Annotated in this window: 38 protein-coding genes and 2 pseudogenes; 34 read left to right on the top strand and 6 right to left on the bottom strand. The window is 39.6% G+C overall.

Features of this window, described 5'->3' with window-relative positions; all coding sequences use genetic code 11:
* Positions 1–388 precede the first annotated feature (388 nt).
* The 23 genes and pseudogenes from KK060_RS17715 (at position 389) to KK060_RS17610 (ending at position 24,743) form a co-directional block, all read left to right on the top strand.
* A complete protein-coding gene (locus KK060_RS17715) occupies positions 389–2,293 on the top strand; it encodes a phospholipase D-like domain-containing protein (protein ID WP_254155111.1) in 1,905 nt (634 codons plus the stop codon).
* Positions 2,294–2,303: 10 nt separating this feature from the next.
* A complete protein-coding gene (locus KK060_RS17710) occupies positions 2,304–3,173 on the top strand; it encodes a hypothetical protein (RefSeq protein ID WP_254155110.1) in 870 nt (289 codons plus the stop codon).
* Positions 3,174–4,009: 836 nt separating this feature from the next.
* Entirely contained in the window at positions 4,010–4,816 is an 807-nt protein-coding gene (locus tag KK060_RS17705) for a type I restriction enzyme HsdR N-terminal domain-containing protein (RefSeq protein WP_254155109.1), read from the top strand.
* Positions 4,817–4,820: 4 nt separating this feature from the next.
* A complete protein-coding gene (locus tag KK060_RS17700; RefSeq protein ID WP_254155108.1) occupies positions 4,821–6,059 on the top strand; it encodes a hypothetical protein in 1,239 nt (412 codons plus the stop codon).
* Positions 6,060–6,406: 347 nt separating this feature from the next.
* Positions 6,407–6,973, top strand: a complete 567-nt coding sequence (locus tag KK060_RS17695) for a hypothetical protein (protein WP_254155107.1) — start codon at positions 6,407–6,409, stop codon at positions 6,971–6,973.
* Between the two features lie 149 nt (positions 6,974–7,122).
* On the top strand, positions 7,123–7,623 hold the full coding sequence (locus KK060_RS17690) for a hypothetical protein (RefSeq protein ID WP_254155106.1): 501 nt from the start codon (positions 7,123–7,125) through the stop codon (positions 7,621–7,623).
* Positions 7,624–7,730: 107 nt separating this feature from the next.
* Positions 7,731–8,294: a Crp/Fnr family transcriptional regulator gene (locus KK060_RS17685; RefSeq protein WP_254155105.1), complete on the top strand. Its 564-nt coding sequence runs from the start codon at positions 7,731–7,733 to the stop codon at positions 8,292–8,294.
* A 65-nt stretch (positions 8,295–8,359) separates the two neighbouring features.
* Positions 8,360–9,118 carry a hypothetical protein gene (locus KK060_RS17680; protein WP_254155104.1) on the top strand — a complete coding sequence of 253 codons (759 nt, stop codon included), beginning with the start codon at positions 8,360–8,362 and terminating at the stop codon, positions 9,116–9,118.
* Positions 9,119–9,561: 443 nt separating this feature from the next.
* Positions 9,562–10,608: a ligand-binding sensor domain-containing protein gene (locus KK060_RS17675; protein WP_254155103.1), complete on the top strand. Its 1,047-nt coding sequence runs from the start codon at positions 9,562–9,564 to the stop codon at positions 10,606–10,608.
* Positions 10,609–10,820: 212 nt separating this feature from the next.
* Positions 10,821–11,306 (top strand): hypothetical protein, encoded by a 486-nt coding sequence (locus KK060_RS17670; protein WP_254155102.1) that lies wholly within the window; start codon positions 10,821–10,823, stop codon positions 11,304–11,306.
* A gap of 873 nt (positions 11,307–12,179) precedes the next feature.
* Positions 12,180–12,596, top strand: a complete 417-nt coding sequence (locus tag KK060_RS17665) for a hypothetical protein (RefSeq protein ID WP_254155101.1) — start codon at positions 12,180–12,182, stop codon at positions 12,594–12,596.
* A 52-nt stretch (positions 12,597–12,648) separates the two neighbouring features.
* Positions 12,649–13,043 (top strand): annotated as a pseudogene (locus KK060_RS25240) (DUF2199 domain-containing protein).
* A 1,187-nt stretch (positions 13,044–14,230) separates the two neighbouring features.
* Positions 14,231–14,815, top strand: coding sequence for a Crp/Fnr family transcriptional regulator (locus tag KK060_RS17660; protein WP_254155100.1), 585 nt, complete (start codon positions 14,231–14,233; stop codon positions 14,813–14,815).
* A 58-nt stretch (positions 14,816–14,873) separates the two neighbouring features.
* The gene (locus tag KK060_RS17655; protein ID WP_254155099.1) at positions 14,874–15,677 is read left to right on the top strand and encodes a DUF2306 domain-containing protein; all 804 of its coding nucleotides are present in this window, start codon (positions 14,874–14,876) and stop codon (positions 15,675–15,677) included.
* 888 nt (positions 15,678–16,565) lie between these two features.
* Positions 16,566–16,898: a PadR family transcriptional regulator gene (locus KK060_RS17650; RefSeq protein ID WP_254155098.1), complete on the top strand. Its 333-nt coding sequence runs from the start codon at positions 16,566–16,568 to the stop codon at positions 16,896–16,898.
* 5 nt (positions 16,899–16,903) lie between these two features.
* Positions 16,904–19,600 (top strand): ABC transporter permease, encoded by a 2,697-nt coding sequence (locus KK060_RS17645; protein ID WP_254155097.1) that lies wholly within the window; start codon positions 16,904–16,906, stop codon positions 19,598–19,600.
* Between the two features lie 1,166 nt (positions 19,601–20,766).
* Entirely contained in the window at positions 20,767–21,600 is an 834-nt protein-coding gene (locus KK060_RS17640; RefSeq protein ID WP_254155096.1) for an AraC family transcriptional regulator, read from the top strand.
* A gap of 65 nt (positions 21,601–21,665) precedes the next feature.
* A complete protein-coding gene (locus KK060_RS17635; RefSeq protein WP_254155095.1) occupies positions 21,666–22,160 on the top strand; it encodes a VOC family protein in 495 nt (164 codons plus the stop codon).
* A gap of 187 nt (positions 22,161–22,347) precedes the next feature.
* Complete coding sequence (locus tag KK060_RS17630; protein ID WP_254155094.1) at positions 22,348–22,800, top strand: hypothetical protein; 453 nt, start codon at positions 22,348–22,350, stop codon at positions 22,798–22,800.
* 80 nt (positions 22,801–22,880) lie between these two features.
* Positions 22,881–23,336: a GNAT family N-acetyltransferase gene (locus tag KK060_RS17625; protein ID WP_254155093.1), complete on the top strand. Its 456-nt coding sequence runs from the start codon at positions 22,881–22,883 to the stop codon at positions 23,334–23,336.
* A gap of 323 nt (positions 23,337–23,659) precedes the next feature.
* Positions 23,660–23,986: an ArsR/SmtB family transcription factor gene (locus tag KK060_RS17620; RefSeq protein ID WP_254155092.1), complete on the top strand. Its 327-nt coding sequence runs from the start codon at positions 23,660–23,662 to the stop codon at positions 23,984–23,986.
* Complete coding sequence (locus tag KK060_RS17615) at positions 23,983–24,486, top strand: SRPBCC family protein (RefSeq protein ID WP_254155091.1); 504 nt, start codon at positions 23,983–23,985, stop codon at positions 24,484–24,486. Before KK060_RS17620 ends, KK060_RS17615 begins: the two co-directional genes overlap by 4 nt.
* Positions 24,487–24,494: 8 nt before the next feature.
* Positions 24,495–24,743, top strand: coding sequence for a hypothetical protein (locus KK060_RS17610; RefSeq protein WP_254155090.1), 249 nt, complete (start codon positions 24,495–24,497; stop codon positions 24,741–24,743).
* A gap of 808 nt (positions 24,744–25,551) precedes the next feature.
* Here the strand turns inward: KK060_RS17610 and KK060_RS17605 are convergent.
* Positions 25,552–28,200 carry an ABC transporter permease gene (locus tag KK060_RS17605; RefSeq protein WP_254155089.1) on the bottom strand — a complete coding sequence of 883 codons (2,649 nt, stop codon included), beginning with the start codon at positions 28,198–28,200 and terminating at the stop codon, positions 25,552–25,554.
* On the bottom strand, positions 28,197–28,535 hold the full coding sequence (locus KK060_RS17600) for a PadR family transcriptional regulator (RefSeq protein WP_254155088.1): 339 nt from the start codon (positions 28,533–28,535) through the stop codon (positions 28,197–28,199). Before KK060_RS17600 ends, KK060_RS17605 begins: the two co-directional genes overlap by 4 nt.
* Positions 28,536–29,604: 1,069 nt before the next feature.
* Here KK060_RS17600 and KK060_RS17595 point away from each other — a divergent pair.
* From KK060_RS17595 to KK060_RS17575, 5 genes are all read left to right on the top strand, one after another.
* Positions 29,605–29,916 (top strand): hypothetical protein, encoded by a 312-nt coding sequence (locus tag KK060_RS17595; protein WP_254155087.1) that lies wholly within the window; start codon positions 29,605–29,607, stop codon positions 29,914–29,916.
* 187 nt (positions 29,917–30,103) lie between these two features.
* Positions 30,104–30,529, top strand: a complete 426-nt coding sequence (locus tag KK060_RS17590; RefSeq protein ID WP_254155086.1) for a hypothetical protein — start codon at positions 30,104–30,106, stop codon at positions 30,527–30,529.
* Positions 30,530–30,953: 424 nt separating this feature from the next.
* Positions 30,954–31,595, top strand: a complete 642-nt coding sequence (locus KK060_RS17585; protein ID WP_254155085.1) for a hypothetical protein — start codon at positions 30,954–30,956, stop codon at positions 31,593–31,595.
* 284 nt (positions 31,596–31,879) lie between these two features.
* Complete coding sequence (locus tag KK060_RS17580) at positions 31,880–32,704, top strand: helix-turn-helix domain-containing protein (RefSeq protein ID WP_254155084.1); 825 nt, start codon at positions 31,880–31,882, stop codon at positions 32,702–32,704.
* A gap of 47 nt (positions 32,705–32,751) precedes the next feature.
* Entirely contained in the window at positions 32,752–33,903 is a 1,152-nt protein-coding gene (locus KK060_RS17575; RefSeq protein ID WP_254155083.1) for an FAD-dependent oxidoreductase, read from the top strand.
* A gap of 130 nt (positions 33,904–34,033) precedes the next feature.
* Here the strand turns inward: KK060_RS17575 and KK060_RS17570 are convergent, their stop codons facing one another.
* Entirely contained in the window at positions 34,034–34,399 is a 366-nt protein-coding gene (locus KK060_RS17570; RefSeq protein ID WP_254155082.1) for a hypothetical protein, read from the bottom strand.
* Between the two features lie 288 nt (positions 34,400–34,687).
* Between KK060_RS17570 and KK060_RS17565 the strand changes: the two genes are divergently transcribed.
* A complete protein-coding gene (locus KK060_RS17565) occupies positions 34,688–35,239 on the top strand; it encodes an alpha/beta hydrolase (RefSeq protein WP_254155081.1) in 552 nt (183 codons plus the stop codon).
* A 46-nt stretch (positions 35,240–35,285) separates the two neighbouring features.
* Here KK060_RS17565 and KK060_RS17560 read toward each other — a convergent pair whose 3' ends face one another.
* Complete coding sequence (locus KK060_RS17560; protein ID WP_254155080.1) at positions 35,286–35,912, bottom strand: hypothetical protein; 627 nt, start codon at positions 35,910–35,912, stop codon at positions 35,286–35,288.
* Positions 35,913–36,081: 169 nt separating this feature from the next.
* Here KK060_RS17560 and KK060_RS17555 point away from each other — a divergent pair.
* Positions 36,082–36,446 (top strand): annotated as a pseudogene (locus tag KK060_RS17555) (DUF2200 domain-containing protein).
* Between the two features lie 206 nt (positions 36,447–36,652).
* On the top strand, positions 36,653–37,810 hold the full coding sequence (locus tag KK060_RS17550) for a serine hydrolase domain-containing protein (protein ID WP_254155079.1): 1,158 nt from the start codon (positions 36,653–36,655) through the stop codon (positions 37,808–37,810).
* A 75-nt stretch (positions 37,811–37,885) separates the two neighbouring features.
* On the opposite strand, the gene KK060_RS17545 is transcribed toward KK060_RS17550, so the two are convergent.
* Together KK060_RS17545 and KK060_RS17540 are read right to left on the bottom strand one after the other, a co-directional pair.
* A complete protein-coding gene (locus tag KK060_RS17545) occupies positions 37,886–39,025 on the bottom strand; it encodes a chromate transporter (protein WP_254155078.1) in 1,140 nt (379 codons plus the stop codon).
* A gap of 236 nt (positions 39,026–39,261) precedes the next feature.
* Positions 39,262–40,104 (bottom strand): chromate resistance protein ChrB domain-containing protein, encoded by an 843-nt coding sequence (locus tag KK060_RS17540; RefSeq protein ID WP_254155077.1) that lies wholly within the window; start codon positions 40,102–40,104, stop codon positions 39,262–39,264.
* A gap of 789 nt (positions 40,105–40,893) precedes the next feature.
* Between KK060_RS17540 and KK060_RS17535 the strand changes: the two genes are divergently transcribed.
* The 3 genes from KK060_RS17535 to KK060_RS17525 form a co-directional block, all read left to right on the top strand.
* Complete coding sequence (locus KK060_RS17535; protein WP_254155076.1) at positions 40,894–45,465, top strand: hypothetical protein; 4,572 nt, start codon at positions 40,894–40,896, stop codon at positions 45,463–45,465.
* Positions 45,466–45,467: 2 nt separating this feature from the next.
* Positions 45,468–47,549: a fibronectin type III domain-containing protein gene (locus tag KK060_RS17530; RefSeq protein WP_254155075.1), complete on the top strand. Its 2,082-nt coding sequence runs from the start codon at positions 45,468–45,470 to the stop codon at positions 47,547–47,549.
* Between the two features lie 4 nt (positions 47,550–47,553).
* The coding region (locus tag KK060_RS17525; RefSeq protein WP_254155074.1) for a hypothetical protein at positions 47,554–48,393 on the top strand (840 nt) is incomplete at its 3' end.

Below are 48,393 nucleotides of genomic sequence, written 5' to 3'. Positions count from 1 at the left end.
ACACAGCTTACCCTCCTTTCCTTAGGCAGATAAGTTTCACAAGCCCACGGGAGTCTTAGAGTAATATATTTTATAATAAGGAAATCTAAGCCATATGACTTATATCGAATTGTTGGGCCAATAGAGCCGGACAAATTTGTGGTTCAAAAAAAGACCAATTTTTCAATAAGTTTTCATATTGGTACAAATAAACGGCATGGAGACAACGCTTGATTTTAAAAAAATTAAAACGAGGGATAGGCTAAAAATTGACACAGCCAACCCTTCGCTTTTTAAAGAGATGGTGCTTCGAATAGTCCTGCGCATTTGGCACATACCACAGCCACGCAAACTCACTGCGACACCAAAGCTACTTGTGTATTTGACCTACTAAAATTTGTAAGAGAGTATGACTGACATTCTCACAAACGGAACCGAAATTAAACAGAGAATTATATCTGAAATTGATAATGCAAGACAAGGCATTTATCTCGCTATGGCTTGGTTTACTGACAGAGATATTGCTAACGCATTCATTAAGGCAAAAAGAAGAAATGTAATAGTTGATGTTGTTCTTTCCTCAAATGCTCAAAACGAAATTGTTAAGCAGATGCTAATAGCAGCAAATATCAATGTCCATGCTTTCCAGACAGGCGATGAAAGAGGAACGATGCACCATAAATTTTGTCTTATCGATAATAAAATTTCGATTAATGGTTCATTCAATTATTCTTACAATGCATCCAACAATAATGTTGAAAACATCCATGTTTCAGATGATTACGACATTTACCGACAACTATTTTCTGAATTTGAACGGATAAGATATAATATCGACAATAACATAGCTGTAAATACGATAGTAAAAGACACAAATCCAGAACAAACAAATCCAATGCAATCAATACAGCCTACAAACCCTGATACTTTTTATCAGCAACTATATAACCTTGTTTATTCATCAGCACAAATTAATACAGAAGACTTCAAGCGAAAAGGATTTCAAAAATCAAAAGAAAGCGTTGGCAACATTGACATTTTTGAATCTGAATACTTAAGCATTAAGGAAGAAATTAAAGTTTTTGCTACTGATGACAGTTTGGTGAGCAAAAAAAACATATTATTAGCAAATATTACTAATGCTTTTGAAACCAAAAAAGCGGAGTTGGAAATTGATAAGGAAAAGGAGATAAATGCAGTTGCAAAAAGTAATGATTTAGAGAAACGGCAACTCACTGATAAAACATCAAGCCTACAACAAGAGAAGACCATACTAGAGTCAGGCAATCAAAACACTGGTGAAAAAGGCTTATTACAACTCAATAAAGAAATTGAAAGAATTAAACTTGATAAAAAGTCGTTAGAACAATCTTTTGTTATTAAAGAGTTTTGGTCTACCGGTACTATTCTCGTAACGCTCTTATTAGCAGTACTTGCTTTTTATTTATCATTATTTTTTGCTTCCGCAATGTATAAAGTGTTTTTTGAGGGTAATGTGATTCGTAAAGCATTAGAGGCAGGTGGAACACCTGGATTACCACAGCTTGTTGATGCTAATGCTATCCTTAAGATTTTCAGGCAACAGGGAGCATTGTTTGGATTTATTGCTGCAATTTTCTTTCTCTTTCCTGTCCTAATATCAAATATAAAATTATTTGGTAGTGAGAAAAAGTGGGTAAGTAACGTTTTGTTTTGGGTTGGCCTACTGATATTTGACATCGTGGTTGCAGCAATGGTTGCATTTAATACTGACGAAATAAAATCGCTACTAAAAGGCGAAGAATCTCATCTTAAAATTTGGCAAGTTGTGGAGCATGGTGAGTTTTGGCTGATGTTTGTTTTCGGGATGATGCCATTGATTGTTACACATTATGCCATTGATAACATATACAATGCTTACAGAAATTCCCAAAGGCATCTTGTTGATGCAGAAAAAGAAAAAAAGATTAAAATTCTAGATGAAGAAATGCTGGACCTTGATGCTAATAGAGAAGCTATTATCAACAGAATTAAACAAAAAGAAGATGCTCTAAAAGAAAGCAATGATAAAATCTTGAAATTGGAAGTAGAATTGGACGCTCTTCAAAATCATATTCATAACAGATATATCCAATTGCTAAGGCCTATTAAAACTATTTTTGATGATTTTAATGCAAAAGTAATAAGTGGTAAAATATTTACCGATGAAATTTTGCTTAGTGTTGTGTCAGCATATAAATCGGGTTTTATTGAATATTTACCAACTTATTTTTCCGAAGATGAAGTAGCTAATAGAGTTGTAAGAATTGAACAAGTCATTGCACCAATTAAATAAGTTATTTTAAATGAAAAATATATTTACCGTTTGTTCGATAGTAATACTTGTTACTTGTGGTCCGGCACCAGAGAACAAGAACTTATCATATAAAAATATTGTCATTCTTTCCGATATGTCGAGCCGTATTAACAATACGCCGCCGAAAGATATTGATGAAATTCATAAAATACTGGAGTATTTTAAAAACGAGTGTGTCAAACCAGGTGAAAAAATAGGAGATAAATCATCGATTTCCTTTTCAGCATTCTCTGAAAAAAATTCTACGTCTATAGACATCAATCAAATTAAAAATTTAGGTGAAAAGCAACGCTTCATAAACTCAACCGGTGAATATAAAAATAGTGGACTAATTCAGAGAATTGAAGATTTTGAAAAATCTGTAAGGAAGGTTTACGCTACTACAAAAAATCCAGGATTGGATTTAATAAGTGTTTTAATTGAGAAAATCGAAAATGAACCAACTATTAAGCAAAATACATTTGTAACGGACGGTGTAGATACAACTTTTATCAACTACGAGAATGATATTTATATTTTTACAGACGGTTATTTGGAATACCTTAATAAAAGCGGGAATAATCAATTTTATTTTGGCATCCCTGAAATTGAGAAGATTAGACAGTTTTGTAAGATTAATAGTGTAGATATATCAACAGCACTTGACATGAACAGTTCATTGAGTTTACAAACTATCAAAAGCAAGAAAAATAAACACATTAACCTTCATATATTAGAAACACATGAGAGAGATTTTGATACGAAAAACCAAACCTATAAATACCCAAAAGGTTTAAGAGATAATGAAATTCTAGAAGCAGTATGGCGAAAGTGGGCGAAAGAAAGTGGGTTTAATAATTTTGAATGGAAGAAATACTAACTACTTAAATCAGACACATTGCCCGGTCTCACATCGAACCCATTCAATAAGTGTGCTGAGTTCGGTGGTAAGCTGACAGGTAGAGTTGAAATATTTTCATCGCAAGACTGACTTGATTAAGAAACGTAACATTAATGAGTGACGAAAGACAAGGCTACGAATGAAGCAAGAACAACTGCCCTACTGCCGCCAATAAAAATTTTTATACAATATTGAGTCAAAATTAGTTAGGGAGTCATACTGAAGGGCATTTTAATAGGTTCTAGGACTCTGATGCTCACACAAACTAAAGATACCGTCATTCCGAAACTACAACCTTTTGTGCAGTGCGATGAGATATATTTGAGGAATCCCGTGTCCTTCAACCGTTAATAGAAGGACGCACAGCAACGCACGGATGAAGTAAGCTATCCAAGGGATACCTCGCAGTAAGTTCAGCGCGATGATTTACGTGAGCAGGCTCGGTATGACGTGCTCGATGTGAGTTCATCTGCTCGGGTCATTTACTCACGCATTTTAATACGGCTTGTCATTCGCCTCCAACACTCAAGCAAACCCTTCACTGTGGGCTTTTCATTTCATCCCTCACGCGAGAAAGACATACCCTTAGGAAAGAGAATTGTGTGTTTGGGAAAATTTCGGGCGAGAAGAGATTGGTAGTTTACTTGCAATTTTTTATCTTAGTTGATAACTGATTCCTAGACCCACCTGATCCACTCGATCGCAAGCCCACTTGGAGTCAATAAAAACAATAAATAGTAGAGTTCATCCTTTGGATGAGTGTGCTATTGCTTTCGTGCGAGTTCAATCTAGAAACTTAAATAAAAACCCGAATTATGATCTCCTCTTCCAAATCAGAAAAGATGCTTCTTGCGTTAAAGGATTACAAGAAGCGTTATTTAACAAAGAACTTATCAGACCTTGACGAGTCAGGCACACGCATCATGATAAACACTTTTTTAACTTCTATTCTTGGTTATCAGGAGTTGGAAGAGATTAAAACAGAGTTCATGATTAAAGGAACTTATGCCGATTACATCGTGCAAACAGGAGGCAAAAGACATTTCTTGGTAGAAGTAAAAGCTTTTTCCATTGATCTTTCTGATAAGCATTTAAGGCAAGCCATTAATTACGGAGCTAACGAAGGTATTGAATGGGCGGTACTCACAAATGGCAGGCAGTTCCAGTTCTATAGAATTCTATTTGAAAAACCAATAAGTGAGAAGCTCGTCTTCGAAATAGATTTCCATGCTGAGGACTATGATGTAAAAGAAGCTCTTGAGCTATTAACATACTTCCATAAAGATGCGATTGTAAAGAAAAGCCTCGACAATGTTTGGGCTCGGTATACTGCCTTAGAGCCAATAGGCCTTGCCGGGTTGCTATTCTCACCTCATGTAGTAAGCTTTTTAAAGAAAGAGCTAAGAGCGAAGTACGACACCAAGTTTGAGGACGAAGATATCCTTGAAGCCTTAACGGAAATTGTATGCTTAGAAATTCCGCTTGAAAAATTGAAGATACCCAAGTTCAAAGCAAAGAAAAAGAAGACTAGGATAAAGCCAACAGCACCAACTGAAAACCCGATTCAAGTACTTGAAGAGCGGTTTGAGGAGGAGGCAAAGGAAATAAACCCTCAAGCTTAACCATATGAAGAAGTTTTTTATTCTATTGCTGCTATCTGTTGGTTTTCAAGTTTATGCGCAAGACGATGCAGTCGTGCTGGTGATACCGAATGCGGATAGTAAAATTTTGCTGGATGGACTTGAAAAAGGCGTTTCAAAATCAGGTTCATCAGTGCGATTGGAAACATCGGCAGGTGAACATTATATTGAAGCTCAGCCGATCAACCCAGCTTTACAAACGAAGGGAGAAGTTGTTCTACTTGAATCTAACAAGCAAAAGATTTTAAAAATTCAATTTGAGGAGCGGTTAGGTAGTAGTGTTGAGTTAATAAAAGTAGCAGACTTAAATATCTCCCTACCAGGAGTTGTTACAGTTAGCGCCTGGAACTCCGACCATCCAAATCAAAACTACCCATATCCAACCCAATGGTTTGCCTTTGAGAAAGGTGATGAGATTGTTCTTGACGCAACAATGTCAAATAGGAACGGGACGAATATTATTAATGTGTTAACCTATCCAGATAAAGTTGTCAGATACTCAAACAATGGTTTTACAGAACTTAAAGATGTTCGAATTAAAGTTGAGCAGCGTGGCATCTTTGCTTTTGTCTTAGCAACAAACCATGCTTTTGATAGAAATTGCTTTCTTAAAATTCATAGGAAGCCCGCGACCGCTGAAACTACAACTTTTAATTCAACCGTTTCGCTTAAAAAGATATACACACCTATTTCAATTCATGAAGTACAGGATTTCTTTATTAACGGTGGCTTAAATGCAACATTTGCTAATGGAAAATCTCGAATTACAATTCCCATATCATTGCCCGAAAATACAGTAGAATGGTATTATCGGTTTTCAGCTTCCAGAAATAAGGAAGATATTGAGAATGTAAAAACAAACTTTAAGCTTCTTTCAGAAGTTGCTACTGCAACTTTTGGATTGACAGGAGTAAGTGGTATGGTAACCGAAAGTATTTTTAATAACCTTGCTCAACCCCCTGGCTCTGATTTTTGTGATATCTATTTGTTGCCCTCCGAGTACCGCTCAACATTTGAAGCAAAGCAAGATGATCAATTGAGACATTACCCTGATGGAGGAAGACAAAATTTCAAGTCGGGAAATGTGAGGGTTACATGTTGCAATACAGGTCAATTTTATTTAGGAATAAAGAATCCTGCAGCCACTATGGGAATTAATGTGTCAATTGAAGTTGTAGCAATTACTGTTAAGGAAGATTATGTGATGGAGTATGTTCAGAATTAATCCAGATGTCCATGCTTCTAATCGAAGATGTATGCAAACTTTCCGTTGCAAGTCCTCGGTGAGAGAACCATACTCTTCGGAAAAAGAATGTGGTGGTTGGGAAAGTTTCAGGGTAGAGAGGATTGATGATTAACAAAGAATCTTTAGCTTTAGTAAAAATACAATTCCTCAGCACTCCACCTGAGCCACACAGCTTACCATCCTTTTCTCAGATGGATAAGTTTCACAAGGCCCATGGGAGTCGTTAGAATTTTATATTTTAATAATAAGGAGTTGGCGGCAATGGCTCTTATGACATGACAGGTTTCAAATCAATAATTCTTCTGACGCTTATATCAATTCAGACAATGGGACAAGATTCAACCCCATTGACAGAGGACAATTGGCTTGAAAAACAATTAGGACTTGCCACCCTGACTAAGTCAAGTGACGAAATTGATCTAAGGATCTTCCTCGATCGCGGAATCACAAACGGTGGACATGTTGTGCATTTGGTTAAAAACAACGGAGGGTGGACTGGTGTGAAATATGATTACCTCCTTAAAATGAAGAAAGGGACAGTCATTAATAAAATAATAAAGACCACCAAGACGGAATTGAAATCGAAAGACTGGGACTCTTTGTGGACTAAATTGGAGAACCTTGACATTCTAATCCTGCCTACCCAGGACAGCATAAAAGATAAACTGAGAAAAGAGGTGACCACAAAAAGAGGCAAAGGTTATGAAGTGATGGTCGTGACGGATGGTTCGAACTATAACCTAAACCTAAAGAAGGACGATAAGTTTATCAGGTACTCGTTCCATGAACCTTGGACGTATTCTCAAAAATATTCAGACGTTGACGAAGTAAGAAAATACAGCGAGATAATAGGGACGCTGGAAAAGGAGTTTCAAATTAAATTTAGACAATGAGCCACTGCCGCCAACAATGCATATAAATCATGCCGGCAGAGTTTGATGATTTATTATTAATTGGTCTGCCGGCACGCTTTATATGCGAACGATATCAGCCATATGGCTTATATCGAATTGTTTGGGAGCAAGCTTTTTAAGACAGACAAGTGATAGGATTTAAAAGAGAAAAATTTAGTGACTGGGAAAGAAAAAGCCTAAAGGAAAAGTACTCCTTAAAAGGAATATGGACGGCTCTTGGGCTTTTGCTGATCATTGGACTAATCGGTTCTTTTATTTTTCCATTTCTTCCACCTAGATATGGTGGGAGTTGGAATCCACCTACAACGGGACAGGAATATAATGAACGACTGATAACAAATCTCATCATGTTTCCTATTCTCATAATTTTCACCCTTCTTGCTGTTATACTACGTTCCACCATTGACCTCAAGCTTGGATACAAAAAATTAACTGACTTCGAAGTAACGAAAATCCTAGAACTAGGAAATGTAAAAATTTTAATACTAGATAACTGGAGACTGTTTAGTGTCAGAAAACACGAGGACTACTTTGACAACGTGAAAGAAGGTCAAAGAATTCAAATTAAAAGAACTGGGACACACAGACTGATTAATTATTATGTGTATGACAAAAAAGCCAGCGCCTAACAATGGCGTATAAATCATGTCGGCAGAATTTGTTGATAATATTAATTTGGTCTGCCGGCACGCTTTATATGCGAACGTTGGCAGCAACTTTAGTAAAGTTCCGATAGATGGGAAATTTGACTACTTTTCTAAACAACTTTTCAGAATTTACTCCCGATGCGGTTAATGACCTTAACTGCTGCATAGTTGAAGAAAGCTTTTTGAAGGGAGATGTACTTGTTCAGAAAGGTAGGGTGTGCGGAAAACTCATTTATATAAAAAAAGGATTGGTAAAGCTATCCTTCGAGGGAGACTACAAAGAGTTTATCATGCGATTCTTCAGTGAAAACGCTTTGTCAACCGTCCTCGACAGCTTTCTCAATCAAACACCTTCTTCATATCGCATCGTTGCTATAGAACCTACAGAAATTAGCTATATCACATTTTATAAGATTGAGGAATTGTGTAGAAAACATCATTGCGTTGAAGCGGCTTTCAGAAAATTTATTGCTCACGCTTCCACCAATATGATGGCCAGGATAAGTGAGATGCTGGAAGAAGACGGAACACAACGGTACCATAACTTTTTGAAACAAAATCCATCGCTGATGCAGCGCATTAGTTTGGGCGACCTGGCAAGTTACCTGGGCATTACACAAGTATCCCTGAGCAGGATAAGGTCTAAGCAATAATTTTTTATCATTTGTAAAAAACGATTCTGAGTGCTTAAGGTAGTTTTGTTTTGAAATAATCAGGCATGAAAAACGATCTTAAAATCATCAACGAACATCAAAAATTTCAGAAGGTATCACTCAAAGAAACTACTAACTCCTTTTACCTTCTTCTGGCCGCGGAAATCGATCATTCATTGTTTCCCTTTTTTATAACCACGAGCAAAAAAAAGAAATACATAATCCGTGAGGCAAAAGAATGGTCTGGTGAGTTATTAAAACAAGGGATAGCTATAGATGCAACTACATTTTATGCATGTCTGATTCCACCCGGCATAGGAAAATATTTGAAAGAAAGACAGGGAGAAGTTCAAGTGGCAAAATATGACTTTGTCATCCTTATCGAAACAAGTTCCCGGCAAAAAATGGAAGAAATACAGAATAGCGATGAGTATAAGCAAATGGTTCAAAAAATTACTTCTATCGCTACTGCGACTCATTTCATAACTGCTGTTAATGTCAAGCGGATTGATTCAGTGGACCACAAAAGCCCGGGCGTATTTTTGTTCAATTACTTCTTTGCGGATGACCTTCAGCAAAACATCGGAATTTGGGAGTATACAGCAGGATGGTTTCAACAAGAGACGGGACTTGACAATTCAACCGTTTTACTACCGCAGGGGAACAGTAACACCAAATATACCATTATCAATCATTGTCGGTGGGACAATATGAGTGACATATTGCCCTCGCTTTTATTTAAAAGAACCTTTCAAACATACGTGCTTGACAATTTCTATGCTAACAAGGTTGCAGCTATGCCAATACTTTATAAAAAAGCCTGATTAAGACAAAGACGCCGCCAACATTGTATTTCTTAACCTCCCGCTCAGCGTCACTCGTTAGAGGACGCTGAGCTTCCTGAAACTTTATCGTAAATCTCACCTGATTCTTTGTACGTTTTATGATAGCCTTCAACGCGTACGTTTTATCGAATACAGTTACAAGGGCGGTCGCGATAAACCTGATTTGTTCAGGTAATCAATCAATAAGTCGCTCAACCAGGTTGGTAAAGAAGAGAACCTTAAATACGAAATCTCGAGTGCTGCAAAAGTCAGTCTAGGTGAGGAATGAGAAATCAATTGTCAACCCTTAACAAAATCAGTATCTGACAAATCAATCCATCCAAGCAACTTTTACATTTCGTTTACATTTTTTTTACATACCCTTTACCAATGCGGGCCACTAAGACCTGTAGTTTTGGTGGAATTGATATTAAAATGACACAATGATGAAATGCATACCTGGCTTGCTCTTTATATTTATCTTCTGCACTTCCTGCGGGCAAAATCAAACAAGCGTACCCAAACAAAATATCAGGAACCATAGAACAGGATTATCCGAGTCTCAACTGAAGGAGGCCGCGGGTTCCAAGGTGCCCGTGAGTATGGTTCGGAATGTAAGGCAAGCAAAAAATGGGGATATTTTAATTGCTTCTTATATAGGTGTTTATCGATACGATGGAACGTCTTTTACCAATATAACAAGCACAATAGAGTGGCCGACCTTCTGGGATGTGCTGGAAGATAGAAAGGGAAATCTTTGGTTGGCTTCCCAAGATTCGGGCGTTTACCGTATGCCTGCCGGGCAGACAGGCTTTAAGCATTTCACAGCAAAGGATGGATCTGGCATTAATTCAGCGCTTCATATTTATGAAGACAGATCAGGTAATATCTGGTTCGGATCAAGCCGTTACGATGGGAAATCTTTTCGAAGCTTTACCACAAAAGATGGATTTCCCAGTAACAGTATTCGTTTACTTCTTGAAGACAAAACCGGCAAGCTTTGGTTTGGTGCACAAGGAGAAAATATGTTCGTTTATGATGCCCGCCTGAATGGCGAAATCGGGCAGGGAAAAACATTTACGGTTTTAAAGAACAAAGAAGGCAAAGCGTTTAACAACGTGTGGTCAATAATCGAAGATAGAAAGGGAAATATTTGGTTCGGTGACAATAATGGACTTTGGCGCTATGACGGCAGAACCTTTACTAATGTATCGCGCAGGGGAGCTTATGCAATAATCGAAGATAAAAAAGGGAATATCTGGACTACGGGTATTGTAAATGCAGGGGGCTGGGCACTTTCACGTTATGATCAAAAATCTTTGTACGATAAAAATCCTACTGTAACCGAAATAATGTCAATAAAAGAAGGGGCGCTTTTGAGAATTCTGGAAGCTAACGATGGAAGTATTTGGTTTGGAGCTATGAACGGAGTGTATCGCTATGATGGAAACACCATCACGGACTTTAAAAGTAAAGAGGTTCAGAAATGAAGTGTAGACTGCTTAGTGAAGAATTTTTTAGCTTTAGTAAAATACAATTCCTCAGCACTCCATCTGAGCCACACAGCTTACCATCCTTTCCTTAGGCGATAAGTTTCACAAAGCCATGGGAGTATTAGAGTGATTAAATTTTATAATAAAGGATATAAGCTGTATGCTTATATCGAAATGTTGGAAGCAATGCACCCTGGAAAAATACTCCCATGATAGAATCGAAATTGAATAGGTCAGACGAGAAAAGAATTTTCGATGGAATAAAATTGACTCTCTTTTTCGGATTTGTTGTAATTATTGTTTCCGTCCTTTTAATTGGTCTCATTCCTCTCCTTGCACATATTTTTGGACGTGAACCATCTGATGGTTTCTTGAAAAGAGGGTTGTTTATCCTTTCGCTTGTTTTGCTGTTTTACTTAGTAGTTACCTGGAGAAATCTAATCAAGTTTATTGATCTTAACTTTGGAAGGAAATTGACTTTCACGACAAGCGATTATAAAATAGAAAAGGGTAAGGCTGGGGTCATTTTGATAACAATAAGTCCATTAAAACTAAAACTAGATTTGTATGACGATTTGCAAACTCTAATTAAGCAGAACGAACCGATAACAATTGAAGTGTCGAAATTCAGTAAGGCTTTATTATTCATTTCGCATGGTACTGAGAATTTGCTTCAAAATGGAAAAAGAAAATGACTAAGAAACCTAAATGCGACTTAAATAAAAAATTAAAACTTTCCTGAGGGATTTGGTAAAATAGATATTATAATGCAAAAATGACAAGGAGTAACAATGTGCTAACTTCGATCGCGTGTATGATTTCAGGATGGTTCCTAAATGCATGCGCGTGGACGACAAAATTGGGACCTTCAGTAAGCACGCTGTCATTGCTTTGCGGAGTTGGGCTATTTATTGGTGGAGTAATTTTTCTTGTTGTTACCCTATCAAGCAAACGTCGATAAGAGGCACAGACGGACAACAAAGTATATTGTAACCTCCCCCGAAAATTGGGCCACTCAAAAGTTTCCTTTTCAGTCTATAAGCAAAAATAAGTGACTGCTTCATGAATATGAAGACCAAGGCTAGCGGTTGCCTTGGGGCAACCGGTCTTGCATAACGATTTTGCCGCATAGTCCCGAAGGGTATGCTCCAAATTTTAGTCCTACAATGAAGCGTGAACGAAGCCTGAACGAAGCGCCACCGAGGCAACCAAAAATCCAGCCATCAAGTATTAAGCATCGAGCACCAGAACCATGCTAAATCATTAAGAGACCATTGCATTCATACAGTTTCACTCAAAATAATAATACTACGTTTCTCACCGGTAATACATGGGAACAATTGGAAGCCTGGTAAACTTAACGGGAACCAGTTTGTGTTAAGATGAATCTCCGAATGTGTATTAAAACCAGATGAGTAAGTCAGACGTATGTTATCTGTTTTCCTTATGAACACCTCCATAGTAGGCAGGTCTGATAAGGATTGCTTACCTTTGTGATTGAACAGGAATGGCCGTAACGGAAATAAAAATTTGGCAGTTGGAATTTTACTCGAGGAGGCAGATTATCTATGCGATACACGTTTGAAATGACGAATAAGCTTGTCTTTGTTTTCTCAGTTTCTTTACTATTGATTGCATGTGGTTACTTTGAAAATGATGGAGTTAAATCTCAAAAGCATATAGTTGGAAATATCTATTTACTTGAACATAACAACACGGATGAAATAGATTTAGCGCATGATGAGGGCTATGGCATGTACGCGATTGTGGTTTCAGACTGTAATTTGGTATACTATGATCCAATAGAAAATAGAATTTATGCCGAACGTCCACTAACTGAATGGAGCAGTACGTATTATAGCCTCATATTGAAGGACCCATCCAGTCGAAAGGTCTGGGAAGCTATCGAAATGCATGAAATTCTTGAGACTACTTTTAAAAAACGGACCGCAAAGAAAAGTTGTGTTCAAATAAAACTAAGATAAAGCCCCTATCAACGCTTTATATGACGATTTTGGGCGTAATTTTTACAGATCAATGAAATATAAATGTTTAAAGTGCGGACAGCAGCACGAGGGGCGACCATCAATTGCATTTGATAGTCCCTATCACTATGCCAAGTTAAATGAAGTAGACAAAAAGTCGATAGCTAAACTTTCTGAAGATCTTTGTGAGATACGACATCCTGAACAGACGGATAGATTCATTAGGACAGTCTTGCATCAAAGAATAGTTGATGATTGTCGGACATTAGACTACGGAGTGTGGGTATCCTAAGTGAGAAAAGTTACAAGGATTATTTAGATAATTATGACAACGGAGACTATGAAGCTACTTATTTTGGTTTTCTCTGTAATAATTTGACTGGATACGAAGATACACTATCAATCAAATCTAATGTTATTTTGCGAGGTAAGATGCGCCAGAAGTAATTCCACATGATGACCAAATGAGCAATAAATTTGTTCGTGACTATTATGAAGGAATAAATAATGAAGTCGCGGAACAACGAATTAAAAAAGTGATGGGAATATAACAACTGGCGAGGAAGGCTATATAAACACGAGGTACGCTTGAGGAAATTATTCTTTTGTTTGCCGACACCTTTTATATGCGAATTTTGTAATCACTTTATTTAGGATAGATACTCCATGACAGAATTGAAAGAAATACTTGAGAAGAGCTTGATTAATGGCTCTTTCCGGAATATCACCATTCATTGTGACATTCCTAAAATGACCTTGAGAATTACGAATTCCGACACTCTGATGCTCACACAAACTTGTACCTCGTCATTCTAACCATCACAACTTTTATACAGGACAATGCTCTCAGTAGGCCTTTTTTATCTTTACAGTGTTACATAATTAAAATATGAATTTATTTTTGCCGTATTCCTTGGTGTTAATATTGCTTAGCTTTTTGAGTGGGTGATTAAATCTCACCTGATTCTTTGTAATGAACAACTAATCCATTCTTTTCACCCACTCGCATAAGCTAAATATCTCGTCATTCCGAAACTACAACCTTCGTACAGTGCGGTGAGATATAGTTGAGGAATCCCGTTCCTTGCAATCTTTAATAGAAAGACACGCCGCATGCATCAACGAAGTAAGCTATCCAGAGGATACCTCGCAGTAAGTTCAATACAATGATTTACTGGAGCAGGCTCGGTATGACGTGCTTGTGCCTTTCTACGCAGTTTCCCTACTCCAAATAAGCTTATTATTTATAGGGGAACCAACAGCTCTCTTACGTCTCTCTTAAGAGCTTCGCAATTTCGTATAAGCACGGAGAGTTATTATTAAAAGGGGAACCCTGGATTAAGGAATTTGTAAAAGAAGCCAGTAAGGGGTACTCTTTGTCTCCGTAAGGTTGAATACAAACCATCAAAAGTCGTAGCCTTTTTTAAGGTAAACGATGGCCAGTTATCTTAAATGTCTTCCATTTTTTACTGTCAAATGAAGTCAGAAATAAGGTGATATAAAGAAATAAGAATGCATCTCAGCAGCATTTAAGATGAGTACTCTCCCATTTGCTAGGAAGTTATTGTCTTGTTTTTTCTGTATAACAACTAAACACTATTTGTAGTATCAAAGAGAATCACGAACTTAATATAATGGAACACTATTATGATACGCTGTTCGCCTATGTGGCAAAAATAGTTACCCTTCCGGAGCACGATAAGGAACAATGTCGGAGGAATTTCAAGCCATTAAAAGTACCTAAGGATACACTACTTGAAAAGGAGGGGCACATCCCTTTCTATCATAATTTTATTGTCTCGGGTTTCATGCGTAAATTCTATATCAATGATAAAGGCGAAGAAGTAACGGTGGACCTTAACGACGGTCCGCGATTCTTTACATCGTACTTTCATTTTATGAATCAGACGGTTTCGAATGAATACTTGCATTGTATTACTGAATGCGAGCTTCTGCGAATCTCTATACATGATGCCATTAGCTCTGCTCAAACAAGCATAACGCAAAAGGATTATACCATCAAATTATTTGAACAAGTTCAGGAGGAAGACCGCCAACGGATGAACGACTTAGCTAACCTGACGGCAGAGCAGCGGTATCTTAAATTTGTTGGTCAGTATCCCGGGATAATTAAAAATGTTCCTCAGAAATTCATAGCATCCTACCTGGGAATTAAACCTGAAAGTCTTAGCAGAATCAGGAGAGAAATGATTTCTTAACAAATGTTAATTGCATGGGGTAAAAGGTTGATTATTTTCATTAATATTTACCTCACACATGAAGTCAGAGAAATCAAAGGTTGCCACTGTGGCAATGAATCTGGTTGTTAAAAGCTGGTTTGCCGTGGTATTTGTCGGGCAAATCATTTTTGCTTATTACATACTTATGTTGTATTGGAAGTCGGCGGCGCAGGGCGACTTCGAAAAATGGAATACTGCGACGCCTCACTTTTATATTAAGGGCGATTGGATTGGCAATACGGTTTTTGGCTTACATGTAGGCCTTGCCTTTATTGTAACGGTACTCGGACCACTGCAATTAATACCATCCATTCGAAAAAGAGTGCCGCGCGTTCACAGGATAAGTGGCCGTATTTATATTCTAACTGCGTTTATCATTAGTGTTGCAGGTCTGTACCTTTCCTGGGTAAAGGGTTCAGTGGGCGATAGACTTGGTGCTGCAATCATCAGTGTAAACGCGTTGATTATCATCGGTTGTGCTTATTATGCTGTTAAAAGCGCTTTAAAACGAAAGATAGATCTTCATCAACGATGGGCCGTGCATTTGTTTCTTGCAATGAGCGGTGTATGGTATTTTCGCGTATTTTTGATGTTATGGTTAGCTATCTTCAAAGCTCCCGTAGGGTTTGATCCGGAAACATTTACCGGGCCGTTCCTGACTACTCTCGGCATTATGGTATATATCTTTCCGCAGGTAATGGGCTTATATTATTTTCAGGTGAAGCGATCTGACAGTGTAGTACAAAAGGGCGGATTTACAACCATCCTTGCCTGCATCACCATAGGAATGGTGATAGGTATTATGTCTGCCACAATGGGTATGTGGCTACCTAGGTTGTAAACCAAACTTGGTTGTTCATGCAGTATTAAGTAATCTCGTTCGCATCAGAGTCGCGAATTTCCGAGACTCTGATGGTCGCACAACGAAAATACCTCATCATTCCGAAACTACAACCTTCGTACAGTAAGGTAAAATATATTTGAGGAATCCCGTTTCCTGCAATCTTTAATAGAAGTGCTTTTGCAGCACGGATGAAGTAAGCTATTCAAGGGATACCTCGCAGTAAGTTCAATGCAATGATTTATTTTAAGCAGGCTCGTTATGACGTGCTCTATGTACTCTTGCCTGTTCGCCTTGCGCTCATACAGAAACAAGCAAACAATACAAATCCGTCATTCCGAAACTACAGACTTTGTAAGTGTGATGAAATATATTTGAGGAATCCCGTTTCCTGCAATCTTTAATAGAAAGACTTACGAGACGCACGGATGAGTAAGCTATCCACGGGATACCTCGCAGTAAGGTCAATGCAACGATTTATTTAAGCAGGCTCGGTATGACGAGCTCGATGTACGCTTACCTATTCACTTAATGTTTTATATAGAAAACAAACAAATAATACAAATCCGTCATTCCGAAACTACAAGTTATGTACAGTGCGGTAAAATATATTTGAGGAATCCCGTTTCCCGGAATCTTTAATAGAAAGATGCATCGCACGGATGAAGTGCGCTATCCACGGGATACCTCACAGTAAGTTCAGTGCGATGATTTAATTAAGCAGGCTCGGTATGACGTGCTCGATATACGTTTATCTGCTAGCTTCTTTTGTGCTTCATTCCTTACCAGTTCTGGCCCAAAGGCATTAAACCTTTAAAGATTTATTACTACAAACTAGTATTTTAACATAAGTATTTCTATTATTACTACGTAATAGTATTATTAAACATGAAACATCTTCAACTCGGTGAATTTGAAGAGATTGTCCTTCTTACAGTAGGCGTATTGCACGGCAATGCGTATGGAGTAACAATCAAAGATGAAATTGAACAACGGCTTAACAGGGAAGTAACAATAGGTGCACTGCAGATCACGTTGCGTAGACTCGAATCCAAAGGCTTTCTAAAATCAAACCTGGGAGAGTCAACGGAAAGCCGACGGGGAAGGCCAAAGCTTTTCTTTGAGATCACCGCTTACGGCAAGAAAGCGCTGGACTATAGCAAAGAGTCGCGCGACCAACTTTGGAAGGCCCTGCCTAAACTTGTGCTGAAGCTTAAATAAACTGTATGCAAAGAGTTGAGCCGCCACGTTTCATCCTGCGTTTCCTGAAATGGTTTTGTAAGCCAGAATATCATGCGGACATCGAAGGAGACCTTCTTGAATATTATGATAGAAGAGTAGCAGACCTCGGAAGAACACAGGCAAATTTACGCTTGTGCAAAGATGTTCTATTACTGTTCAGACCAGGAATTATTCGTTCGGCTACTATACATCAACCTTTAACACACAATGGTATGATCAAAAGTTATTTCATTATGGGGTGGAGAAACCTCTGGAAAAGTAAACTCTACTCAACACTGAATGTGCTCGGCCTTACATTCGGCATGGTTTGTTTCCTGCTGATTGGTCTTTACGTGTATGACGAACTCAACTTTGACACGCAGCATTCGCAAGGCGAAAGGATTTATCGGGTAATCACGCATGAGAAAAATTCCAGCAATGAAGCTACAACAGTTGCTGCAGCAGGGTACATGCTTGCTGAAGAATCCAAGCATGCAATTCCGGAAGTAGCACAGACAACACGTATGCAGCGCGTTGGGCGTGCTAACCTTGTTGATCCGGAGAATCCTGTCAACGTGCAGGAGACGATCACCGTTGCCAACGAACATTTCTTCCAGGTATTTGATTTTCCGTTTATTGAAGGTGACAGGCGTACCGCTTTGAAGGAACCCTATTCTATTGTTGTCACGGAAGACCTTGCTATGCGGATCTTCGGCACAAAGGATGTAATGAATAGAAACCTGCAGTTTAATCACATGACGAATCCGGTGAAGATCACCGGGATCTTGAAAAGTCACCCTAAGAACTCAAGCTTTACTTTTACCAGCGTATTGTCTGAGTCAACGCGATATGCCAACGAGGGATTTTTGCGGGAGGCTGAGAGTGACTGGGCGTCTACCGACTATACTGTCTACACATTGTTACAGCCGGATGCAAATCCTGATTCTGTTTCCCGTAAAATGACCCAGCTTGTTTACGCCAATGCATCGCTTGAACCGGGTACCAAACTCTCGTACAGCCTTCAACCTTTGAAAGATGTGCATTTAAAATCTGAAGGGATAACGGATGGCGGTCGAAATTCAAATGTGGATAGCATCCCGCAGGGGAATCCCGTCTATATTACCGTGTTCTTTTTTACGGCCATTTTTGTCCTGCTCATCGCAGGCATCAATTACACAAACCTGACCACTGCGAGAGCGTCTAGCCGACTTAAGGAGATCGGTGTTCGAAAAGCGATCGGAGCGGTGCGCGGTAATCTAGTCCGGCAGTTTCTTGTCGAATCCATGATCACAACTGTTATCGCATTCTTAGTTGCAGTCCTCATTGTAAGCTTTTTGCTACCTGCTTTCAATAACTTTGTGAATAAAAACTTTTCAATTTTCACTTCAGTGGGCTTGCGTTTCTGGGCTGCAGCCATAGGATTGATCATTGCTATTGGTTTATTATCGGGAGGCTATGCAGCGATGTTGCTTTCCCGTTTCAATCCTGTTTCTCTATTGAAAGGTTTGAAACTTAAAAGCCGTAATGATTTCTCCATACGCAAAGCATTGGTTGTGGTGCAGTTCACCATTTCCACTGTTATGATCATCGGAACAATAGTGCTGTTTATGCAGGTGCGTTTCCTGAACAACAGCAATCTAGGCTTCGACAAAGATCTGATGGTGGTGATTGACGTGAATGTGGTGAAGGCCCGTTCAAACTTCGAGTGGGTGAAAAATGAAATGTCGAAGGTTGGGACGGTACAACATGTTTCAGTGTCATCACACGTGCCGGGAGAATGGAAAACGTTAGTACGCGCAAAGCTTAAGAAGGAGGGAAGCCCTGGCGATTTCCAGATAGCGTATGCAATTGCTGCCGATAAGGACTTTCTTAACACCTATGATATCCAATTGCTCAGCGGAAGAAACTTCAGGAATGCGAATGATAGCTCAGCCATACTGATCAATGAAGCGGCGGCGAAAATACTAGGGATCACTGACGTTTCAGGAGACATTGTTGAAATTCCGCAGATCGCACGCGGATCATCTTTTGGGCCACTTTATGATGACGTCAACACTTCATTCAAGCCACGCGTTGTCGGCATTGTTAAAGATTTTCACTTTCAATCATTGCGTGCGAAGATAGAACCATTAATCATTGCCTATCACGACAACCCCATTTATCCCATTGATTATTTTTCTGTAAAGATTCAACCACAGAATATTCAGGCTACGCTTGATAAGCTTAAATCAATCATGGTGGCAAATGATGAACGCGAGCCTTTCGAATACCACTTCCTTGACGATCAGCTCGCGCGGTTTTACATCGAAGATCAGCGTAGCCAAACTATTCTCGGTTGGGTAGCCTTGGCCAGCGTGGTCATTGCATGCCTCGGCCTCTTTGGACTCGCCACATATGCCGCAGAACAACGACTAAAAGAAATAGGCATGAGAAAGGTTTTAGGTGCCAATCTCTTCAGCATTATGGCATTGCTGTCAAAAGATTTTGTGAAACTGGTTTTGATCGCTTGCTGTTTTGCGTTTCCCATTGCATGGCTTGGCGCTAACAAATGGCTGCAGGAGTATGCTTATCACATCGACATAGACTGGTGGATCTTTGCATTGGCTGGAGTGATAGCAACTGGTATTGCGCTGCTCACGGTGAGCTACCAGGCTATCAAGGCTGCAATAGTAAATCCTGTGAAGATTTTGAGATCGGAGTGATGGACAGCCTCTATCGATGCATGTGGATTATGCGTTAGTGCCTGATGATTAATTATTGTTTCATATGCTCGCACGCTTTACATGGGAGTGTTAGGCATTATTAGAAAGCTAAATGAGCACACTATTTCGTTTTCTAGTCATCTTTCTTATTGTTTCTGCATGTGGACAGCGTGATGTTCTCATTGAAAACAGTTGGATATTGATTGACGGAACTTTCAAGGATAGGTGAATCAAATTCAAAAGTACTGACAGGATATTCTTCACCGATCAAAATGGACAAATTATTCGACCACTTAACTTTGGAAAGGATCAGACAATTATTTTGCCTGGAACCAACTCGAGTAATATCTACGCGAGATGGACGATGGAACATGATTCAATTCATTTTTCTATTGATTCGATGAGGTATCCTTTAGTACGTTTGATGCTAGAATCTTTTCAAAGATTGATTCAACAGAACGAAATGAAACAGCCAACGAACGAGTTGAATTTGAAGAACCGATGAAAGTTTATGGTCAGGTATTTAGCTACGGCATTTCTCAGGACACGTTAAGGTTATTTTCAAAAGACGTCAAGCTATGGGCAGTAAGAGATCGTAGAATTGCTGACCTTTCCTCTCCATGAAGGTCATCGGTTTCCTGACTCTGGTGCTCGCATAACTAGATAGCTCGTCATTCCGAAACTACAACCTTCGTACAGTGCGGTAAGATATATTTGAGGAATCCCGTTTCGTGCAACCTTTAATAGAAAGAGTCACAGCACGCACGAGGAAGTAAGCTATTCAAGGGATACCTTGCAGCAAGTTCGATACAATGATTTAGTAAACAGGCTCAGTATGATGTGCTCAATGTGAGTTTATCTGCTCGCTTTATAGTGTTATTTACTGAATGGCATACTAATCTAGATGTGTCTTTGCCTCCAACACAGAATACCGCCCTTCCCTCTCGTTTTTACAGTTCACCCTCCAGCGAGAGAGGGTATATCATTGAAAGGGAATGTAGTGTTTGGAAAATTTCAGCATGGTAGGGCTAGTGCTTAGCCGCAAATTATGCTATTATTGAGAATGGTGTATTAACGATCCAATTTTCGCTTGACTATATTCAGGGAAACTTCAGCTTCATGCAGAACAATGGACTTTAAAACTTCGTTAAAGACTAAGCGCACAAATGGAAGACAATAACCTAAAGTATGAAACATTTCGACCTCATCCTCATTTAGAGTCGTTGATAAAGTGTTATTGGACGTTGGAGGTTCCACCGCATGGTGACTATCAAAAACAACTTATTATACCAGATGGTTGTATTGAAATGATTTTCATTCTTGGTGATGATGTCAGGCGATATACATCGAAGAAAAAGTTTATCATACAACCTCGCGAACTAGTTCTCGGACAAATCACAGAACCATTTTTTATAGAGCCGACCGGATATGTTAACTCTTTTGCTGTTCGTTTCTATCCGTATGGCTTTGCAAACTTTGTATTAATGCCTATCAGAAAACTGGCAAATAGGGAGACACCGCTAGAGGTTTTATTTGGAAACTCAGCACAGGAGCTGGCACAAAAAATCAGGAAGGCGACAGACACCCGGAAAAGAATAAAAATTGTAGAGGCTTTTCTTTTGAACAAACTGAAAGACAAAGCCATCATTGACAACGTGGTTAAGAGCACCATTGACGCCATGCTTTTGACGAAAGGGAGCACAACGATTAATTCCATTCTTAAAAACTCTCTCGGAAAGAGGAGACAGATTGAAAGAAGATTCGTTGAAAAGGTTGGAATTAGCCCGAAGAAGTTAGGTAAGGTAATTCGGCTGCAGGCTGTATTAAAGATGTTGCTCAACCGAAAATCGGAGAAGTTGACCCGGATAGCTTATGACAATGAATATTACGACCAGGCACATTTCATAAAGGACTTTAAAGAGTTTACAGGAACTACACCCAAAGCGTTTCTGCAGGACGGCAAAATGCTTCTGTCCTCCACTATCTATAAAAACGAGTAGTGTCGCATTTTTACAATTACAGTAACGAGTAACCTTGTAATCTGCATCGTCAAATCAAAAAGAGTATGAAAAAGAGAATGCTATTCACTTTTGTAGTGACAGGCGTCATCGTCAGCGCATGTCAAAACCAAAAGCATCAGGATGTACAAACACAAAGCGCAGACACGGCAGCAACTAAAACAGTAAATGATATGAAAAGTTTTATTTCAATTTTTGAAATTCCAGCTACCGATGTTTCACGGGCAGTGAATTTTTATGAAGCAATTTTGGACATTAATATTGAGAAAATGGATATGCCCGAAACGGAAATGGGAGTATTCCCATATGAAAGGCAAATGGTTACAGGCGTTATAATAAAAGCAGAAGGATACCAACCTTCCGCTAATGGTGTAACACTATATTTAAATGGCGGCGACAATCTTCAGGTTATTCTTGATAAGGTTGAGAATAACGGTGGAAAAATTCTTGTTCCCAAAACACTTCATGCCGATGAAAGCGGATACTTTGCATTATTCCTTGATTCGGAAGGAAACAAACTGGGGCTACATTCTCCTAATTAGGATAGCGTTGCCGTAGGTTTACCCGCTCGCTCATGTTTTTCAATATAGAGCACAAAAGAAATAGGCGCGTCATTCCGAAACTACAAGCTTTGTACGGTGCTATGATATATTTCATTTGAAAGGCACATCACGTTTTAATTATTTAATTTTAGCTTTTGTTTATCCACCGTGATGTAAGAGAGTAACAATGGACGCTAGGACTATAATTGAAGAGATTACTTCGAGAGATTCGCATAAAGTGTGGCGTTCGGCCTGTGAAATAATTTCTTTAGGACAAGAACCCACGTTAATCAAACCTTTGATTGAGTTTATTCCATTAATAAGGCAAAAAACTATAGGGTTAGAAATGGGTGGAGCTTTTGCCCTCAATCAAAGATTTATTGATTTTGCAATCAGGACGTTGGAGTTTCACAAAAATAATATGGGTTGTCCGTGTGCATTATTTGGCGGACATGATTCAATGGAACCAAATAAAGAAGAAGAAAGAGGATATATAACAATCACTGATAAAGTTTTACTTGAAGGCAACTATGTTGACTATTATTTGGCAACGTGTAAAAGGTGTCATCAAAAGTTTAAGATAATAGAACGCGATTATCACTATACCTGGTGGGGATGGGAAAGGATTGACAAAACATAAAACAATAACGAAGTATAACAACAAAAGTATGGTCAGTCTTTAAAGCAAAAAGCAAACAAGTAGTTTACGTGTAATTTAAAATGGAATTTAAAATAAGAGTTGCAGAAGAATCAGATTTTGAAACAATCATTGACTTGATCAAAGAGTTTGCTCTTTTTGAAAAACTTCCTCATAAAATGGTTAATTCTGTTGAAAGAATGAATTCTGAAAAAGAGTTATTTAATTGTTTTATTGCTGAGACAAATGAAAAACAAATTGTAGGGTATGCAACATTCTTTTTTACTTATCATACTTGGATAGGCAAATGTCTGTACATGGATGATCTGTATGTTAAGGAATCATTTCGCAGCGTTGGAATTGGAAAGAGCCTTTTAAATTCCGTGATAACATTTGCAAAGGAATCAAAGTGTCATAAGCTAAGATGGCAAGTATCTAACTGGAATATAAATGCCCAGGATTTTTATAAAAGTCTTGGAGCAGAAATAGATAACGTAGAATTGAATTGCGATTTATTGTTAGATAAAATCAGCGAATAGCTGTACATAACACTTCATATACATGCCCACGGGAACGGTAGGAGTCAGTACTAAAAACTTCTGGCATTCATTGCGTTTTGACAGATTAGGAGAAAAATGACGACGACGCCAGTCTAATCCTGTAAGAGAACGTTTTCCAGGAACAATAAAGGTGTCAGAATAGTAAAACGTGTTTCTTCTAGAAGCTCTCACTCTCCTTTATTCTAAGGCTATAGCCTCAATCTCGTGCGTTAGATAAATGACAGAGATCGCTCCGTGTTTAAAAAATAACTTGTGCAACCAGATAATTGCATGTATACTTGCAACTACTTAATTGCACATAAATGGAGGCAAGACGAGATGTTTTTCAAGCAATAGCGGATCCGACACGGAGGGCAATCTTATTATTGATCGCAGCGCAGGCCATGACGCCAAACGCGCTTGCGGAGGAATTTCAGTCCAGCCGGCAAGCCGTCTCTAAACACATTCAAATTCTCACCGAGTGTGAATTGGTTAAACAAGAGAAAAGAGGAAGAGAAATTTATTATCACATCAATGCCAAAAAAATAGATGAGATCGATAAATGGATTGCGCAATTCAGAAACATCGTGGAAACTCAGTTCAATCAGTTAGATAAAGTATTATTAACACTAAAAAAACAAAGAAAATGACAAACAATCTGGCATTTGATTTTACCGTTGACAAAGCAGCGAAAAAGGTATTCATAACAAGAGAATTTGATGCAGACCTTTCACTGGTTTGGGATGCATTTACAAAAGCAGAAATCCTTGACCAGTGGGTAGCGCCTAAGCCCTTTGTAGCAAAAACAAAATTTATGGATTTCAAAGTAGGCGGGCGAAGATTCTATGCTATGGTGGGCCCTGATGGACAAGAGTATTGGTCAATTCAGAGATACACTTCCATCAGTCCCAAAACCAATTTTAAAATGTTCAATGCATTTGCAGACAAAGATGAGAATCCTCAATTGCCGGGTTCTGATTGGGATTACACCTTCAGCGAAGAAGGCGGAAAAACAAAAGTGAATATTGTCATTTATAATGAATCGCTGGAACGCATGGAGAAGATGATTGAGATGGGCTTTACTGAAGGATTTAAAGCGTCATTGAAAAACCTGGACAACGTATTGGCACCTCTGGTGCAACAGTCCTGAAAGAAGGGATGAAGAGAAAAAACCAAACACAAATCGGCTCTGATCAAATGGTTGAAGTTTTTAAAACAAATGTTCAGAAGAAAACAGAGAGCAGGATGCTGCTTTCTGTTTTGTCTGAAAAATTTCCATCCTTTAAAATGAATTTTGACCTGTCAGATTGCGATAAGGTGCTACGCGTTGAAGGGGAAAATATGGAAGCGTTAAGCATTATGATACTCATAAAGGAGTATGGGTTTATGTGTGAGGTATTGGATTGACAATAAATTAAGGAAGCAGAGCGAAGAATACTTCCAATCAGGGTCACCGATCTATGTTGATCTACTCGCTTTTTAGGACGTCATTCCGAAACTACAGGCTTTGTGCAGTGCTATGAAATATTTATGAGGAATCCCGTTCCCAGCGATCTTTAATAGATAGACTTACCACTCCCCGTTTGAGTAAGATATCGAAGGGATACACTCGCAACAAGAGCAATATGATGATTGTTTATCCAGGCTCGGTATGACGTGCTCAATTCGCATTTATCCTTAGAACACTCCCTTTTTGGCAGAATCAAGAATAAAACCGCAGACCGCTAAAGTCTGAGAAAGTATTTGAAAGTCTGAGAAAGTCTTGGGAAAGTATTAGAGGAGACTAGGAGGAGAGTTAGAGGAGACTAGGAGGAGAGTTAGAGGAGACTTAGAGAACACCTGCCTACCAAAAAAAGAAATAGTAAATAAATTAAAATATTTTTTCTCAAAAAATTCACTCGGCAGGCTGGCTGCCCATTGCCCGCAAGTCCTCGGAAAGACGTGGAAGTTTTTAGGGCTTCGTCATTGCGAACTGAGGAGGAAGAATGTGTGCAGGGGAGGAAGCATTCTCCTCACTATGAAATACAGAGCAGGGAAGAAGCAGAATAAACATTTATTCGTATAAATATCCTCATATCCACTTGCACGCTTCATCCAAGGAAATTTCTTCGTCCGTCCTCGGAATGACGAACGCTCATTGTATGTTTTGCTTATTATTCTGATAAGGCTAGTCGCACGTCCTCGAAAAAACGTGCGACTTTGGAGCCTTTAAATTTTACTCACTCTTCAATGATGATACCGGGTTCATTAATGCGGACTTCAACGACTGAAAACTGATGGTGAAGGCTGCAATGAACAATGCAACGCATCCTGCGAGGATAAACACCCACGGCTGTATGTCCATGCGGTAAGCAAAACCTTCAAGCCATTTGTTCATGGCATACCACGAGATGGGTGTGGCAATAACAATGGCGATGACCACAAGCTTAATAAAATCAGCCGATAATAACCCTACAATTTGTTTTACATCTGCTCCCAATACTTTGCGGATGCCGATCTCTTTCGTTCTTAGTTGTGCGGTGTAAGTGGCTAGTCCTAATAGTCCGAGGCAAGCAATGAAGATAGCGAGACAAGAGAATGTGGTAAACAACCTTCTGAACATGAAGTCAGATTTATATTGCCTGTTAAAATCATCGTCAAGAAAGCTGTAGAGGAAAGGCCTGTGCGGTACTATGCTCTTCCATACTTCACCGATGTTTCGAATGGTTTCAGAAATGTTCCCGGGTTTTAATTTAACTGTTGCATACCGGCTCGCATACGCTTCAAAGGGTAATGTAAGTGGTTCGATGTTTTGATGTAATGAAGTAAAGTTGAAATTTTTTACAACCCCTATCACTACACCTTCTCTTCCCCACTGACGGAACTTCTTTCCAACAATATCGGCAGGGTTAGTATAACCGTATTGTTGTGCGGCAGCCTCATTTATAATTAATGCTTTGCTTGAGTCTGACGGATATTCTCTGGAATAGGCTCGTCCTGCAATAAGGTGCAAGCTAAAGTGCTTAACAAAATCTAAGCCCACCTGGAAGATAGGCTGTCCCATCATTTTCAATTCACCATCGGGTGTTTCTATTTCAGTGCCTGCATGTGGATAGTAACTTCCAGGTACGCTCCTTGAAAATGCTACTGAGACAACCTGCGGGTTCTTTTCAAGCTCCGCCTTCAATACTTCCGACTTTGCATTAACAACGTTGTCATAATTGTAGTCTAGTACAAGCATTTGTTCCCTGTCAAATCCCAGGTCTTTATCGAGGATGTGATTCATCTGATGATAGACAATAATAGTTCCGGCAATCAGTGCAATGGAAAGACTGAACTGAAAAACCACCAAGCCTTTCCGCAGGGTGGCGCCGTTGCCTGTTGATCGTGAAACTCCTTTGAGGATAAGCACGGGATTAAATCCGGAAAGTACCAACGCAGGGTAGGAGCCTGATAAGAAGCCGATGAAAAATAGGAGTAGCAAAAATGTTGAAATGCTCTGCCAGGTAATAAAGTTTTGTATGTTTAACTCCTTACCGGTGAAGTCTTTCATATACGGTAATGCAAAAAATACGATAAGGAAGGCAAGCACGCTTGAAAGAAAAACAATAAGGAAAGACTCACCCAAAAACTGGGATATTAAACTGCTGCGATAGGCACCAATTGATTTCCGGATGCCTACTTCTTTACCTCTTTCTAGCGATCGGGCTGTTGCCAGGTTCATGAAGTTAATTATGGCGATAACCAGAATAAACACGCCGATGATAGAGAATACATAGATGTTTGGTAAGCTACCTGTTTCACCTGGCTGCCTGTCGGCGGTTGTGCGCAGGTACATATCTTTCAGAGGTTCTATCTTAATCGTATACCTCCAGTTAGGGTCCTTAATATGTCTTGCTGTGAAGGCGGGAATTTTCTGGTTGAAGGCGGCTTCATCAAATTTGTCGTTCACAAGAAAGTATGTATAGAAATCAACGTAACCCCATTCGCTAAATACTTGTGGGATGGATTTTCTAAATGTGTTCAGCGAGAGCAATACGTTAAAACGGAAATGTGAGTTTAAAGGAACATCCTCCATCACACCAGTAACGGTGTAATCGCCGGCATTCGATCTTCCCGCAGACTCACTTCCTTTCAACGTTTTGCCTATTGGGTCTTCGTTACCAAAATATTTCCGGGCCGTAGTTTCAGTGAGCACAATGCTATAAGGAGCTGCAAGCGCTGTCTTGGGGTTGCCCTTTAACAGCTTCCAGCTAAACACATCAAATACAGTGGAGTCCATAAAGAAGACGCCATCCTCTTGATATATTTTGTCGCCATACGTAAGCAAAATATCTGACCTGCCCGAAAATTGAACGACCTTATCAATCTCCGGGAAATCGTCCTTCAATGCTGGGCCTACAGGCGCGTTGTTCCATACCCAGAACGGATAAGGTGTACTGCCATCCGCTGCCAGCTCACCGTGTATGAGGCGATAGATACGATCTCCTTTTTCATGATAGTTGTCGTAAGACATCTCATCGCGCACAAACATGAAGATGAGAACACAACAGGCAATACCGAGAGCAAGTCCGTAAATGTTAATGAAAGAGTAGGCTTTCTTCTTAATAAGATTCCGGTAGGCTACTTTAAAATAGTTCTTGTACATAGCGGATGTGTTAAAGGTGGGTGATGATTTAAAATTCTTTAATAAGATGGGACGAAGCAGTTTCAGCATCTCCCATACATACATGTGTTTCGCTTTGCGCAACGAAAACTGCTCAACGTTATCCAGAAAAATCTCTTCCATGTCACCCTCGATCTCTTCCAGGTATTCATCTTTCAGCAAACGTCTTAGTAACTTCCGCGGCCATTGCGGCGGATGCATATCATTCGCTTCTGTCATATCACTTTCAGCTCGTGGGCCAGTTTAGGAATAGACTCCCACAACCCTGCCCTTATCTCTTTCATCTCCCTCAATACCTTATGAGCATATGATGTAGTCTTGTAAATGCGTTTGCGTTTGCCCCCGCGTCTCTGTGTTGCCTCACCAAATTCAGAGGTGAGAAAGCCTTTCTCCTCCATGCGCTTTAGTGCAGATTGGATTGACCCTACACTGAGTTTTTCCTTCAGGCGCGTTTCGAGCTCGCGCTTTATTTCTACACCATAGGCTTCCTGTTGCAAGGCGGCAACGGTAAGCAATACAAGCTCTTCAAACTCGCCAAGCTTTGTTTTCTTCATCAGATCAATATTATTCGTAATTGCAGTAAATATAGTAATATCTATATTATTCGCAATTGCAGTTTTAATAATAATGGACTTGCATTTACTTTATTTTAAGGATATCAGCCTTGGCGAGGTTATATACGCTTCGATTAACCCGTTTTCCGACAGATGACGTATTAACCTTCAAGATTGAAGCCTGCATGGGAAGGGTAAATCAGAAGGAGTTAAATCAACTTTCCCGATAAGCGATAATTGCAGTGCAGGGTATAATTTATATAACAGGACAAGAGAGATATAAAGAATAAGCCGAATTAAGAGACATGAAAACACAAATATTGATATATATGGGCGTGCCCTTCGCCTCAAACGCACATGAGCAAACGCAGCTCAGGTCGGGCTGTTCGTTACAAGTCCTCGCTCCGGCACGCTAGCCAACCCTTCGCTGTGGGCTTTACACTGCCATCGCCTCACGCGGGAGAGACACGTGCTACAATACAGTAATCTTTTTGCCCTGTAATTTACTCTCAATTATTTCTGCAGATTGAAATTGAAATCAGTACGATCACAAATAGAAGAAGGAAGTTGGATAAATTTTCAACTAAAACCCCACGCTAACAAATAGCATTACAGTAATTCCACAAGGAATTAAGACGGCAAAACGAATGTCAATACAAATGATACTAACCTGCTCATATGTAAAATTCTCGTTTTCTCTTTTTTGTTGAAAAGAATTGCCATATGAGTCGGTTGATAAATGAAGATGGTTAATATCACATGGTATTGCATATATATAAATTGAATAGAGTTTTTTATTAGTTATGTTTCAATCTTGCGATGAGATTTTTACCTGTTAATCCAGTTCATACGTGCTTCTAATACACTTGAGTAATTCTCTAATTCAAAGCTAAAATCGATTTGCTTAGTCAATTTTTTTGAATGTCGTTTTACGTGCGATACTCACAACGGGAGCATTGCACTTGTACAAAGTGATTCGGTTAGTGATGACGAATTGGTATTACTCGTGATAAGAAGCAGTTGAGAAATCGAATAACAGATATTATATTGACAAGTATATTGCTTATAAATGGATAAAACCAGACGTACAAGCGAACACATACCGCAAGGAGACAGACTAATGATGTTGCAGGGATATACGCGTGCCTTCTTTATGTGGGTATTAAAAGACAGGGAACCAGATGACCTGTATAAAATCTTTGTAGAATTATTACAGGAATACATGGAGCTAGATATCCCTCATAAAGCCTTTATTGTTTTTGTTGAAATGGGGCTGGAAGATGAGTTAATTACTGAGGATGATGTCGAAAGATTGCGTGAAGCAGTTTTAAAAAATGATATCCCATTATATCAATGGCTGGTACAGCATCTCAAGGCATAACCGGGCAGTATGCTCATTCATAGATTTCACATACCTTGATAAGTATAAAAATAGTCATACTCTTTTGGCTTTTTACCGATAGCCTCGCGTTTCCTGCAGAAAAGGAAATGGCTTTCAAACCGTCTATGTTTAACTCGGGAAACTTCTCTAAATTGAATACTCAAATTTTAAGTATCAACATAAACGGATGGGACTAAACGATTATCAGGATTACTTTACCCTAAGTTACGATCAATTTATAACGGAAAATGATGTACAGAGCAGTCAGATCCATAAAGATGTGAGTTATGAAAAAATAACAAGCGTAACACGGGTGAGTTTGGGTGATGGTAAGAATTTCTATTTTAAGGAGGGGAAGTTGAAACTGATCTACATTTCACGCGATACGTTGACTAAGAAGTTATGGAATGAATTTAAAAGCATCACCAACACATCGGAAAAAAGAGTACGTTCCCGTGCAGGTAAAACTGCAAATCAATTAATTTTTGCTGCTCATGGTATTACAGCTTCAGTAACCAAAGATGAAGTCAATTTTATAGAAATCTATCCACCGTGCTCCCTGGAATATTACCTCGAGAACATTTATAAGGAACCACGGCCTTTTATCAGGTAACACGCGTAGTTAAATTAAGTCGTTCCGAAATTCACAGTAAGCGTAGTGCAATGGTTTACGCATGCAGGCTCGATATCACGTGCTGTGAAGGTTCGTCATCAGTTATGCATGCACTTTGGCTGAAGGGAAGCCTTCATACTGCCAGCACCCATTTTTCGCCAGACGTCGGAACCAAGTGCCACTTTTAGAGCAGCGTCATTACACCTTTGCGAAAGTATGCCGGGGAACTCACTCATCGAAAGTATGTTTGCATGAAGCAATCTCTTGCTTATAAAGGATAGGGGGAAGATGAGAAGAAACTTCGCTATTTCGTTATGACTAATTCAGTTATCCAAGTTGCTAGACCTGAGATTGAAATGTATCTAGGTGTTGTGTTTTTAAAGCAATCTTTTAAATTTACAATACAAATTTAAAAGATACCCGAATGAAAAAAATTACCCTCACAAAAGGAATAGTTCTTTTCCTTATTGTACTATTCTCAATTGTTTCATGCAACGAAAATCAAGTTGTTCCTTCTCCAGCGGAGACAGAACAAGAGTCGGAAGAAAATGCCAAAGCAGATGAAAGCTCTAACGCACGGCGTCCTGGCGATCCAGGAGGAACTGGAGGCGGTGGAGGAAGCACAGGTGGAGGTACTTCAGTTGGTACCGAATTAACCTGGAATGGTGATGGACGTTGGCATGGAAACTTCGCTGGTACGCCAGTATGGTTTTATGGCCCTAATCCAAGAGACCTCAAAAATGGTATACAAGGAGAATGGCCTGTAACATGTGCATATTATACTCCTGGAGCCTGCTATCCGGATGGTTTTGTGGTATATGGTGATGGTAGTAACTTCACTGTTCTACAGCCTGCCTGTGCAGGTAGGGTTACCACTATTTCCTTGCCAAGGTATGGCGGAGGTAAGTTTACCACAGTTACAAGAAACATCCAGTCATTTACAGGTGGAACTTGTAAAATTGAATGGCATGGAAAAGTTATTGTTAATGCGCGTTGTGTACCTATGGTTGTAGATATAGACTCTGAGTACCCTGTTAACTTGTGTGGTGCTATAGCGGTTCAATAGGAAAATAAAAGGTTTACCAATTTTGCATCAGAGCCCTGGTTTTCCCTGGGCTCTGATGTTCATTAGTAAGGTCTGGAAGCGACACCGGGAAGAGGCGCTGGCGTTGCGCACAAGCACAAGGAGTATAGCGGTACCCGGCCGTAGAAGTGGCGAGTGGGTTGGGGGGCGGCAGCGCCAAAAGAAAAGTACTTTAACGAACTAAGTGCATATTGTTGATATACATATCAGTGTTTGGCTCTTTCCTTACTTCTTCTATAAGTAATCGAGATTCACTATCTTTCAACATGCATCAGCACCAAGAAATTGAACCTCCTGAAACCTTGCGGGATACCATCAAATGCTTTTGGTACGACAGAAGAGAGTTAGGTGAGGAGGAAATGGGTTTTGAGGTGGTGCCTGATGGCTATGCTGAAATTATTTTCTATTTCGGAAGCTCCTGTAGTGTTTCTTACAATGGGGTATTGCGTCCATTGCCTTCACCGTTTTTGTTAGGTCTGCTTAATAAGCCAGTTATTTTTTATGCGAAGAGTACCTTTCAAGTGATTGGTGTTAGGTGCTATCCATGGACTGTGTTCGATTTGCTAGGGTTACCCTCTGGCAAAGACACAGTGTATATCTTCGAACATCCAATCACCGGGCTTCAATCCGCGTTGGCGGAACATGTTGACACAGGGAGCATGACCGTGGCGTTAGATCTGGTAAAACAGTATTTTCTTGAGATGCGCTTGCGTATTGCTCCTGACACCATGCTGTTTAAGGCGGGTGTTGCTATGAGAGAAGCAAATGGCACTCTGCCCGTAAGTGAGGTAGCGGATGCTGCTCACGCAACTGTACGTACCTTGGAAAGGAACTTCAAGCAATCATCAGGTCATACGGTTAAAGATGTGTCTGCGCTTATTCGCTTTGAGCAGGCTCGAAATCGTTTATGGCTTCATCCGGATATCAACCTTGCAGGCCTGGCAGAGGAACTCGGTTATACAGACCAATCTCATCTAAGCAGAGAATTCAAACGCTACAGCGGAACTACGCCTGGAGCATTCGCACGAAAAGCAAAGAAGGAAAAATGGACTGCAGCCCACGATTTTGTCGCGTTTATACAAGCCCACTAGTGTCACATTTGAGAGTTTTGTGTTCGTAGTTGAAGAACATAAAACACATGATATTAAAGGATAAAAAAGTAGCTATCATTGGTGCGGGCCCAGTAGGTCTTACCATGGCGATATTACTGCAACAAAAAGGAGTAGATGTAACTGTTTACGAGAGAGACAAAGATGCACAAACAAGAATTTCAGGAGGTACACTTGATCTCCACAAAGGGTCAGGACAGGAAGCCTTGAAAAAAGCGGGGTTGTTGGACCGCTACTATGCAACGGCTGTACCTATGGGAAGAACGGTGGTTGACGAACAAGGGAATGTGCTGTTTTCAAAAAAGCCTGAACGCGAAAATCAATATAACAACCCTGAGATTAACAGAAATGACTTAAGAAGGATGCTGCTTGAAAGCTTGACAAATAGTACCGTGGTGTGGGACAGAAAATTTACTCGTCTTGAAGAACAAGACGGAAGGTGGCTTCTGCATTTTGAAAATGAAAACAATGTCACGGCTGACCTTGTTATAGGTGCCAATGGTGGAATGTCGAAGGTGAGAAAATATGTAACAGATACAGAAATTGAATATACTGGGTCGCTCATTTTACAGGGCGATGTACTTCAACCGGAAGTGGAATGCCCAGCGTTCTACCAGTCATGCAACAACACCATTTTGATGACTGCAAGCAAAGGAAATATGTTGGTTGCCAACCCCAGGAATGGGAGCATGTTAAGCTATAATGTAATTTTTAAACTGCCTGAGGATGATAGTCTCGAAAATGCCCTAAACTTTGAGGATACGCAGCATAGTATTGCTTTTCTTTTAAACAGGTTCTCACACTGGCATGAGTGCTATAAGCAACTATTCCGTGCAACTTCTTCTTTTGTCCTATGGCGCACCAGGAAAATATCATTGTGCTCACCTTGGAAAAATAATCGTCGGTTGCCAATAACGCTTATTGGAGATGCTGCTCATATAATGCCTCCATTTGCCGGACAGGGTGTCAATACGGGGTTATTGGATGCGTTAATTTTATCGGACAATTTAACGAATGAAAAGTTTGAAACGATAGAAGACGCAATAAAGGACTACGAGCAGCAAATGTTTAACTATACAGCAGAAGCACAATATGCAACAAGCAAGAACGAAAGCGAGATCTTGCTTCCTGACTTTTCTTTTCAAAAATTTATGAATAGGAATATAGCTTCTCAGCCTTAAACGAATTGAATACTCCTTTTGAAAAAGACGGCATTCCGGACTTTCGCTACGGGTGCTTTAATAGAAGTGGTATCGGTTCAATTAGCCGCTTGTGTATAGCTATATTGCGAGAATGCGCCTGTCTGATTTTTCAGTCGGGTTCAGTTCGGTTATAGTATCCTTTATAAGCCATAATTATTCCGGCAAGTGCGAGCACGCTCAGCATGAACAGGGTTGTTATACCTCCCTCGGCTTGCTTTGCCTCAGGAAGGACCATTCTGAACAGGCCAACTGCCATGCCTATCCAACCTGTAAGTGTTATAAGAATAGTCCAGTTGAACGCCCATTGGTTATGGATTCGCACGATATATATACCTGCAGCAAACAAAATAACACCATTTAAATATGTTAGTTGAGGTACTGGGTCCGACCAAATGTGAAGGTTAATCCATTCTGTTGCAGCCATCACACTTAGTGTTGGACCAATAACTTTTGCAAGGGCTTTTGAATTTTGCATCGTGTTATGCTGATAAAACTAAAGATATAAAGAAGTAAAAAAAATTGATTTCACCTATCATTGATCTTATGCATTATGGTGTAACAAACTTGAAATGAGATATTAACTAAGATCGGAGATAACAGGCGTACCATCCTTTTAAAAGCTTCACAAGCCTGTATAGCTGGGAATAAGTTAAGAGTAAGAGTGCTTTATGAGCATCTGTCGCATCTGGCACTATAATTTGTCGCATGTGCCCTGTAAGTAATATGTTAATGTTTGCAACATTTGGGTATAAAAGTAACACGCATGGGCAATAATAAACATATATTATTTATTCAAGGCGCCGGTGATGACGGCTACGAAGAAGATGCCAAATTAGTCGACGCTTTGCAAGGAGAATTGGGATCTGTCTATAAAATACATTTTCCTCATCTGCACTCAGATGAGAACCTGTCGGATTTTGGATGGCTGAAACAGATAAGCAATGAAATTGTGAGCATTGATGATGATGTTATCCTGGTAGCGCATTCGCTTGGCGCTTCAATGCTCTTAAAATGTCTGTCAGAAAATCAAATTGCCGAAAAGATCCTTGGTATTTTTTTAATGGCTACGCCCTTTTGGGAAGGTGATGAGGAGTGGGTTCAAGGTTTAAAGCTGAAAGCAGATTTTGCAGACGAATTGCCAAAGAATGTTCCTGTTTTTCTTTACCATTGCCGAGATGATGAAGAAGTTCCATTCGATCATCTTGAACTTTACAAGAAGAAGATGCCACATGCTATAGTCCGGGAAATAGAAAGTGGAGGTCACCAGCTTAAGAATGATTTGTCAATTGTAGCGAAGGATATTCAATTATTGTGAAATAAAGGCACTACAATTATTTCTAAAATGTATGGATGCACAATAATCATCTCCTCCCGCAATGCTGATTGTAATACATAACGATGGCCTCTATTTCCTTTCTTCTCAGCTCTTTACTTTCAATTCGCTCACGTAAAGCCGGACAATCAGTGAAATACTCGAGCATGTCTTTTCTCCACCCCAGCGCTCTGGGTTGTTTCAAGGGCCCATCACCTTTCTGAAAGATTAAGTTGTCTACCACATAGCTGGTTTCAGGTGAATAGCCCCCTGCTCCCCCGTAATATCCCGGATTGGTCTGCCTATAGTAGTACCTATAAAGTCTTAACGGTCCATCTATTTCCAGCTTCAGAAATATTTTTTGCGCTTTCATCAGCAGACTTCCGGCACCAATTGTATTAAAGCAGGAGATCATCCGTACTTCCATACCATAATAGTTAAATCGGATTTCATCGGCGTCGTCAGGACGAAGAGTTTTCTTCTTACCGCTTCCGTCATAATACTTTACTTTAAATTGGATGCGCTCAAAATTAGGCTCATTAGCGAGGAGTGGCACTTTGATAATGAAGGTCACATCCCTTGCTTTTCCATCGGTAATGATTACCCCATCAATTTCTCTTGCAAAAGAGAGAAGTGATGTAATAATCAGTGCAGTTATCATTAAGAAACTTTTCATGTTTTATTGGATGTGCGGCTAAAGTTACATTTTCTACTTTTAATAATCTTTTTGATCCAACTCTTTTTAGGTATTTAATCTTTTGAAATCAAACTTTTGTTGCATTTTTAAAGATGAAAGCTGGGGCAATTAGAATGATCTTAAATATAATACATAAAAACGTCGTTGTATGAAAAGCACAAATAGCCACGATGACCGAATAGCGAAAATGACTTTTGCTTCTGTATATCCCCATTATGTAACAAAGGTTGAGAAGAAGGGGCGAACAAAAGAAGAATTGCATCAGGTAATCGAATGGCTTACAGGTTATGATGAGAAAAAACTTCATAAACTCATCGAAGAAAAAGTGACCTTTGAGACGTTTTTTAAAAATGCATCAATAAATCCAAACACTCACCTGATTACAGGGTAATATGCGGGTATAGAGTAGAAGAAATTAAAGATCCGTTAACGCAACAAGTAAGGTATTTGGATAAGCTAGTGGATGAACTAGCAAAAGGGCGAAAGATGGAGAAAATTTTTCGCATTGCTTAAATTGCGGCCGATGAGCTATAGAGAACCAAACGTCGGAAAATGAACGCACTGCTAAAATCTATTATAACGTAACACTAAAGAGGATGTGAGAGAGGTGAGAATTACTTGCCCATCAAGGTGGTACGGGTTAATGCTTTACTAAGAATAATTTAATACTAACTTAGCCGAATAAGTCAACAATTAATGATAACGTTTTGCCTGACAATATGAAGAAACTGATACGCTGGTCCCTAGTAGCCGTCACTTTTTTGTCTGCTCCTGCCATTGCACAAAAAGTACAACCGTACTACCCTGAAGCTACATGGCAAACTAAGTCTCCCAAAGAATTAAAGGTAGATGCTGCATCGCTTGATAGTGCGGTAGTCTTTGCCAAGAGTAGTGAGAACAGCGTAGAGAAAGACTTGCGTGTTGCTAACCTTAAAGCTTATGTACGGGAACCGGATTACAAGATTCTGGGGCCGATGAAAGAAAGGGGAGGGCCGAATGGTGTTATCATCAAGAACGGATATATTATAGCACAGTGGGGTGAGGTAGACCGTGTCGACATGACCTTCAGTGTTACAAAAAGTGTTCTTTCTACAGTAGCGGGCTTGGCCTACGACAGAGGTTTGATTCGTAATATTAACGATCCTGTTAGTGGCTATGTTTGGGATGGTACCTTTCAGGGGGAGCACAACAGCAAAGTAACCTGGGAGCACCTGTTACAGCAGACATCAGACTGGTATGGATGTTTGCACGGCATTTGCGATTGGGCAGATCGCCCGCCCCGTGAGGGCACTGTTGATAACTGGCGCAATAGAAAATTGCTGACACCAGGAACAACCTTCGAATACAATGATGTTCGGGTAAACCTGCTAGCATATTCGTTGCTTCACGTACTCCGTAAACCATTGCCCATGGTGCTCAAAGATCAGATCATGGATCCTATCGGCGCGTCTACAACATGGCGCTGGTATGGCTATGATGATTCGTTTGTGAACATCGATGGCATTATGATGCAATCTGTAAGTGGTGGCGGTCATTTCGGCGGCGGGTTGTTCATCAACACCATGGATCAGGCGCGACTGGGATTGTTATTCTTACGCGAAGGAAAGTGGAAAGACAAACAATTGATTTCCCGCCAATGGATTGATATGGCAAGAAAGCCATCTGTGCCCAACAAGAGCTATGGCTATATGTGGTGGACAAACGAAGAAGGTACATTTAAGTCAGCCCCCAAAAGTATGTACTACGCAAATGGTTTTGGTGGCAACTACATCTTCATTGATCAGGAACATGACTTGTTAATTGTAGTGCGTTGGATGGACAACAACAAACTTGACGAGTTCCTGAGGCGAACACTGAAAGCAATAGGGGTGAAGTAGTTTTATTCTCTTAATTAATCCAGAGCCGCCTCGATAAGTGCCATCATATTCTAAGGACGCTTCGAAAGAAGGCATTTACTGAATCAATATTTTTAGCAAAATACCGATAAGAGCTGCACCAAGGATCACGAACGGTTCTTGTAATCTTTTCAACTGGAACAATGCAGCTGCGGATGCTTCTGCAATCAAACTAGTTGGAATATCTATCAATGTTCGTTTGCCTAGAACTAAAACAGCTCCAGCTATGGCTCCAATGGCTGCAGCAGAAACTCCATCTACAAATGCTTTAATCCCGGGATGCTTTCCGTATTTTTTAAAGTAAGGGGCAGGTATTACTGTGAACAGATAACATGGAATAAAAGTCGCAAGTGCTGCAACTACCGCGCCCCAGAACCCAGCCGTCAGATAGCCAATGAATCCCACGGTGATCACTACCGGTCCTGGTGTTATCATTGCTACTGCAACTGCATCTACAAATTGTTGTTCGTTTAGCCACTGATATTCTTTCACTACACCACCATATAGAAAAGGAACTATAGCGAGACCGCTTCCAAATACGAAAGCACCAGCTTTGGTAAAGAACCAGGCAATCTGTGTTAGCTTATGTTCTGCGGTTAAGGGTTGAAGCTGTACCAATAGAGTCGGTAATATTCCTTGAGCTCCACTGCTTAACCATTTTGGAGGTGCCTTAACAAACCACATAACAAATCCGCCTAGCAGAATGAGCCATAAAATTTCTTGTTCTGTTATGAAAGTTGTTACAGCAAGTACAATAAAGATCAACCACATGAGCTTATCTTTACCAATACTTTTAGACGTCAGTTTATAGGTGCTGATAGCAATGATTCCGATTACCGCTGCACCCACGCCATAGAAAATTGCTTGCATCCATGGCAAACCTCCATAAGACACATAAGCGTAGCCAATGCAAAGCACCATGAGAAATGAGGGAATAACGAAAGCGATGCCAACCAAGGTTGCACCTAAAATTTTATAGTGAATGTAGCCAATATAGATTGAGAGTTGTGCTGCAAGAGGACCAGGAGCAAGCTGAGATAGAGCCAAACCTTCTTTGTAGTCTTCTTCACTAATCCACTTTTTTTCATCAACAAGATCGCGGTGCATATATCCTACAAGCGCAACAGGTCCTCCGAATCCCCAAGTTCCTAGTTTAAGAAAATAAATGATCAATTGTTTAAGGGAATATTTAGGCATTGGTTCAAATTAAGTCTATTTCTTTAGGTCTCGTCTGATTAAAAAGGTGTAACCACAATTGCTTACGAGAATGAATATCCTTATCCGACGTTTAAGCAGAAATGATTAAATCAGTCTAAAAGTAGGCAGCGCAAATATGTATTAGGTTAACCTGTTTTGACATAAGAGAAACTTACGCAACGCTACTACACGGAGGGTTGAAAATCTTGAATAGGAATTACTGATTTGAATACTTTTTACTTTTCACGCAAATTTTTGCGATAAACAGCTGGTGTTTTTCCTATAAGATTCTTGAATATCCGATTGAAGTGACTTTGATCTGAGAAGCCTGTAAGGTATGCGATTTCTGCAAGTGAGTAGTTGGGATCTTTGAGTAATTCAATGGATTTTTCTATGCGCAACTTACGAATGTAATCGCCAAAAGAGAGATCGCCAAAGTACTTAGAGAATTCGCGCGACAAATAAGATGGATGCACATTAAGGCTATGAGATATTTCCTTCAAACTTAACGTCAGATTGGTATCAATCTGGTCTTGTATAATCTCCTTTAGTTCTTTTGCCCAGCCTGGTACATCTTTGCTTTTCTTCTTTTCACTAAGAAACTTTTGGTATACATCCCGAAGGGTGTTCTCAAAAGGATTTTGAGTATGCTTCTCATGTTGTAACAACTTTGCCCATGTATAAAGACCATCGTATACAATCATCCCTTGCGCTAAAAGTTCATAATCATTTGTAATGTTGTAAGCCATTCCGGCAGAGATAGCCCAAAGACCTGCAACCTGACTTGCAAGGTCGTGACGATCAGTGTCAGCACCTCTGACAATAATAGCCAAAGTTTGAATCGCCGGATCTGCTATCTTATGCTTTTTTATAATGTAGTCAAAGGTACATTCGTCCCCATAATGTGTATACTCGACATTTGGGATATCAAACGGAATGGCCCCGTGCTCTTTCGATAGTTGAATTACCTTATCCGAAGGAACATACATGAATTCAGCTTCATTATCTACAAATCTTTTAATCAGCCAGGGGCATGCAATGCGGTCTATCTTTGGCCTTTCTCGCGTAATCCATTTCATATTCTAAAATTTAGATCAAAAAATTGGTATGACCCAATTAAACAAACGAATAGCTTAATTAAATACCCATCCCCAATCCCTATCACCTAACATCAGGGTATACTGACAATATAAGCATGACGGATGCATGTCGAACCCAGAGTCAGGTTTCATTGATTTTCCGGCAATTTTGTCAGGTTCTAAAAAAAAGTTAAAAAAATATTTACTTGAATTATAGTCCGCGTACTAACTGCGGTCTGCCAGCCTATATTTGAAACATCAATTCAATGATAACACCGCGGGTTGTCTGAGATGCGATACGTAAATAATTGTTTAACTTAAAAATCATTAAAAAAATGGCCTTAATTAAAGAGAATGACTTTACAGAAGGTATGGGTGAAAAATTTGGAAAAAAAATCGTTTTCTGGGTGGTAAAAGGTGTAGCATTGCGATGAGCAGTGAAAGGTACTCATTACTTTTTATGTTATAGAAAAATGTCCTTTTTAACAGATGTAAGTTTTTGTTTGTTTAAATACAGGCAAAAGCCCTCTTTTTATAAAGATTTCCTTTTTTAGTACGATATAGATAGGTGAAGGTAGAATTTCAAATAACCAATATGAATGTAATAATTTATTGGTATTTGAAGCATCGGTGAAGTATGGATTTCGGATTTTTGTAGTCCTAACTGGAATTTTTTATGATGAAAAACCCCTCTTGCTTACCTGTCAGGTCTATTCTAAGATTTGTGCTAAATGCTCCTCTGTGGTTAAACCATCATTATTTTCTTAATAATAATCATAGTTAACTCGTATGTACCCCATATCTGTTATCAGTACTAGCTCGCTTTCAATTGATATACCTGTGTTCGTTAGGAAGAAATTTATATTTCAACTCTTTGTATGGGTATGTTTTCTTGTAGTTACAAATATTAGTGCTCAAACGGCACAAAATACTCCAACTCCATCATGGCTGGAAGAACAGAGAAAAGCTACGGAAACATTTTATAAACTCGATCAATCCAACAATTACACAGAGTCGTTGACTTATGCTGATATGAATATTCTTCCTATCGGCATAAAGAAAACTGTAGGCAATATGGAAGTAACAATTGCTGTTAGTGATATGCGTCTCGAAACAACACACAGTGAGCTTACATTATTTGCCAGAATAAAAATTCCTCAAGATGATAAATTGCTTTTTTTTGGTGCACAGGGCATTAAGCTGTCTCATACAGGAGATATAATTGGAGATGCCTCGCTGGTATTAATGGGCGATTTTAGCATACCCATTAACGGCAATACAGCTGCGCTTAAATTGAAGGGATCATTTGATAAAAATACAGGAAGAGCAAAAGAGCTCACATATGTTTCGGTTGATTGTAAGGGATTCCGCGAGATGGGCATTGCTGCCGAGGTTGAGTTTCCTGAGAGCATGATGTCGCCTATAGATTCTACAGGTAATAAAGTCAATGGAAGAGTCAAAGGTGCCTTTGCTACAGTTATCAGAGATTGGAATGACCTTCTGGTAAATATCTCTTTACCACCGTTTCAGATCAATGGTCTTGAAGGTTTTATATTCACTTTAGGTAAGGCAGTTTTCGACATGAGCGATTACAGAAATGATCCCTCAGTAGCATTTCCTCTAAACTACAAACAGAACTATTTGATTCCCGACAACATCGCTCTTTGGCGTGGCGTGTTTGTAAAAGATTTAAGTATTACGCTTCCAAAGCAGTTTGTGAAGAGAGGAAATAAACGTGTTTCCTTTGAGTCCAATAATTTACTTATTGATAACAATGGGGTAAGTGGTTCTTTTGCAGCTGCAGGTATATTGCCTATTAATGAAGGGAGTGCTTCGGGGTGGAGGTTTTCCGTCGATGCTTTTGGTATAGAGCTCGAAGCAAATCAATTAACTTCAGCAGGCTTTTCAGGAGCCATCGGACTTCCGGTGTCAGAGAATTCTAACCTGGGATATGACGCAATAATTACCATGGAGAATGAGTACTTTCTTAAAGTAAAATCTCTTGACACAGTTTCTTTTGATGTATTTCATGCAAAAGCCCAACTACTACCTAATTCATATGTGGAGTTAAAGGTAGTTGATGACAAGTTCAAGCCAGAAGCGTTGCTTCACGGAAGTTTGAATATCGAAGCAAGACTTGACGGATCATCCTCCGAAGATGTCTCTGGTAAATCAATAGCACAATTTAAAGGAATTGAATTCCGAAGTCTTCGTCTTAAAACAGATGCTCCTCGTTTTACCGCTGAGTATTTTGGATACAAAGGAGAATTGGCCATGATGAATTTCCCGGTTTCTGTAAAACGTATTGGCTTAAGGACCAATGGAGATGAGGTTGGTCTAGGTATGGATCTTAAACTTACTCTGGGAGAAAACCTTTTTACAGGAAGTACAAGCCTTGAATTTGTTGGTGATCTGACAGAAAAATCTATACAAGGCGAGGAGGCGCGGCAACAATGGCATTATAAAAAATTAATTCTTAATAGTGTTGAAGTAAACGCCAAGATAGCGGAAGTAGTAACCATCAAAGGAGGACTGCTAATACTAAATAACGATCCTGTATATGGAGATGGCTTTAGCGGTAACATTCAATTAACATTTGATAAAGTACTAAAAGGACTTGATGTTAAGGCCAGGGGAATGTTTGGTAAAAAGGAGTTTAGATATTGGTTCGTTGATGGTCTTGTTGCTTTGCCTGGTGAAGGTATTCCTGCGTTTCCTCCAGTAAATCTTAAAGGTTTTGGTGGTGGTATTTCAAATCGCATGAAGCGCGACGGCGCTGATGCTACATCTCCTACTGGAGCTAAATATGTACCTGATTCGGGTACTGCCTTAGGTATTAAAGCTTCTGTCTTATTTAATGTAGCAAATGATGCTGCTGTCAACGGAGAGGCAGCGTTTGAAGTAGCATTCAATCGTTCGGGAGGTTTGAACTTCATAGGATTTTATGGCTTTGCAAAGTTCATTGGTAAGATTCCTGGTACTGAGAATATTGAAAAATTTGTAGGTGATAAAATGAAAAAGATTGCTGAGATGGAGAAGGAATACCTCGCCAAGAATCCTGGTATGGAGGATATGCTTACGAAGTTAAAGCAATACGAACCAGATAAAGTACCGGATAAGATATTCCCGGCAACACAAAAGCCCGGACAGGACGGCTTTGCTGCAGCCATGGGAATTCAATATGATTTTACACAGCAATCGCTCCATGCCACATTCGATCTCTACGTAACAACTGTCGGGGGATTTGTGCGTGGAGCCGCATCAGGTAACAGAGCAGGCTGGGCTGTATTACATATTGATCCTCAAGATTGGTACATCCATATGGGGACGCCCACCGATCGCCTCGGCTTGAAGATGACTATTCAAAACATCGTAAGTGTTGAGACAGGATCCTATTTTATGTTAGGTTCTCAAATTCCTGCATCACCTCCACCACCCAAAGAGGTGGCGGATATTCTTGGCGTAGATCTTCAGCAACTCGATTACATGCGTGATCTAAACGCATTAGGTGATGGAAAAGGCCTGGCATTCGGCTCTAGCCTGCGAGTTGCAACTGGCGATATCACCTTTTTGATATTGTATGCAAACTTTGCTGCAGGCATGGGCTTCGACATTATGCTTAAAGATTATAATGATGTACAGTGTAAGGGGAGAAGTGGTAAAATTGGTTTTGATGGATGGTATGCGAATGGACAAGGGTATGCTTACTTGCAAGGCGAACTGGGTGTCAAGGTAAACCTCACTTTCATAAAAGCAAAAGTTCCTATCATCAAAGGCGCAGCTGCTGCGTTGATCCAAGCAAAACTTCCTAACCCTTCATGGTTCAAAGGGTACTTAGCCGTAAAATTTAACGTACTCGGAGGGTTGGTATCCGGAAGTTGCAAATTTAAATTTACAGTAGGAGAGGAGTGTGATCTTGTAATACCAGGTGGAAGTCCCTTGGATATGAGAATGATCAGTGATTTGTCTCCACGTGATAATTCAAAAGATGTTGATGTGTTCGCAGCCCCCCAGGCTACCTTTGTAATGAAAATGGGTGTGCCATTTGAAGTCGAAGATGATCGTGGAGTGAAAGCCTACCGTATACAACTGATTAGCTTCGATGTAAAAGATGGAAGCACATCAATTCCGGGGAAGCTGGTATGGACTCAGAATAAGGATGCCGTATCTTTCTATTCCACTGAAGTGTTACCGCCTGGTAAGTCGTTAAAAGCAATAGTAAGAGTTGGCTTTGAGGAATGGCAAAGAGGGCAATGGGTTACTGTATATACCGCAGGCTTAAAGGCGGAAGAACTTATGGAAGCAAGCTTCTCCACAGGTATTGCGCCAGATGTAATTCCTATTAATAATGTTGAGTATTCTTATCCAGTTGTTGATCAGAAATTCTTTCTGCAAGGAGAGTCGCGAAATGCTTATGTTCAGTTAAAGCGGGGTCAGAGTTATCTATTCTCACAAGATTTTAAACATGAGGTTCAATTTCTCCTAGCCGATGGTAGCAAGCAATCGCTTGGCTTCATCTATGACGCTGCAAGCAACAGAATTAAGTATAACATGCCAGATTTAATGTCACAGAAAGAGTATAGTTTTAACCTGGTAACTTTAAATAAAGATGGTAGCGCGATTCAAAATACACCAGTTGCAGAAAGTGTAAACGTGGGTAATGAAGATGATATAATCACTGTAGCTAATAAGCAAGCCTCTACACTTATACGTTCCGATGTTGGCCGAGTTTTACTCGCGTATCAGTTTACAACCAGCCGTCATAATACATTGGCAGAAAAAATTCAAAGTATAACAAAGGGCAGTGCAGCTGCTGGAAGGTTGGCTTCAGATGTTATAGACCTCAGATATGAAATATCATCAGGTGAGCCGTTTGATGTAACAGAACTTGTGGGAACTGAGTTTAGTGGATTTAAGCCAACTGTTAATGCCACTGCGGTATTGGACGATGAGTATTATAAGCAAGATATTTCTCCAATACTTTACCAAAATTATCCCGTTGCAGGGATAAAATTAGAGCGGGATGTTAATATTTTGGGTCTTCCTCCTATTAAAGCAATTCCTATATCAACCTCATACTTAACAGAAGTAGAGTTAAATAATTTCAATGGATACGCCCGTAAATGGATACCTTATATATACAACCTGCCACAGATATATAAAGAAGACTTTATTGATCTTCAACATAAGATTGTAAATCGTTTCTTTGACACACCATCCCAGGCACAATACAACTATATAATTAATGGTTATTACAAGTTTGTTCGGTCAGGGTACTATAAAGTGAAATTCCAGTATGTAATGCCCGACGGGACAAAGGGTACAGAGGCCTATTTTGATTATTATAATTTCATTAAGTAAGAATGATACCACGTGGTCGATTATACTTTGTAATACTCCTAACGTATTTAATAACAAGCGTAACAGTTTATGCGCAGGATTCATTGCGTGTTAGTGTTATTGCCAACATCAAGAAAGACACCATTCAGCTTCGATGGGCTGTTAATACACCGATGGCGTGGAAGCTTGGGAATCAATATGGCTATCGGCTTGAACGGTATACTATTGTTCGAAATAATGAAATACTTCCAAAGGCTGAAAAGACTGTGCTGGTGCCTGTGTTAAAGCCTCAACCTCTGAACTCGTGGGAATCCTTAGCCAATAAAAACAATTACGCAGCAGTAATAGCGCAAGCGTTGTTTGGTGAAAAATTTCAGTTAACAGGCGATGATGCAAAAGGTGTTTCAAAATTCATAGCATTGGCTCAAGAGCTTGAACAGCGATTCATGATTTCAATGTATGCAGCTGATATGTGTTATCCAGCAGCAAGACTGGCAGGATGGGGATATGATGATGTTAGTGCTAAGCCGGGCGAAAGATACTTGTATAGGGTAATACCGCTCACGCCAGATAAGGTATCTAAGATAGAAATGGGATCAGTCTATGTAAGCCTTAATGAATATCAGCCTCTCCCTCAACCCCAGGAACTAACAGGTATCTATGGAGATAAAAGTGTAATGCTAACATGGAATTACGGTGTTCTTAGTAAGACTTACATCAGTTATTATGTTGAAAAGTCGCATGATGGTAAAACTTTTACCAGGCTTTCGGATATTCCATTGACAAATATGAACACGCGTGATGGTAAATTGTCAGAACGAATGTTCTATATCGACTCTGTGGCGAATAATAATTCAACTGTTTATTATCGTGTCCGTGGTGTTACATCATTCAGTGAAACAGGACCGCCCTCAGACATTATCAGCGGTAAAGGGACCGATAAACTGATCTACGTTCCTCATATTAACAGGGCAGTACCAACAGATGCGAACCATGTAGACATTGATTGGGAGTTTGATGAGCGAGGTAATGATATAATAAAAGGTTTTGAACTCAGGCGCGCTGATAATGACAAAGGTCCCTTTAAAACGGTTGTGAAAGATATAGCGCCCGGTACTCGCAGCGTTAGCTTTGATAGCCTTAAAGTAACAAATTACTTCGTCATTGCAGCCTTACCACATCATGGTGAGCCTACACTTTCATTCCCCGTCTTGGTTCAGCCGGTTGATACTATTCCACCGGTAATACCCACAGGCTTAACTGGTGTTGTCGATAGCCTTGGTATAGTAACCCTTTCATGGAATAAAAATACAGATAAAGATATTCTCGGCTATCGTATCTATCGTGCTCAAAATAAAAATGAAGAACTCATTCCACTGACTGATGTTGCCATACGCGACAATTTCTACCGCGACACCATTGAAGTGAGGAACCTGAATGCAAAGGTGTACTATGCTGTAACAGCTTTGGATCAGCGTTATAACCAATCAGAGAAATCTCCAATTGCTGCGCTTGATAAGCCTGAGCTGGTACCACCTTCTGCGCCATTGATTACTAACTATCGGGTTACACCAGGAGGTGTATTGCTGCAATGGGAAACAGGAGGAGAAGAAAGTATAGCTTCAATCAAGATCTATCGCACAGAAAAATTATTAAACGATGAAACGGCCATTAAGGAAATCAGTAATCGATCAATACGCGAGTACATAGACAGTACCGCGCTGTCAAATCAGATTTATGAATACTATATCAAAGCATTTACATCAAAAGGGTTATCATCCGATCCATCACCCCTCATTACAGTTAAAACATCTACGCAAAAAGTAACAGCAGGAATGATTAAATCATTTACAGGTAAAATGAATTGGAGAACAAACCAGATTGAGCTCAAATGGGAACATGATGTAAAGGATGTAAAGCAATTTGAAATTTACAGGGGCGAGGCGGGTAGTTCGGTGAGTTTGTGGAAGGTCGTTAAAGGTTATGACAAAGCATTTGTTGATATGGAAGCGCAACCTGGTCATAAATATGAATACATTATTCGCGCCATTCTATCTAATGGAAAGACTGGTGCTATCGCGAAAACATTTGTTGGTAAAGATTAATTATATGAAAAAGGTTCTTCTTCTGATTCCTTGCCTATTTCTATGCAACTTATTGCTGGCGCAGGAGTATGAAATGAATGTTGAGATAGACATTATGACTTCTGCGAATGACGTTAAGTGCAGTAGTCACTTCCTCCTGATGTTTGTTCTTCAAAATGGTGAAACGTGGGAATGGCGCCAGGGTTTATCCATGAGTAAAAATTCTTGGGCTAATTATAAAAAAACGTTTTCGTATAAAGCAAGTAATCCTGTAGTACAAATCAAATGTATCTCTCAGCGATACACAGAAAATTTAGTTGATTGTAAACACCAGGATGGTGGGGAGAATATTATCAGTGATTTCTCTCGAAATTTATGTTTGGGCGAGCAAGTATGGTATGGAACATTTAAGGGATATCACGAGGCGAGTTCTTTAAAAGTAAATGTTAAACCGTTGTCATTGTCAAGTGGGCAGAATTTGTCTGCTGTACAGATTGATACAAGAATTCAATTGCCTTTTACCGTTCTAAGACTTGATTATAGCGTATCACTTCGCTTTACAAATGGCTTGACATCTCAAGTTCTTGATAGAAATAGTGAATCGTATAGTAATGGTACAATTTCAAATTATCAGGAATTAGCTTTTATCCCGTTTCCGTACAAGGTTTCGAAGGTTATAGTAAAGCTTAGTGTCTCCAAAAGTCTTTTTAATTCAGACAGTTTTGAGAAAATTTATGATGTAGAAGGTGACGGGTCGGAAGTGGACCTTTACTTAGATTCAGATGATTCTCCATTTCCCCCATTAGGTGCAAGTAGCTACGTTCATGTTCGATATGGAAAGCCCAAGACACCATTGTTCCAGAAT

Origin of the sequence: Chryseosolibacter indicum (assembly GCF_018598585.1) — a bacterium.
In the GTDB taxonomy this organism is placed as follows: domain Bacteria; phylum Bacteroidota; class Bacteroidia; order Cytophagales; family Cyclobacteriaceae; genus Chryseosolibacter; species Chryseosolibacter indicus.
The sequence above is the reverse complement of the archived record's forward strand: the minus strand, read 5'-3'. Positions and strand labels throughout refer to the sequence as shown.

Excerpts from the sequence above, each read along its gene's own strand:
- KK060_RS17715 (WP_254155111.1), top strand. The coding sequence starts at position 389 with ATGACTGACATTCTCACAAACGGAACCGAAATTAAACAGAGAATTATA.
- KK060_RS17710 (WP_254155110.1), top strand. The coding sequence starts at position 2,304 with ATGAAAAATATATTTACCGTTTGTTCGATAGTAATACTTGTTACTTGT.
- KK060_RS17705 (WP_254155109.1), top strand. The coding sequence starts at position 4,010 with ATGATCTCCTCTTCCAAATCAGAAAAGATGCTTCTTGCGTTAAAGGAT.
- KK060_RS17700 (WP_254155108.1), top strand. The coding sequence starts at position 4,821 with ATGAAGAAGTTTTTTATTCTATTGCTGCTATCTGTTGGTTTTCAAGTT.
- KK060_RS17695 (WP_254155107.1), top strand. The coding sequence starts at position 6,407 with ATGGGACAAGATTCAACCCCATTGACAGAGGACAATTGGCTTGAAAAA.
- KK060_RS17685 (WP_254155105.1), top strand. The coding sequence starts at position 7,731 with ATGGGAAATTTGACTACTTTTCTAAACAACTTTTCAGAATTTACTCCC.
- KK060_RS17680 (WP_254155104.1), top strand. The coding sequence starts at position 8,360 with ATGAAAAACGATCTTAAAATCATCAACGAACATCAAAAATTTCAGAAG.
- KK060_RS17675 (WP_254155103.1), top strand. The coding sequence starts at position 9,562 with ATGATGAAATGCATACCTGGCTTGCTCTTTATATTTATCTTCTGCACT.
- KK060_RS17670 (WP_254155102.1), top strand. The coding sequence starts at position 10,821 with ATGATAGAATCGAAATTGAATAGGTCAGACGAGAAAAGAATTTTCGAT.
- KK060_RS17665 (WP_254155101.1), top strand. The coding sequence starts at position 12,180 with ATGCGATACACGTTTGAAATGACGAATAAGCTTGTCTTTGTTTTCTCA.
- KK060_RS17660 (WP_254155100.1), top strand. The coding sequence starts at position 14,231 with ATGGAACACTATTATGATACGCTGTTCGCCTATGTGGCAAAAATAGTT.
- KK060_RS17655 (WP_254155099.1), top strand. The coding sequence starts at position 14,874 with ATGAAGTCAGAGAAATCAAAGGTTGCCACTGTGGCAATGAATCTGGTT.
- KK060_RS17650 (WP_254155098.1), top strand. The coding sequence starts at position 16,566 with ATGAAACATCTTCAACTCGGTGAATTTGAAGAGATTGTCCTTCTTACA.
- KK060_RS17645 (WP_254155097.1), top strand. The coding sequence starts at position 16,904 with ATGCAAAGAGTTGAGCCGCCACGTTTCATCCTGCGTTTCCTGAAATGG.
- KK060_RS17640 (WP_254155096.1), top strand. The coding sequence starts at position 20,767 with ATGGAAGACAATAACCTAAAGTATGAAACATTTCGACCTCATCCTCAT.
- KK060_RS17635 (WP_254155095.1), top strand. The coding sequence starts at position 21,666 with ATGAAAAAGAGAATGCTATTCACTTTTGTAGTGACAGGCGTCATCGTC.
- KK060_RS17630 (WP_254155094.1), top strand. The coding sequence starts at position 22,348 with ATGGACGCTAGGACTATAATTGAAGAGATTACTTCGAGAGATTCGCAT.
- KK060_RS17625 (WP_254155093.1), top strand. The coding sequence starts at position 22,881 with ATGGAATTTAAAATAAGAGTTGCAGAAGAATCAGATTTTGAAACAATC.
- KK060_RS17620 (WP_254155092.1), top strand. The coding sequence starts at position 23,660 with ATGGAGGCAAGACGAGATGTTTTTCAAGCAATAGCGGATCCGACACGG.
- KK060_RS17615 (WP_254155091.1), top strand. The coding sequence starts at position 23,983 with ATGACAAACAATCTGGCATTTGATTTTACCGTTGACAAAGCAGCGAAA.
- KK060_RS17610 (WP_254155090.1), top strand. The coding sequence starts at position 24,495 with ATGAAGAGAAAAAACCAAACACAAATCGGCTCTGATCAAATGGTTGAA.
- KK060_RS17605 (WP_254155089.1), bottom strand. The coding sequence starts at position 28,200 with ATGACAGAAGCGAATGATATGCATCCGCCGCAATGGCCGCGGAAGTTA.
- KK060_RS17600 (WP_254155088.1), bottom strand. The coding sequence starts at position 28,535 with ATGAAGAAAACAAAGCTTGGCGAGTTTGAAGAGCTTGTATTGCTTACC.
- KK060_RS17595 (WP_254155087.1), top strand. The coding sequence starts at position 29,605 with ATGGATAAAACCAGACGTACAAGCGAACACATACCGCAAGGAGACAGA.
- KK060_RS17590 (WP_254155086.1), top strand. The coding sequence starts at position 30,104 with ATGGGACTAAACGATTATCAGGATTACTTTACCCTAAGTTACGATCAA.
- KK060_RS17585 (WP_254155085.1), top strand. The coding sequence starts at position 30,954 with ATGAAAAAAATTACCCTCACAAAAGGAATAGTTCTTTTCCTTATTGTA.
- KK060_RS17580 (WP_254155084.1), top strand. The coding sequence starts at position 31,880 with ATGCATCAGCACCAAGAAATTGAACCTCCTGAAACCTTGCGGGATACC.
- KK060_RS17575 (WP_254155083.1), top strand. The coding sequence starts at position 32,752 with ATGATATTAAAGGATAAAAAAGTAGCTATCATTGGTGCGGGCCCAGTA.
- KK060_RS17570 (WP_254155082.1), bottom strand. The coding sequence starts at position 34,399 with ATGCAAAATTCAAAAGCCCTTGCAAAAGTTATTGGTCCAACACTAAGT.
- KK060_RS17565 (WP_254155081.1), top strand. The coding sequence starts at position 34,688 with ATGGGCAATAATAAACATATATTATTTATTCAAGGCGCCGGTGATGAC.
- KK060_RS17560 (WP_254155080.1), bottom strand. The coding sequence starts at position 35,912 with ATGAAAAGTTTCTTAATGATAACTGCACTGATTATTACATCACTTCTC.
- KK060_RS17550 (WP_254155079.1), top strand. The coding sequence starts at position 36,653 with ATGAAGAAACTGATACGCTGGTCCCTAGTAGCCGTCACTTTTTTGTCT.
- KK060_RS17545 (WP_254155078.1), bottom strand. The coding sequence starts at position 39,025 with ATGCCTAAATATTCCCTTAAACAATTGATCATTTATTTTCTTAAACTA.
- KK060_RS17540 (WP_254155077.1), bottom strand. The coding sequence starts at position 40,104 with ATGAAATGGATTACGCGAGAAAGGCCAAAGATAGACCGCATTGCATGC.
- KK060_RS17535 (WP_254155076.1), top strand. The coding sequence starts at position 40,894 with ATGTACCCCATATCTGTTATCAGTACTAGCTCGCTTTCAATTGATATA.
- KK060_RS17530 (WP_254155075.1), top strand. The coding sequence starts at position 45,468 with ATGATACCACGTGGTCGATTATACTTTGTAATACTCCTAACGTATTTA.